The sequence below is a fragment of the Pseudomonas sp. AC229 genome (genome assembly GCF_979254655.1).
In genome coordinates, this window is the sequence record NZ_CEEDHK010000017.1 from 57,672 (window position 1) to 113,340 (window position 55,669).

Consider the following 55,669-nt stretch of genomic DNA (forward strand, 5'->3'; position numbering starts at 1 on the left):
GCGAATCACTTCATGGCGCTCGGCCAGTTCACGCGCTACGGCTTGGCCAATGGTGCCGCTGGCACCGATCAGGATGATTTTCATGGCACTGCTCCTCGGGGTTGGATGTGGGACGCAGTGTAGGACGGCATTTTGTGAGCGATAATCCGTCTAATTGGAAACCTTTGGTTCTCGCTGGGAAACAATCGCCATGAGTGAAATGGATGATCTAGCCGCCTTCGCCACGTTGGTGGAGGCCGGCAGCTTTACCGCCGCCGCGCTGCGGTTGGGGTGCAGCAAGGGGCAACTGTCCAAGCGCATTGGCTTGCTGGAGCAGGGCTTGGGCATCAGCCTGCTGCACCGCACCACGCGGCGGCTGTCGCTAACGGCGGCGGGGGCGGCGTTGTTGCCGGAAGCGCAGGCGTTGGTGGCGCAAGCGACGCGGGCGCGGCAGACCTTGGCGCGCTTGCAGGAAGAGGCGAGCGGCGTGGTGCGCATTACGGCACCGGTGTCGTTGGGCGATACCTTTTTCGACGCCCTGCAACTGGAGTTCGCCCGCGCCTATCCGCACATTCGCATCGAGCTGGAGCTGAGCAACAGCTACCGCGATCTGGTGGCCGACGGCTTCGATTTGGCCATTCGCAGCGGTGAGCAGAGTGATGATCGCCTGGTGGCGCGGCCGTTGTTGTCGATGCAGGAACTGACCTGCGCAAGCCCGGCTTACCTGGCGGCTCACGGCCAAGTGCGCGAGCCGCAGGCGCTGAGTGAGCAGGTGTGCCTGCTCAACAGCCACTACAGCGGCGCTGAGGAATGGCTGTATCACCGCCAACATGAATTGACCCGCGTGCGCGTGAACGGCCCGTTTGCCAGCAACCACTACAGCTTGCTGAAAAAAGCCTGCCTGGGCGGGGCGGGGATTGCGCGGTTGCCCTCGTACCTGGTGCATCAGGAATTGCTCGACGGCACGCTGGTGTGGCTGCTGCGCGATTACCAGACGCGCATCAGCCCGGTGTTTCTGGTGCATGCCTATCAGCATGGGTTGCCCAAGCGTACGCAGGTGTTGGCGGATTATTTGTTGGCGTGGTTTGAAGAGCGGCGGGGGGAGTTGGATCGGTTGACGACCGTGGCGCCTTAACGTCCCCCCTCACCCCAACCCTCTCCCGCGAGGGGAGAGGGGGCATATCGAGGTGCTCGCAGGATTTCCTCTCCCCTCTACCTCTGGGAGAGGGGCTGGGGGTGAGGGTGGGGTCAAACGCGCTGATCAGCCTTAAGCAGCGTCTCCAGACACTGCTCCTGAATCCCGTAAAACGTTTTGATCCCTTGAATCCGCTCCATCACCGGCGCCGGGTCTACCGATTCGGGGCGTTTCACGGCGAGGATCATTTTGTTTTTGTTGGTGTGTTCCAGCGAGACGAATTCGAACACTTTGGTTTCATAGCCGCAGGCTTCCAGCAGCAGGGCGCGCAGGCTGTCGGTGACCATTTCGGCCTCCTGGCCCAGGTGCACGCCATATTGCAGCATGGGCCGCAGCAGGGCCGGGGTTTGCATTTGTGGGCGGATCTGTTTGTGGCAGCACGGCGAGCACATGATGATCGAGGCGTCGCTGCGAATGCCCAGGTGAATGGCGTAGTCGGTGGCCACGTCGCAGGCGTGCAGGGCGATCATGATGTCGATGGCGGCCGGCGTGTACGTGCGCACGTCGCCGTGTTCGAAGCTCAGGCCCGGTTGCTCCAGACGCGCGGCGGCGTCGTTGCCCAGGCGCACCATGTCTTCACGCAATTCCACACCGGTGACTTTGCCCTGACGGCCGAGGCTGTTGCGCAGGTAGTCGTGCATGGCGAAGGTCAGGTAGCCCTTGCCGGAGCCGAAGTCCACCGCGTGAATCGCCTCGTCGGCGCCGCGTTGTTGCAGCGGCGAGCTGGCCAGGGCGTGGGAAAACACTTCGACGAACTTATTGATCTGCTTCCACTTGCGCGCCATTGCCGGCACCAGTTCGTGCTTGGCGGTGGTCACGCCGAGGTCGGTGAGAAACGGGCGGGTCAGCTCAAGAAAGCGTTTTTTCTCGCGGTCATGGCCGGCCTGGGCGCCTTCGCGTTCCACAGCCTTGCCCACAAACAGCCGGCTTTTGTTTTTCTTGCCGAAGGTCAGTTGCACGTCGTCGGTGAGCGACAGCAGGTGGGCATTTTTGAACGCGGCCGGCAGCAAGTCGGCGATCAAGGCCAGGGCCTCGGCGTGGGGGAAATTCTTGGTAATGTCGCGGGTTTTGTAGGTGTACACGAACGACAAACACGCCTGGCCGCGCACCGTGATCGGACGGATCGCCACCCGTTGCAGCTCGGTTTCGTCGCCCTGGTATTTGCTCAGCAGCACCTTGACCAAGGTGTTCTGCACCAGACTCTTTTCCACGAGGGCGAGAAAATCGCCACGGTCATCGGTGGTGGTGGCGGCGGCGGAAAGTTCGACTGACATGGACGGGCCCGGTCTTCACTGGCTGGCGAGGGGCGGTAATGCTACAGGGTTCGCGCCGTTCTGTGGCGCCGCGCCAGCAGGTGGTCGATGGACAGCACGCCTGGCCCGCGCGCCATCAGCAGCAGCAAAATGGCGGCCCAGGTGCCGTGCACGGGATAGGCGTCGGGGTAGACGAACAGTTGAATCGTCAGGGTCATGCCCAGCAGTGCCAGGGCGGAAAAACGCGTGGCCAGGCCCAGCAGAATCAGCACCGGAAAAACGTGCTCGCTAAACGTGGCGAGGTACGCCGCCGTTTCGGGCGGGATCAACGGCAGCGCGTATTCGCTGCTGAACAGCGGAACGGTCGAATCCGCCAGGTGCGGGTTGTCGTAGACAAAGGTGCCGCTGACCAGGTCCACGGCAAAGCCCTCCACCTTGGTTTGGCCGGATCGCCAGAACACCGCCGCAATGGAAAACCGCGCGATAAAGGCGATCAGGCTGTGGGGAATTTTTTCGAACAAGTCGATTACGCGGCGCAGGCTCATGGGGTTTCTCGGTAAGAAAGCGCGGTGATCGCGCCGTGGGAAATCAGCAGTGCCAGGGCGGCGCCGAGGTCGAAATCCGGCGCGCAGGATTGCGCCGCGTCGGCGAAGGTCTGGCCATTCAGCAGTCGGCCGATAAAGCCGGCGCTGTCGGCGTCGATGCCGATCACCAGCACGTCGAGGTGCTGACGCAGCACCAGGCAGTGTTCGGCGCTGCCAAGGTCAACCTGCTCGATGGCTAACTCGCCCTGGTGCGCGGCCCATAGCGAGCGCACTCCGTAAGCCGACGTCAGCAGGTGAACGGAGGCGTGCAACTGAAACCGCAAATCGCCCAGACGCTCGCTGTCGCCTAGCGCGCCGGCTAGCACCTCATGCGCGACGGGCTCGGCATCAGCCGCGTGGTAAGCCTGCACCCGCAAGGCTTCCAGTCGCGCCATGTCTGCGAGGTACGGCAGCGTGGCGGCAGGCTCGAAGGTTTCTATAAACAACGGAAAGTCGCTGCCGTAGTGCACCAACAGGCACGAGGAAGGCGGATTGGCTTTTACGTACACCGCCGCCATGGCGCGGAAAAACGCCTCGCCGACCAACTGCTGCACAACGGGAAAGGTATCGGTCAGGGCATTGATCAGCGAGCTGAGCACGTTGTTGCGGTACACGGCGAAACGCGCCGCCGGGTCGGAGCCGTTGTAAGTGTGCAGCCCGCTCGGCGTGATGAGCTCGTCGCTCAGCAGGGCGTGCTCGAACTCGGCTTGCACGCTCATCGCGCGGTGCTCCGCGCCAGTACGCGTTCGGCCATGTGCGCTTCGGCTAGCAGGTGGTCCAGCGGCGGCACGTCGTTGTCACGCTCGATCAGCGTCGGCAGCGGGCCGAGGCGCGCGATGAGTTCGGCGTACAGCTGCCACACCGCGTCATCTACCGGCGCGCCGTGGCTGTCGATTAACAGGCGGGCGCCGCTGCTGTCGCGGTCTTCGGCAAAGCCGGCGAGATGAATCTGCTCCACGGCGTGCAACGGCAGCTCGTTGAGATAAGCCTGCACGTCGCGCTGGTGGTTGATACACGAGATGTACAGGTTGTTGACGTCCAGCAGCAGGCCACAGCCGGTGCGTTGCACCACGTCGTGGATAAACGCGGCCTCGCTCAAGCTTGAGGCGGTGAACTCGACGTAGGTGGCTGGGTTTTCCAGGAGCATGCGGCGCTTGAGCACGGTTTGCGTGTGGTCGATGTGTTCGCACACGCGCGCCAGCGTTGGTTCGTCGTAGGCCACGGGCAGCAGATCATTCAGGTACGTGGCGCCGTGGCTGGACCACGCCAGGTGCTCGGAAAACGCCGCAGGGTCGTAGCGTTCCAGCAGCGTGGCGAGGCGTTGCAGGTGGTCGCGATCCAGCGGCTCGGCGCCGCCAATCGACAACCCGACCCCGTGCAGCGACAGCGGGTAATGCTGGCGAATCTGCCCGAGGTAGTGATGAAAAGGGCCGCCGGCGACCATGTAGTTCTCCGCATGAATTTCAAAGAAACCCACGTCGGGCAGGCTGGCGAGAATGGCGTGGTAATGCTGGGACTTCAAACCCAAACCCGCACGTGCGGGCAGGTTTGAAACAGAAGCGAGAGGCGCGCCATGGGAAGCGATAACGGACTGATTCATGACGGCGCGCCCCGCGTACTTAGGCTTTTTCTTTAAACGCTGCCATCTGACCGAAACCGGTCGGCGAGGTTGGGCTGGCGGTTTTTTCGCAGGTGCCGGCCGGTACATGTTTCCACGCGCTGCCTTGGTAATCCTTGGTGGACGTGCCAGCACAAGTGGTGCCCGCGCCTGCTGCGCAATCGTTTTTACCCTTCATGGAAACGCCAAAACATTTTTCGCCTTTGCTGTCATCGGCATGGGCAACCATCGGCGCGGCGGCAATGCTCAATGCGCTGCCCAAGGCCAGAGCGAGGGCGGCGGTATGCAGAGGGCGGTTTTTGTTTTTCATGGATGTGTCTCTCTTCAGTGGGAGGAAACAAGCCGTAGTGGCCTGCTTAGTGAAGTAGAGAAACGAGGCGGGGGGGTGTTACAGGGGGGATTAAATTATTTTCACTAATTCTGAATGGCGGGGATGAAGATCAGAAGCATCGCGAATTTTAGGCGGGAAATGAGCTTGGGCTTTTCGCACGCCGATCCAGATCGAGCGAGCTAGAGCGGGGCAAGGCAAAACAGGTTTTTAAAGCGCAGTTGGCTGTAGCCAATGAGCATTTAAAAACCTGTTTTAACGCAGCCCCGCCGACGCGCAGCCGATCGCTTAGCCACCCAGGTAGGCGTCTCTTACTTTCGGATCGGTTAACAACGACTCACCCGTGCCTTCCATCACCACATGGCCGTTTTCCAGCACATACGCACGGTCAGCAATCTTCAGCGCCTGGTTGGCGTTTTGTTCCACCAGGAACACGGTCACACCGTCTTTGCGCAGCTGTTCGATGATCTGAAAAATCTGCTGGATGATGATCGGCGCCAACCCCAGCGATGGCTCGTCGAGCAGCAGCAGTTGCGGCTTGCTCATCAGCGCACGGCCAATGGCGAGCATTTGCTGTTCGCCGCCAGACATGGTGCCGCCGCGCTGGTTGTAGCGTTCTTTCAGGCGCGGAAACAGGTGCAGCACTTTGTCGAGCTGTTCCTGGTAGTCGCCCTTGTCGGTGAAGAAGCCACCCATGGCCAGGTTTTCTTCAACGGTCAGGCGGGCAAAGATGCGGCGGCCTTCAGGCACCACGGCAATGCTTTTGCGCATGATCTCGCTGGATTCCAGGCCCACCAGTTCTTCGCCTTGGTAGCGAATGCTGCCGCTGGCGGCACGCGGCGAACCGCACAGGGTCATCAGCAGGGTCGACTTGCCGGCGCCGTTGGCGCCGATCAGGGTGACGATCTCGCCTTTGTGCACTTGCACGTTGACGTTATGCAGCGCTTGGATCTTGCCGTAGAAGGTGGAAACGTTGTCGAAATACAGCATGGTTACGCTTCCCCCAAATAGGCTTTGATCACTTCCGGATTGTCGCGAATCTGCTCCGGAGTGCCATCGGCCAGCGGTGTGCCCTGGTTGATCACGACGATGTGGTCGGAAATGCTCATGACCAGTTTCATGTCGTGTTCGATCAGCAGCACCGTGACGTTGTATTCATCGCGCAGCACGCCGATGAGCTGCTTGAGCTCTTCGGTTTCGTTCGGGTTGAGACCGGCCGCCGGCTCGTCGAGCATCAGCAGGCGAGGGCGGGTCATCATGCAGCGGGCAATTTCCAGGCGGCGTTGCTGCCCGTACGCCAGCGTGCCGGCCGGGCGGTTGGCGACCTCGGTGAGGTTGACCTTATCCAGCCAGTGCGCGGCAAACTCCATGGCTTCACGCTCGCTTTTGCGAAACGCAGGAGTCTTGAACAGACCGGCCAGGAAGTTGGTGTTGATGTGCCGGTGCTGGGCAATCAGCAGGTTTTCAATGGCGGTCATGTCTTTGAACAGGCGCACGTTCTGGAACGTACGCACCACGCCCTTGCGGGCGATTTCATGGCCGGCCAGCCCCTGAATGGCTTCACCGTCGAGCAAGATGGTGCCGCTGGTGGGTTTGTAGAAACCGGTCAGGCAGTTGAACACCGTGGTTTTGCCGGCGCCGTTCGGGCCGATCATCGACACCACTTGTTTCTCTTGCACGGTCAGGCCCACACCGTTGACGGCCAGCAGACCGCCGAAGCGCATGCACAGGCCGCTTACTTCAAGAATCGGGCGGCTCATTGCTTCAACTCCAAGTGCGGGCGCTGCATGGGCAAGAAGCCCTGTGGACGCCAAATCATCATGAACACCATCAGGGCACCGAACAGCAGCATCCGGTACTCGCTGAAGTTACGCATCAGTTCGGGCAGCAGGATCATCACGATGGCGGCCAGAATTACCCCCAGCTGCGAGCCCAAGCCACCGAGTACAACGATGGCCAGAATGGTGGCCGACTCCAGGAAGGTGAACGACTCCGGGGTAATCAGGCCTTGGCGCGCGGCAAAGAAGCTGCCGGCGAAACCGGCGAAGCAGGCGCCGAGGGTGAAAGCCGAGAGTTTGATCACGGTCGGGTTCATGCCCAAGGCGCGGCAGGCGATTTCGTCTTCACGCAGCGCTTCCCACGCACGGCCGATGGGCATGCGCAGCAGGCGGTTGATGACGAACAGCGCGACCAACACCAGCAGCAAGGCCACCAGGTACAGGAAGATCACTTTGTAGATCGAGTTGTAGGCGATGCCGAAGTATTCGTGGAAGGTTTGCAGGCCTTCCGCCGCCTTGCGCTCGAAGCTCAGGCCGAACAGGGTCGGTTTGTCGATGTTGCTGATGCCGTTCGGGCCGCCAGTCAGCTCGGTGAGGTTACGCAGCAGAATGCGGATGATCTCGCCGAAACCCAACGTGACGATGGCCAGGTAATCGCCGCGCAGACGCAGCACCGGGAAACCCAACAGGAAGCCGAACAGCGCCGCCATCAGGCCGGCAATCGGCAGGCACAGCCAGAAACCGAAGCCGTAGTAGTGCGAAAGCAGGGCGTAGCTGTAGGCGCCGACGGCGTAGAAGCCGACGTAACCCAGGTCGAGCAGGCCCGCCAGGCCGACCACGATGTTCAGGCCGAGGCCGAGCATGACGTAGATGAGGATCAGCGTGGCGATGTCCACCGCGCCGCGCGAGCCGAAGAACGGCCACACCAGCGCCACCACCACCAGGGCCAGCACGAACCAGCGTTGGGTCGAGGGCAGGGTCAGGAAGTTGGTGGCCGACGACGGCACGCCCGGCACTTTCGGCACGGCGTCCCAGGCATTGCCCAACTGGCTGCGGAACAACTGCCAGAAGAACATGCCGATGGCGCAGGCGAAGATGGTCCACAGCACCGGCGCGCTGGCGCCGTGCACTTCCAGCTTGATGCCGACGATATTCAGCTTCAGGCCCAGAATCGGGTAGGCCACGGCCAGCACCAGCAGGGCGCTGAAAAACGCCGTCTTGAGCTGTTTGGCTTTAATAGAACTGGTCATACCTTTTCAACCTCCGGGCGACCGAGAATGCCGGTCGGGCGGAACAACAGCACCAGCACCAACAGGCTGAACGCCACCACGTCTTTGTATTGGTCGCCGAAAATGTCGGCACCGAACGCTTCGGCCACACCCAACACCAGACCGCCGAGCATGGCGCCCGGAATGCTGCCGATGCCGCCGAGTACCGCGGCGGTAAAGGCCTTGATGCCGGCGAGGAAGCCCAGGTTCGGGTTGATCACGCCGTACTGCATGCCCAATAACACCGCCGCAACGGCCGCCAGGGTGGCGCCGATGACGAAGGTCAGGGCAATGATGTTGTTGGTGTTGATGCCCAACAGGTTGGCCATCTTGATGTCCTCGGCGCAGGCGCGGCAGGCGCGGCCCAGGCGGGAGCGGGAGATGAACACCGTGAGGCCGGCCATCACCAGGAACGTGACGACGAAGATCAGCACCTGCATATAGGAGATGACCACACCGTTCATGGTGCTCTCGCCAAATACGAAGTTGCCGGGGATCAGGTTTGGAATCGCTTTGTCTTTCGAGTTCTGCGCGAGCAAGACCTCGTTCTGCAGAAATATCGACATACCGATTGCCGAAATCAGCGGGATCAAACGGTTGCTGCCGCGCAGCGGTCGGTACGCGACCCGTTCAATGCTGTAGCCGTAGGCGCTGGCGACAATGATGGTGGCTGCGAACGCCGCGATCAGGATGATCGGCAGGCTGTCCAGGCCCATCATGGTCAGGCCGGCGATCACCAGAAAGGCGATGTAGGAACCGATCATGTACACCTCACCGTGGGCGAAGTTGATCATGCCGATAATGCCGTACACCATCGTGTAACCGATGGCGATCAGGGCGTACGTGCTGCCAATGGTCAAGCCATTAACCAGCTGCTGTAAGAAATGGTAGATGTCAGGCATCAGAACTCTCCTGAAAACTTACAAAACCTGTTGCGCGACTCGATAGCTCTGTCAGGTCGAGATGTTCCCTGCAGGCCGGTTACGGCTGCATCCACTCGGTGTGGGCACAGTTAGCTGGGGTTCCAGCCAAGCGGTGTGGTCAATCGCTTCCATCACGAAGCACGCCTTGTGCTTCGCCCCGTGCGGGGTCGGCTCGCGCCGCTCAGACCTGCCAGTGGCGGTCTGCCTTGCTATTTAGCTGGGGATTGGGGTTTTGAAGCTTTCGCGTGGGTGGCGCTCATTCGCTTGTGGCTGAGCGTGGACCCGTTTACCTCTTAAAACAAAGCCCACTGCGTGTGCAGTGGGCTTCGGGTTGCGGCTTGTTACTTACTTGGCTTCTGTTTTGGTGCCGTCAGCGTGCCAGTCATAGACCACGAAGCTGAAGTCTTTCAGATCGCCTTTGGCGTCGAAGCTCAGGTCGCCAGTCGGGGTGTTGAAGGTGTTGGCGCGCAGGGCGGCCGCTACCTTGGCGGTGTCGGTGTCGCCGGCTTTCTTGATGCCTTCGGCAATCACTTGTACCGCTGCATAAGCCGGGAACACGAAAGGACCGCTCGGGTCTTCTTTCTTGGCTTTGAACGCTTCAACCAGGGCCTGGTTTTTCGGGTCTTGGTCGAACGACTTCGGCAGGGTAACCAGCAAGCCTTCGGAAGCCGGGCCAGCGATGGCCGACAGCTCTTTGTTACCCACGCCTTCTGGGCCCATGTAGCGAACTTTCAGGCCTTTCTCAGCCGACTGACGCAGCAGCAGGCCGAGTTCTGGGTGGTAGCCGCCGTAGTAAACGAAGTCGACGTTGGCTTGTTTCAGCTTGGAGATCATGGCCGAGAAGTCTTTGTCGCCGGCATTGATGCCTTCGAACAACGCGACTTTCACGCCTTTGGCTTCCAGGGTTTGCTTAACGGCGGTGGCGATGCCTTCACCGTATTGCTGCTTGTCGTGGATGACCGCAACGGTTTTCGGCTTGATGTGGTCAGCAATGAAGTTGCCGGCGGTTGGGCCTTGCAGGCTGTCCAGACCGATGGTGCGGAACACCAGCTGATAACCACGGGCGGTGATTTCCGGGCTGGTCGAGGCCGCGGTAATCATCAGAATGCCTTCGTCTTCGTAAATGTCCGAAGCCGGCTGAGTGGAGCTGGAGCACAGGTGGCCAACCACGAATTTCACTTCGTCGTTAACGATTTTGTTGGCCACGGCCACGGCTTGTTTCGGGTCGCAAGCGTCGTCGTACACCACGCCTTCGAGCTGCTGGCCGTTTACGCCGCCAGCCTTGTTGATTTGTTCGATAGCCATTTTGGCACCGATGAACTGCATCTCGCCGTATTGAGCGACCGCGCCGGTAACCGGGCCAGCCAGGCCGATTTTGATGGTGTCAGCTGCTAGTGAATAGCTGGCGACGCCGGCCATAGCCATGGCTGCAAACAGTTGCTTAGTAGCCTTGTTCATAGTGCTCCACTCTTATGTTTTTTCGTTTTTTTGTAAGACCCGATCACGCGTACTGCGCGCCCGGTTCATGCCCTGTTGGCCTAAGCTGCGGCGCCAGGCGAAATCCCCGGCCCTAAGTCCCTTTGAATACGAGGGCCCTGGCAACTTTAACGGCGGAGTTTAGAGTGCCGATTTGTGCCTTGAAAAGCGGCGACTGATGCTGTCTGTAGGCAATGTCGCTAAATCGAAATAAATGTATAGAAAAACGGCGTGTCGTCGCTGCTGGGCAGAGCGTCAGGCCGATCTTGTTCCGCCGGCAAACGCCGCTATCATTGCCGCCCGGCGGCTTGGCCGCCATTTACATCTTGTCGAACAAAAGAGCCCCTAATGACCGACGCCATTGACCCGCTTTACGCCAAGTTGCTAGGCGAAACCGCCCCGATCACCTGGCAGGAACTGCAACCCTTCTTCGCCCGTGGCGCCTTGCTGTGGGTGGCGCCGGGCAGTGACTTGATCGAAGTGGCCATGGGCTTTGCGCAAGACAACGGCGCCCAGGTGGCGCAATGGTTGGCCGGTGGCGTGGTGAGTAAGGTGGAAGCAGAGGTGGCGCAGGATCTGCTCGACCGTGACCCGACGCTGTGGGCTGTGGTGGTGGCGCCTTGGGTGTTGGTTCAGGAGCGGGGGTAGAGCGATCACAACGATCAACGGCCCCTCTCCCCCAGCCCCTCTCCCGCAAGCGGGCGAGGGGTGACGACTGCCAGCGACGCCACTCGCTCGGCCCCCTCTCCCGCTTGCGGGAGAGGGCTGGGGAGAGGGGCGTGCAAGCGGTGATCGAGAATGCCGTTCGCAGGGTTCGCCACCAAGGTGGCTCCTACAAAAACGCAAAAAAAAGCCGCTCAATCGAGCGGCTTCTTCACACCAACGTTCTTACTCTTCGATGGCACCCATGGCCGTGGTGTTGAAACCACCGTCCACGTAGGTGATTTCACCGCTGATGCCCGACGCCAGGTCGGAGCACAGGAAGGCGCCGACGTTGCCGACTTCTTCGATGGTCACGTTGCGGCGCAGTGGCGTTTGCGCTTCGTTGGCGGCGAGCATTTTGCGGAAGCTTTTGATGCCGGACGCCGCCAGGGTGCGAATCGGGCCAGCCGAAATGCAGTTTACGCGGGTGCCTTCCGGGCCAAGGCTGCCGGCCAGATAACGCACGCCCGCTTCCAGGCTGGCTTTGGCCATGCCCATCACGTTGTAGTTGGGCATGGTGCGCTCGGCGCCCAGGTACGAAAGCGTCAGCAGACTGCCGTTGCGGCCTTTCATCATTTCGCGACCAGCTTTGGCCAGGGCCACGAAGCTGTAGGCGCTGATGTCGTGGGCGATGCGGAAACCGTCACGGGTGGTCACTTCGGTGAAGTCGCCGTTCAGTTGGTCGCCAGGGGCGAAACCGACGGAGTGAACGATCACGTCCAGGCCGTCCCACTTTTTGCCCAGCTCAACGAACACGTTGGCGATTTCTTCGTCGCTGGCCACGTCGCACGGGAAGCACAGGTCGGCGTTCGAGCCCCAGCCGGCGGCGAATTCTTCCACGCGGCCTTTGAGCTTTTCGTTCTGGTAGGTGAAGGCGAGTTCAGCACCCTCGCGATGCATGGCGGCAGCAATGCCGGATGCGATGGACAGCTTGCTGGCGACACCGACGATCAGTACGCGCTTACCGGCGAGAAAACCCATGGTGTTATTCCTCTTCCTGCTTTCAAGGATTAATCGGCAGTGGCTGGGACCAGGAAAGCGGCCTCCAGCAACTGCTGCGTATATACGTGTTGCGGGGCGGCGAAGATGGCTTCGGCTGGCCCCTGTTCCACCACCCGACCTTGCTTGACCACCATCAAGTGGTGACTCAGCGCCTTGACCACCGCCAGGTCATGGCTGATGAACAAGTAGGTCAGGTTGTACTTGCGCTGCAGCGATCGCAGTAATTCCACCACCTGACGCTGCACGGTACGGTCCAGTGCCGAGGTGGGTTCATCCAGCAGAATCAACGCCGGCTTGAGCACAAGTGCCCGGGCGATGGCGATTCGCTGCCGTTGCCCACCGGAGAACTCGTGGGGGTAGCGATGCCGGGTTTCCGGATCCAGACCTACCTCCAGGAGTGCATCGATTATTGCCTGCTCCTGTTCTTCTTCACTGCCCATCTTATGAATGCGCAGCCCTTCACCAATGATCTGACACACCGACATCCGCGGGCTCAGGCTGCCAAACGGGTCCTGAAACACCACCTGCATCTGCCGCCGCAAGGGCCGCACTTGATGCTGGGTCAGGCCGTGCATGTCCTGGCCTTGAAAGCGGATGACGCCCTTGCTGCCAATCAGCCGCAAAATCGCCAACCCGAGGGTAGATTTGCCGGAACCGCTTTCACCCACAATGCCCAGGGTTTGGCCCTGGGGCAGGCTGAAGTTGATGCCGTCCACCGCTTTCACATGATCGACCGTATGGCGCAGCACGCCTTTCTTGATCGGAAACCACACCCGCAGGTCTTCGACTTCGAGCACTGGCTTGCCGGCTGCGTTGGCCACCGGCGAACCGCTGGGCTCGGCTCCGAGCAATTCCTGGGTGTAGGGATGCTGCGGATTGTCGAACAGTTCATCGCATGAAGCCTGTTCGACGATCACTCCGCGCTGCATGACACATACCCGGTGCGCAATTCGTTTCACCAGGTTCAAATCGTGGGTAATCAGCAGCAGCGCCATGCCCAGGCGGGCCTGCAAATCTTTGAGCAGTTCGAGAATTTTCAGCTGCACGGTGACGTCCAGCGCCGTGGTCGGCTCGTCGGCGATCAGCAGCTCCGGCTCGTTGGCCAGCGCCATGGCGATCATCACCCGCTGGCGTTGCCCGCCGGACAATTCGTGGGGCAGCGCTTTGAGGCGTTTGTGCGGCTCGGGAATGCCCACCAGTTCGAGCAATTCCAGGGTGCGCTTGGTCGCGGCTTTGCCGGTCAGGCCTTTGTGCAGGGCCAGCACTTCGTTGATTTGCTTTTCGATGTTGTGCAACGGGTTCAGCGAGGTCATCGGCTCTTGGAAAATCATGGCAATGCGGTTGCCACGGATGTGCCGGAGTTTCTTTTCGTTGACGGTCAGCAGGTCGTGCCCGGCATAGCGAATGCTGCCGGCCGGGTGGCGCGCGAGCGGGTAGGGCAGCAGGCGCAGAATGGAGTGCGCCGTCACCGATTTGCCCGAGCCGCTTTCGCCAACCAGCGCCAAGGTTTCGCCACGGCGAATATCAAAGTTCAAGCCTTGGATCACGCACTGACGGCTCGCGCCTGAGGTGAATTCCACGGCCAGGTCGCGCACTTCAATGAGATTTTCCGGCGCGGTGTTTGGCGGCGTTTTAGGGGTCTGGCCCATGTTATTTCCTCGGGTCGAAGGCATCGCGAGCAGCCTCGCCGATAAACACCAACAGGGTCAGCATCAGGCCCAGCACGGCAAAGGCGCTGATGCCAAGCCACGGCGCCTGGGTGTTGGATTTACCCTGCGCCACCAGTTCACCCAGCGACGGCGAGCCGGCCGGCAGGCCGAAGCCGAGAAAGTCCAGCGCGGTCAGCGTACCGATGGCGCCAGTGAGAATGAACGGCATAAACGTCATGGTGGAAATCATCGCGTTGGGCAGAATGTGGCGGAACATGATGCCGCCGTTTTCCATGCCCAGCGCCCGCGCGGCGCGCACGTATTCCAGGTTACGGCCACGCAGGAACTCGGCGCGCACCACGTCCACCAGGGTCATCCACGAGAACAGCAGCATGATGCCCAGCAGCCACCAGAAGTTGGGCTGCACAAAGCTGGCAAGAATGATCAGCAGATACAGCACCGGCAGCCCCGACCACACTTCCAGAAAACGCTGGCCGAGCAGGTCGACCCAACCGCCATAGAAGCCTTGCAACGCGCCGGTGATCACGCCGATCACCGAGCTGAAAATGGTCAGCGTCAGGGCGAACAACACGGAAATACGGAAGCCGTAAATCACCCGCGCCAGCACGTCGCGGCCCTGGTCATCGGTGCCCAGCAGGTTGTCCGCTGAGGGCGGCGCGGGGGCCGGCACTTTCAGGTCGTAGTTGATGGTGGAGTAGCTGAACGGAATCGGTGGCCACAGCGTCCAGCCGCCTTTTTCGGCGATCAGTTCGCGGATGTACGGGCTCTTGTAGTTCGCTTCCAGCGGAAATTCGCCGCCAAACGTGGTTTCCGGATAGCGCTTGAATACCGGGAAATACCAGCCGCCGTCGTAATGCACCACCAGCGGTTTGTCGTTGGCGATTAGCTCGGCGCCCAGGCTTGCCACGAACAGCACAAGAAACAGCCACAGCGACCACCAGCCGCGCTTGTGCGCTTTCAGGCGTTCGAAGCGGCGACGGTTGAGGGGTGACATTTTCAATGCAGTGCCCATGCTCAACCCTCCCGATTCGCGAAGTCGATGCGCGGATCGACCAAGGTGTAAGTGATGTCGCCGATCAACTTCACCACCAGGCCTAGCAAGGTGAAGATAAACAGCGTGCCGAAGACGATGGGGTAGTCGCGGTTGATCGCCGCCTCAAAACTCATCAAGCCCAGGCCGTCGAGGGAGAAGATCACTTCGATCATCAGCGAGCCCGTGAAAAAGATGCTGATAAAGGCGGCAGGAAAGCCGGCGATGATCAGCAGCATGGCGTTGCGAAATACATGGCCGTACAGAATCGCGTTGTTGGTCAGGCCCTTGGCCCGCGCGGTGACCACGTACTGTTTGTTGATCTCGTCGAGAAAGCTGTTTTTGGTCAGGAAGGTGAGGGTGGCGAAGTTACCGATCACCAGCGCCATGACCGGCAGCACCAAGTGCCAGAAGTAGTCGAGAATTTTCCCGCCCATGCTCATCTGGTCGAAGTTATTCGACGTCAGCCCGCGCAGGGGAAACCAGTCGTAATAGCTGCCGCCGGCAAACAGCACGATCAGCAGAATGGCAAACAGAAACGCCGGAATCGCATAGCCGACGATGATCGCCGAGCTGGTCCACACGTCAAAGGTGCTGCCGTTGCGCATGGCTTTGGCGATGCCCAGCGGAATGGACACCAAGTACATGATCAGTGTGCTCCATAACCCGAGGGAAATGGACACCGGCATTTTCTCCACGATCAGGTCGACCACCTTGGCGTCGCGGAAGAAGCTGTTGCCGAAATCGAGCTGCGCATAGCTTTTGAGCATCAGCCAGAAACGCTCCGGCGCTGATTTGTCGAAGCCGTACATTTTCTCGATTTCTTTCACCAGCTCCGGGTCCAAACCTTGCGCGCCCCGGTAGTTGGAGCCGGCCACCGACACTTCGGCGCCGCCGCCGGAGATGCGGCTGGTGGCACCTTCGAAGCCTTCCAGCTTGGCGATCATCTGCTCTACCGGCCCGCCCGGTGCGGCTTGGATGATGATGAAGTTGAGCAGCAAGATGCCCAGCAACGTCGGAATAATCAGCAGCAGGCGCCGCAGAATGTAGGCAAGCATTTATTGGGAATCCTGTGGGGCCGCTTCGGGCGGCGCGGCATCGGTGGTGGCCGGCGCTGCCGCTGGGGAGGTGCCCTCGGCGGTCTCGCGGGTTTGCCACCAGGTCATCAGGCCAAAATCATATTTCGGCGTGATGGCGGGCCGGCCGAATTTGTTCCAGCGGGCGATGCGCCAGGTGTCGATATAGTAGTTGGGAATCACATAGTTGCCCCACAGCAGCACGCGGTCGAGGGCGCGTGCGTGCGTGATCAGGCTTTGGCGCGAGTCGGAGCGAATCAGGCCGTCGACCAACTCGTCGATGGCCGGGTCGCGCAGGCCGATGAAGTTGCGGCTGCCGGGGCTGTCGGCGCTGCTGGAATGCCAATACTCGCGCTGTTCGTTGCCCGGCGAGTTGGACTGGCCCCAGGTGGCGTTGGTCATGTCGAAATCACGCGAGCGCAGGCGGTTGACGAACTGTGAGGCGTCGACACGGCGGATCTGCATGTCGATGCCCAACTCGGCCAGGTTGCGCATAAACGGCAGCAGAATGCGCTCCATGTTCAGTTGGTACAGCATGAACTCGAAGGCCAGCGGCTTGCCGTCGGGGCCGACCATTTTGTCGTTTTCAATCTTGTAGCCGGCATCCAACAGCAGCTTGTAGGCCTTGCGCTTTTGCTCGCGAATCATGCCGTCGCCCGACGACACGGGCGGGCGGAACACCTCGGTGAACACTTGGTCGGGCACTTTGCCGCGCAGCGGTTCGAGCAGTTTCAGCTCGGCCGCATCGGGCAGCTCGTGGGCGGCCATGTCGGAGTTTTCGAAGTAGCTGCTGTTGCGCTTGTAGGAGCTGAAGAACAACTGCTTGTTCGACCATTCGAAATCGAACAACAAGCTGATGGCTTCGCGAACGCGCGGGTCCTGGAATTTCGGCCGGCGGATGTTGAAAGCAAACGACTGCATGCCCACCGAGTTGTGGTTGGGCAGGGCTTCTTTAACGATGCGGCCATCGCGCAGGGCCGGGCAGTCATAGCCGGTGGCCCAGTCTTTGGCGGAGTACTCAAGGTTGAAGTCGAATTGGCCGGCCTTGAACGCCTCCAGCGCTACCGACATGTCGCGGTAGTAGTCGATCTGCACGGTGTCGAAGTTGTAGTAGCCGCGCGTTACGGGCAGGTCTTTGGCCCACCAGTTGGGGTTGCGTTCGTAGCGGATGCTGCTGCCCGGCGATACCTGGGTAATGCGATACGGGCCGCTGCCCAGCGGCACTTCCAGGTTGGCTTTGTTGAAGTCACGGGTCGCCCACCAATGTTTCGGCAGAATTTGCAGTTGGCCGATGATCAACGGCAGCTCGCGGTTGCCGGCGTGCTTGAAGTTAAAGCGCACGGTCAGCGGCGTTTCGGCCACCACGGTGTCGACGTCCGCGTAGTAGTTGCGGTACATCGGGTCGCCGTTTTTCAGCAGGGTGTTGAAGGTGAAAATCACGTCGTCTGCGGTGACGGGCGTGCCGTCGTTAAAGCGCGCCTTCGGGTTGATAAAGAAGCGCACGTAACTGTCGTCGGCGGCCTTCTCGATTTTCTCGGCGATCAACCCGTACTCGGTGAACGGCTCGTCGGGGGAATGGTAGGTGAGGCTGTCGTAGAGCAAGCCCAGTTGATCGGCCGATACGCCTTTGGGAATGAACGGGTTGAGGCTGTCGAAGCCGCCGTTGCCGGCAAGGCGCAGGGTGCCGCCTTTGGGGGCGTCGGGGTTTACGTAGTCGAAGTGTTTGAAGTTGGCGGGGTATTTGGGTGCTTCGTCGTACAGGGTAATGGCATGTTGCGGCGCCGCTGCGGCTGTCAGGCATAGACCGGCGAGCAGAGCGCCGCTGCCAACGCGCAGCACGGTGCGCAAAAACAAAGTCATAAAGCCTTCTCCGTGGGCTTCAGCCACCAGGCGCGCAACCCGAGGGTGTAAGGCGGCGTGGTGACGGAGGCGAACCGGTTGCGGTACGCCAGGCGGTGGTAGTTGAGGTACCAGTTGGGAATCATGTAGTGCTGCGACAGCAGCACGCGGTCCAGGGCGCGGGTGGCGGCCACCTGTTCATCGCGGGTTTGGGCTGCCAGCAGGCTTTCGAGCAAGCTGTCGACCACCGGGCTGCGAACGCCCGCGTAGTTTTTGCTGCCTTTGACGCTGGCCTGGCTGGAGTGAAAGTACTGCCATTGTTCGAGGCCGGGACTGAGGTTTTGCTGCAGCGTCATCAGAATCATGTCGAAGTCGAATTGGTCCAGCCGCTGTTTATATTGCGCCCGGTCGACGGTGCGCAAGTTTGCCTGTACGCCAATGCTGGCGAGGTTTTCCACATACGGCTGGAGAATGCGCTCAAGGTTGGGGTTGACCAGCAGCAGCTCGAAGCGCAGCGGTTCGCCCTTGGCATTTTGCAGACGCTGGCCGTTGAGCTTCCAGCCGGCGTCGGCCAGTAGACCCAGCGCGCGCCTGAGGGTTTCCCGCGGAATGCCGCCGCCCTGGGTTTTCGGCACCGCGAACGGTTCGGTAAACAAGCGGGCGGGCAATTGCTCGCGGAACGGTGACAGCAGCAGCCACTCGCGGCCTTCGGGCTTACCGGTAGCGCTGAACTCGCTGTTGGGGAAATAGCTGCTGGCGCGGGTGTAGGAATCGTTGAAGAGGGTGCGATTGGTCCACTCGAAATCGAGCATCAGGCCCATGGCTTCACGCACCTTTTCATCGGCAAAGGTCGTGCGCCGGCTGTTCATGAACAGCCCCTGGGTCTGCGTGGGAATTTGATGGGGAATTTGCGCGCGGATCACGTCACCGCGTTTAACGGCCGGGAAGCGGTAACCGTTGGCCCAGTTTTTAGCCTGATGCTCGATATAAAAATCGAATTCGCCGGCCTTGAAGGCTTCGAAGGCAACATCGCTGTCACGGTAGAACTCGACCTCCATGCGGTCGAAGTTGTACTTGCCACGGTTCACCGGCAAATCAGCGCCCCACCAGTCTTTTACGCGCTCGAACACCAGGCTGCGGCCAGGCGTGATCTCGGTGATTCGGTACGGGCCGCTGGTTACCGGGGCGTCGAAGGTGGTGGCTTTGAAGTCGCGGTCTTTCCAGTAATGCTGCGGCAAAATAGGCAGCTCGCCGAGGCGCAGAATCAACAGTGGGTTGCCGGCGCGCTTGAGCACGAAGCGAATGCGGTGGCGATTGAGGATATCGACCCGCGCCACTTCCTGCAGGTTGGTGCGGTATTGCGGATGACCTTGCTTGAGCAGCGTGCGGTAGGAAAACGCCACGTCGAAGGCGGTGACCGGTTTGCCGTCGTTGAAGCGCGCTTCAGGGCGCAAGTTGAACACCACCCAGCTGCGGTCCTCGGGGTATTCCACCGACTTGGCAATCAACCCATAACTGGACGCCGGCTCATCGCCGGAAGGGTCGTACTGGCCGGTGCCGGCCATCAGCGGTTCGTTTAATTCGCCAATGCCATATTGGGCAAAGTTGGGAGTAGACGAAGGGCTGCTACCTTTAAATGTATAAGGGTTTAGAGTGTCGAAGGTGCCAAATGCCATCACTCGAATCGTGCCGCCTTTGGGCGCGTCTGGGTTAACCCAATCGAAGTGAGTGAAACTGGCGGGATATTTGAGTGTGCCGAATTGCGCATACCCATGGCTTTCGCTGATGGAGGCGAAAGCGGGAACGCACAGAGCCAGACTCAAGAGTAGCGAAAGGAGGCAACGCATCAGGCTAGGTGGTCCGTTCCGTAGCGGCATTGAGCTTCGTGGCCGTACAGTAACAGCTTGTATCCGCTGGAAAAAGAGAAAGCCCAGAGGCCGGTTTCAGAGGCTAATGGCGACAATGAAAGAATGTTCCGCGAGGTTTTCATCTTGGCAACACGCACCCATGGATTGCAGTCATGGATCGATCGTTTGAATCAAGCCGAGTTACCGGCATTGGCCGCCGTAGTGCAGGACTTGCACCGCCTGGCCCAGGCAGAAAAATCGTCGGTGCAGCAATTGGCCGATGTGTTGCTGCGCGACGCGTCGTTAACCTCCAAAGTGCTGCGCGTCGGCAATAGCGTTTACTACAACCCCGCCCAGGAACAGATTCGGACCATTTCGCGCGCCATTGTGCTGATTGGTTTCGACAACGTGCGGTTGATTGGTTTGTCTGTCAGCCTGATTGACGGCTTGCTGGGGCGCGCTTCCAGCGAGCAACTGCACGAACTGCTGGCCCGCTCGTTTCACGCCGCCGTGCAAGCCCGCAACATGGCCGGTTACGTGCTGACCAAGCACCAGGAAGAAGTGTTTATTGCCGCGTTGCTCTACCACCTCGGCGCACTGGCGTTCTGGGGCTGCGGCGGTGAGCAAGCCGATGAATTGGGCGCCGCCTTGGCGCGTCCGGGCGTCAACGAAGACGAAGTAGTGCGCGAAGTGCTGGGCACCAGTTTTCGGCAATTGACCCAAGGCCTGGTGAAAAGCTGGAACCTCGGCGAAATTGCCAGCCTGGCGCACAACACCAGCAACCATAACGACCCCGCCGCGTTCGCCGTGCACCTGGGCGCGCGCATCAGCGAAGCGGCGCTGGAAGGCTGGGATTCGCCGGAAATGGAAGGCCTCATCGAGCAGATGGCGAACTTTATCGGCGTGACGCCGCAAGAAGCGCTGCAACAAGTGCTCGACAGTGCCGACGAAGCGGTAAAAGTGGCGGCGACGTTTGGCGCCAGTTCCTTGTGCCGGCTGATTCCCTCCACCGACCCGGAGCTAATCCGCACCCAACAGGAACAGCGCAAGGCGCGGCTGCTGCAACCCAACCTGCTGATCTTGCAACAGGCGCTGCAAGACCTCGGCATGATGGTCTCCAAACGCGCCGACGTGGGCCTGATTCTCGATACACTGTTCAAAGGCCTGCACCAAGGCGCTGGCCTGGAACGCGTGATGCTGGCGGTATTGGCCGACGAGCAGACACGCTTTAAAGCCAAGCGCGCGGTGGGCGAAAAGACTGAACGCTGGCTCAGCGACTTCGTCTTGCCCGCCGAACAGGCCGAACAGCCGCACATTTTCAGCTACGTGCTGCGTCACCGCGAAGCGCTGTGGATGGGCGTGCCGGCCAGCTACAACCTCAACGAACTGGTCACCCAACCGATTCGCCAATGGCTCGGCCAAGGCATGTTCTTCATCGCCCCGTTGCTGGCCGGCAATCGGCAAATCGGCGTGCTCTACGCCGACAGCCGCATATCCGGTCGGGCGCTGAAGCATGAACAGTTTGTGGCGTTTCAGCGCTTCACCCAGTTGACCGGGCGGTGTCTGGAGGCGTTGACCAAGAAGTGAGGTTTGCGCCGTGGGGTCGAATGTAGAACGTTCGCGAACCCACGCCGATCAAGATCGAGCGAGCTAGAAGAGGCAAGGCAAAAAAAGACTTTGAAGCGCAGTGGGCTGTTGCCCATGAGCATTCAAAGTCTTTTTTTAACGCAGCCACGCCGACGCGCAGCCGATCGGTTAGTTACGAAAGGAAACCGCCGTCGACGTTGAGCGCCACACCCGTGGTGTAGCTGGAAGCATCGCTAGCCAAATACAAAACAGTGCCCGCCATCTCGCTCGGATCTGCCACTCGCTTGAGCGGAATCTGTTGCAGCGCGGTATTCAAAATGGCGTCGTTCTTAACCAGCGCCGAGGCGAATTTGGTGTCGGTCAGGCCCGGCAGCAGGGCGTTGCAGCGAATGCCGAATTGCGCGCATTCCTTGGCGAACACTTTGGTCATGTTGATCACGGCGGCCTTGGTCACCGAGTAGATGCCCTGGAACACGCCCGGCGATACGCCGTTGATCGAGGCCACGTTGATGATGCTGCCTTTGCCTTTTTCACGCATCAGCTTGCCGGCTTCGATGGACATGAAGAAGTAGCCGCGAATGTTCACGTCCACGGTTTTCTGGAAGGCCGACAGGTCGGTGTCCAGCACGTTGCAGAACTGCGGGTTGGTGGCGGCGTTGTTGACCAGAATGTCCAGTTGGCCGAACTGCTCGCGAATCTGGGCGAACACGTTCTGAATCTGTTCCATCTCGCCAATGTGGCAGGCGATGGCGGTGGCTTTGCCGCCGTCGGCAATGATGGCGTCGGCCACGGCCTGGCAGCCTTCGATTTTGCGGCTCGAAACGATCACGTGCGCGCCTTGCTGGGCCAGCAATTTGGCGATGGACTCACCGATGCCGCGGCTGGCGCCGGACACGAAAGCGACTTTGCCGTCGAGGTCGAACAGAGTGGTCTTGGACATGGGGTTCCCCTGATTGCGGGTTTTTATAAGCGTCGGGTTAGCGACGACCAGGTGGCTGAACCCGCCGCCAGCCGAGAGCCGGGCGGCGGGTTGCGCATGATTACAGCGTGGACTTGTTGATGACCTGCAGGCTCGCTTGCTCCAGCAGCTTGTTCAGTTGAATGAACGAGGCGAAGCGTTTGTCCTGGGTTTGGCCATGGAAGTAGCGGTAGTAAATCTGCTGCACGATGCCGGCTAGACGGAACAGGCCATAGGTGTAGTAGAAGTCGAGGTTCTTCACTTCAACGCCGGCGCGCTCGCCGTAGTAATCGGCGAATTCCTGGCGGGTAAACATGCCCGGCGCATGGCTCGGTTGGCGACGCATCATTTGCATCGGCGCCGGGTCGGCTGCATCGATCCAGTAGGCGAGGGTGTTGCCCAGGTCCATCAGCGGGTCGCCGATGGTGGTCAGTTCCCAGTCCAGCACGCCGATGATTTGCGTCGGGTTGCTGGGGTCGAGAATCACGTTGTCCAGGCGGTAGTCGTTGTGCACGATCGCCGGCTTGTGGTGGTCGGCGGGCATCTTCTCGCGCAGCCAGGCTTTGGCCACGTCCCAGGTCGGCGCGTCGGGGGTCATGGCTTTTTCGTAACGGTCGGTCCAGCCGCCAATCTGCCGCTCTACGTAGCCTTCCGGTTTGCCCAGATCGCCGAGGCCGCAGGCGTTGTAGTCGACGTTGTGCAGTTCGACGAACTTGTCGACGAAGTTCTTGCACAGCTCGCGGGTTTGCTCGGGGCTGAAATTCAGCTCAGGCGGCATGTCGGTGCGCAGGATGATGCCGTTGACGCGTTCCATCACGTAGAACTCGGCGCCGATCACGCTCTCATCGGTGCAGTGCACGTAGGCTTTCGGGCAGTACGGGAAGCCGTCGTTGAGCTGGTTGAGAATGCGGAATTCGCGGCCCATGTCGTGGGCCGATTTGGCTTTGTGGCCAAACGGCGGACGGCGCAGCACAAATTCCTGATTCGGGTATTCGAGCAAGTAGGTGAGGTTCGAGGCGCCGCCGGGGAATTGGCTGATTACCGGCGTGCCAGTCAGACCTGGAATGTGCGCCTTCAAGTACGGGTCGATAACGGCGGCGTCGAGTTCTTCGCCATTACGGATTCGGGTGGACTGGTCGGTAAGCGCCATACTTATCCCTTCTACTTATAATGAGGGCCTTAGATTATTGGCTAATCTAATGCCGTGCCGCAGGCCTCACAAGCCGCGCGGGCCCTTATTGGTGAGCGTGTTTTTGCATAATCATCCGGCCTGATTGCCGGCTACAACCCACGCCACAGACAGCGCGCAGACGAAAAAAAACCGGAGTCCAAAGACTCCGGTTTGTCATCTAGCGTAGACGCTAAATCGCCTTAAACCGGGAACAGTTCGCCCAGTTTCATGGCCAGCATCATGTCGCCTTCAGCGCGCAGTTTGCCGCCCATGAACGCCTGCATGCCGTCGGTTTCACCGGAGGTGATGCCGGCCAGGGTTTCGGTGTTCATGATCAGGGTGACGTTGGCGTTCGGCGCGGTGCCTTCGGTCAGGTCGCAGGTGCCGTCTTTCACGGTCAGGTAGAAGTCTTCGCCGTCTTCGATTTTGAAACCGAATACCAGGTCCAGGCCGGCAGCAGCGGAAGCGTTGAATTTGGACTGCATGGTTTTTGCGATGTCAGCAACTGTGGTCATGATTCGATCCTTTATAGTTTTCTTGGGTTACGCGCGGCCTTGCGGGCCACAGTAGTCCGGAACTCAGCGGAAAGTGATGAGTTCCGGCGCCTTCAACAGCTCTAAATGCGCGTGACTGTTGAAGGAAGCCAGTGCCACCTCGCGACCGCGGAACTTGAAGCGGTTGAGCGAGGTGTTGACGATTTGCCAGTTCAGCTCGAAAGCTTGCGCTGCCGGTATTGCAGTAATGAGATGCAGCATGGCGGTAATGGTGCCGCCTGATGTGAATACGGCGACGCTGTCTTTGCTCGACGCACGTTCGAGAATCCGCGCCAGACCGCCTTCCACTTGTTCAACGAATTCCTTCCAACTTTGCAGGCCCGGTTTGGGATGGTCGCCGGAAATCCAGCGGCCGATCAGCAGGGCGAACAGGCGCTGAAACTCGCCACGGTTTTGTGCCGCGTTGCGCAGGGTTTCAAGGGCGTGGGGTTCTTCGGGAAGCAGGTCGGGGAGCAGCGCGCGAATCACGGCGTCGGCGTCGAACTCGTTGAAGGCTTCATCGGTTTCCAGCTCTGGCGTGGCAATGCCAGCGGCCTGAAGTTGGGCGAGGGCCGATTTGCCGGTGTGCTGCTGACGCAGAAGACTGCCGGCCAGGCAACGATCGAAGCGGACGTCGAGCTGCGCCAGGTGCCGGCCGAGAATTTCGGCTTGCTGCACACCGCGCTCGGACAGCACGTCGTAATCGTCGGCGCCAAAGGAAGCCTGGCCATGGCGAATCATATAAATGCTGCCCACGTGAGCGTCATCCCGCTACGGTGAAAGTTTCGCGAGGGTATGAGGATAGGGTGGGCCTGTCAACGAAAAAACATACGCTTGTTTGAATCGCTATCACAGCGCTCTATGGCGTAAGCGAGACGCACGAACCGGTAACAAACGGCCGCTTTGCGCGGCTGGTCGGGCCAGGGTTGCGTCGGTATGCTTGAGCCCGTACTCGCCGCCCGATGCCGGGCGCTTATCAGGTTTATCGAGGAAAAACGCGTGGAGTTTCTAGCCGATTACGCTGGCTTTCTGGCCAAGACGTTCACCGTGGTGGTGGCCATTGTGGTGGTGCTGCTGACCATCGCCGCGCTGCGTGGAAAAGGCCGTAAACGTAGCGGGCAATTGGAGGTCCATAAACTTAACGACTTCTATAAAGCGCTGCACGAGCGTCTGCAAGGCTCGATCGTGAGCAAGGACCAACTGAAGGTTCTGCACAAGGCTCAGGCCAAGGCCGACAAACTGGCGAAGAAAAACCCCGAGGCGAAACCGCGTGTTTACGTGCTGGATTTCGATGGCGACATCAAAGCCTCCGCCACCGACGCGCTGCGCCACGAAGTGACCGCATTGCTTACTCTGGCCACAGCCAAAGACGAAGTGGTGCTGCGCCTGGAGAGCGGCGGCGGAATGGTCCACAGTTATGGTCTGGCATCGTCGCAACTGGCGCGCATCCGTCAGGCCGGCGTGCCGCTGACGGTATGCGTAGACAAAGTCGCCGCTAGCGGCGGCTACATGATGGCGTGCATCGGCGAGAAAATTATCTCCGCGCCGTTCGCCATTCTGGGTTCGATTGGCGTGGTGGCGCAGTTGCCCAACGTGCACCGCTTGCTGAAGAAACACGACGTTGATTTTGAAGTGCTCACCGCTGGCGAATACAAACGCACGCTGACGGTATTTGGCGAGAACACCGAGAAGGGTCGCGAGAAATTCCAGCAAGACCTGGAAATTACCCACGAGCTGTTCAAAGACTTCGTCGCCAGCTACCGCCCGCAGTTGCAGATGGACGAAATCGCCACGGGCGAGGTTTGGCTGGGCCAGGCCGCGCTGGGCAAAAAACTGGTGGATGAGCTGATGACCAGCGATGAATACATCGCCACCAAAGCGAAAACCGCCGACGTGTACCACTTGCATTACGCGCACAAGAAAAGCCTGCCGGAGCGGGTCGGTCTGGCAGCGAGCCTGTCGGTTGACCGCCTGTTGTTGACTTGGCTGAGCCGCTTGCAACAGCAACGCTTCTGGTAACTCACCGGTCCGGCACCGCGTCGCGCGTTCAATAACAAGAGCTAACGCAGGAGAGCGATATGAGTAAGTTCAACGCACTACAAGTCAGTGAAGTGGCTGGCGTGTTCGAGCCGCAGGTGATTGAGCGAGACACCGCGGACCTTCCAGCCGGCGAGTTGCTGATTCGTGTGCATTACTCGTCGCTCAACTACAAAGACGCGCTGTCGGCCAGCGGCAACCGTGGCGTCACCCGTAACTTCCCGCACACGCCGGGCATCGACGCCGCTGGCGTGGTGGAGGAATCCAGCGTTGGCGAGTTTTCCGTTGGCGATGAAGTGATCGTCACCGGCTACGACCTGGGCATGAACACCGCCGGCGGCTTCGGCCAGTACATTCGCATTCCAGCGGCGTGGGCGATCAAGCGTCCGCAGGGTTTGTCGCTGCGTGAATCCATGGTGCTCGGCACTGCTGGCCTGACCGCCGCGCTGTGCGTCGACAAACTCGAACAAGCCGGCCTGCGCCCGGACAGCGGCACGGTGCTGGTCACCGGCGCTACGGGCGGCGTCGGCAGCATTGCCGTGGTGCTGCTCAAGCGCTTGGGCTACACCGTGGCGGCATCCACCGGTAAAGCGGAGCAGGCGGCGTTTCTGCAAGGCTTGGGCGCTAGCCAGATTGTCAGCCGGGAAGACCTGCAAGCCGGCGCCGACAAAGCCATGCTCAAAGAGCAATGGGCCGGCGCGGTGGATACCGTGGGCGGCGACATCCTTTTCAACGTAGTCAAAGCCCTGCAATACGGCGGCAGCGTCGCCTGCTGCGGTTTGACCGCTGGCGTTGGCTTCAAGGGCAGCGTAATGCCGTTCATTCTGCGCGGCGTGAACCTGCTGGGCGTCGATTCGGTCGAGCTGCCGATGGTGGTCAAAGCCTCAATGTGGGATCGCCTGTCGCTGCAGTGGAAACTCGACCTCGAACCGCTGGTGGAAGAGGTGAACCTGCAGCAGTTGCCCGCCGCTTTGCAGCGCATTCTGGCCGGGAAAATGGTCGGTCGCGTGCTGCTCAATCTCGGCTAAGCGCCACTCTGGGAGGCGAGTGCAACGCTCGCTTCCCGCTACACCGCCGTACCTAAGCGTCCGATTGCCGGGCTACACTCCAGGCTCATCCCCATAACAAGGAAAACAACCGATGAGTCTGCCGTTCTGGTGTGTGTTCATTACCGCGTTACTGATTTACGTGGCCAAGGTTCCGGTGGCCCGCGAGATGAAAAAAGATGGCGGTTACGACAATCACCATCCCCGCGCCCAGCAAGCGCGCCTGACCGGCTTCGGCGCCCGTGCGTACGCTGCCCACCAAAACACTTTCGAAGCCTTCATGCTGTTCGCCGCCGCCGTGCTGATGGCGCACGGTACGCAAACCATGGGCTTTTTTGTCGACACCCTGGCGGTGATCTTCGTGGTAGCCCGCGTGCTGTATCTGTTTTTGTACTGGGGGGATTTGCACTGGCAACGGTCGCTGGTGTGGATCGTTGGCCTGGTGTGCACGCTGTTGATCATGCTCAGCCCTACATTGCGATAAGGCTGGGTGGCGCGTTGATCAGCGGTCGGTGAGGTAAAGCGTGAGGGTCTGGCCCGGAGTGAGGTCGTGACTGGTCTTCGGGTTCCAGGTTTTGAGGTTTTGCATTTCGACGTTGAAGCGCTTGGCGATCATGTACATCGAATCGCCTTTCTTCACCTTGTAATAGGTGACCGTCTCGCGACCCTGCGCCGGGCTGTTCTTGGCGATGCTGCGGATCACTTGCTGGGTGCCTTGTAGCGCCAGGGTCTGCCCTGGTTTTACCGCGTTGTTTGGCAGGTTGTTCCAGCGGCGCAGGTCGCCGACGTCCAGCTTGTTGGCCTTGGCGATCTGCCAGAGGTTGTCGCCGTTCTTCACCTTGTAGCTTTTGAGCTTGACGCTGGTGGTGGTGCTGCTGGCCACGGCGGTCGGCTTGCTGGAGGGGAAGGGCGAGGGCAACGGCGCCGAGCCGGCGGTCAGCGGAATGGTCAGGGTCTGGCCGACGCTGAGTTTGTTGCCGGACAGGTCATTGGCTTCTTTCAATTCTGCTGACGAGAGCTGATAGCGGCTGGCGATGCCATGCAGGCTGTCGCCTTTGCGCACGCGGTATTCCTGAAACTCGGTGATGTCGCTCGGCTGAATTTGCGCCAGCGAGGTGGTCAGGCGTTCGGCTTTTTGGGTCGGCACTAAAAGGTGCGAAGGGCCGCCACGGGTGATGTTGCGTTTGAAGGCCGGGTTTAGCTGGATCAACTCATCTTTATCGATATCGGCCATGGCGGCGACGCGGCTGAGGTCCATCGGCTTGTCGATTTCCACCACTTCGAAGTAGGGCTCGTTGGCGATGGGGTCGAGGTTGATGCCATACGCCGCTGGCGCATTCACCAGTTGCGACAGGGCCAGCAGCTTGGGCACGTAGTCCTGGGTTTCCTTGGGCAGCGGCAGGTTCCAGTAGTCGGTCGGCAAGCCCAGGCGCTGGTTGCGCTCGATGGCGCGGCTCACGGTGCCCTCGCCCGCGTTGTAGGCGGCCAGGGCCAGCAGCCAGTCGCCGTTGAACATTTCATGCAGGCGCGACAGGTATTCGATGGCGGCGTTGGTCGAAGCCGTAATGTCGCGGCGGCCGTCGTACCAAGTGGTCTGCTGCAAATTGAAGTTGCGCCCGGTGGAGGGGATGAACTGCCACAGGCCAACCGCGTCGCTGCGCGACAGGGCGAAGGGGTTGTACGAGCTTTCGATCACCGGCAGCAGCGCCAGCTCAAGCGGCATGTCGTGGGCTTCGAGGCGCTCGACCACGTAATGGATATACAAGCTGCCGCGACCGCTGGCGCTTTCCAGGTACGAGGGTTTGCTGGCGAACCACAGGCGCTGTTGTTCGATGCGCGGATTGATGCCGATTTCATCTTGCAGCTTGAAGCCGGCACGCATGCGGTCCCACATGTCTTGGGGCTTGTCGGTGCCGGGGGTGTCGGTCATCCATTCCGGCGGCTGGGTGCGGCTGGTCAGGGTGACGGGGCTGGAAGTGCCGGGAGTGTGACCGCCGCTGCTTTGGCAGCCCGCCAGAATGGCCGCGAAGACAACCGGGAGCGCACGAGCCAGACGGGCCAATGTGTCGAATTTCCGGGACTTCTGGGCGATTGACGGCATTGGCGGCGGGTGTGATCCAGGCAAAAAGATCGGGCGATTCTAGGAACGCCGCCTAATGTGGTCAAGTTTTAACCGGCCGCCCTGTTAGGCAGCAATGGACTTAAAACTGGTCTTTCCAGGCCCGCAGGCGAGCAAACACCTCGCTAGGCTTGCGTTGAGCCGCGCCGTCCCGTTCGTCGATTTTTGCGACCACGTTCGCAACCTCGGCGCGCAAAAACGGATTCGTTGCCCGTTCCAGTGCCAGGTTCGACGGCAAGCTGATCTGCCCGTGCTCGCGCCACGCCGTCACTTGCGCCAGGCGTGCACTGATCTGGGCGTTCTGTGGCTCAACGGCCTGGGCGAAGCGCAAATTGCTAAGGGTGTATTCGTGGGTGCAGTAAATAGCCGTGTCGTCGGGCAGCGCGGCCAGGCGGCCCAGGGAGCTGAACATTTGCTCTGGCGTACCCTCGAATAAGCGCCCGCAGCCGCCGGCGAACAGGGTGTCGCCACAGAACAGCAGCGGCACGCTGGCTTCGGTCGGCGCACTGGCCGCGTAGTAGGCAATGTGGCCGAGGGTGTGGCCGGGCACGGTAAAAATGCGCAGGTTGAGGCCGAGCACTTCAATCTGATCGCCGTCGTCGAGCGCCACGTCGCGGCCGGGAATATTTTCCTGCGAGGGGCCATAGACCTTCGCCCCGGTGGCGGTTTTCAATTGCTCCACGCCGCCGACGTGGTCGAAATGGTGATGGGTCACCAGAATGTCGCTCAACTGCCAACCGGGATTGGCCTTCAACCAGGCCAGCACCGGGGCAGCATCGCCGGGATCGACCACCGCGCAGCGCTGCGTGGCAGTGTCTTGTAACAACCAGAGGTAGTTGTCGTTGAAAGCGGGTAGGGCATCGATCTGTATCATGGCGCGGTCGCTAAGCTGACGGTGACGACGCATCTTATTGGTTTTTCGCGCGGTCTGGTGCTGTGCCCGCAATGCGGTGCCCATGAAGTGAGGAACGGTTATGACTGACAAGGCCTTCGCCCAAGCTGACCCCGAATGGCTCGAGCTGATCAGCGCCGCGCGCGGCTGGCTCGACGGCCCGCTGGGGCAAATGATGCTCGGCGAAGAACGGCGCTTGCTGGAAGACGAACTGGCGCGGTTCTTTGGCGGCTACCTGGTGCATTACGGCCCACACGCCGACAAACCGTCCGGCGCCAAACAGATTCAACGCTGCGTTCACGTCGGCGCGCCATTGCCAGGCGCCGAGATTGTTTGCGAAGAACAAGCCTGGCCGCTCACCGAATCTGCCGCCGACGTGCTGGTGCTGCAACACGGCCTGGACTTCTGCCTTTCGCCCCACGGTCTGCTGCGCGAAGCCGCCCGCAGCGTGCGACCGGGCGGGCACCTGATCATCATCGGCATCAACCCTTGGAGCACCTGGGGCCTGCGTCACGTGTTCGCCCGCGACGCCCTTGGCGATGCCCGTTGCATCGCCCCCAACCGGGTCACCGACTGGCTGCGCCTGCTGGGTTTCGCGCTGGAGAAACGCCGCTTCGGGTGCTATCGTCCGCCGCTTGCCTCGCCAGCCTGGCAATCGCGCCTCAGCCGTCTTGAGCAGTGGGGCGGGGCCTGGCAAATGCCGGGAGCAGGCTTCTATCTATTAGTGGCGCGCAAGCTGGTTATCGGCTTGCGCCCCTTGCGTCAGGCACAGCGAGCGCCGATGGGCAAGCTGATGCCCATGCCGGTGGCCAAAGTCAGCCGGCGTGATTCAAAACCGTGACACACAAGCAGCAGGATTCATGAGCGAACAGATCGAAATCTTCACCGACGGCGCCTGCAAAGGTAACCCTGGCCCTGGCGGCTGGGGCGCGTTGCTGGTGTTCAAAGGCGTGGAAAAGGAACTGTGGGGCGGCGAAGCCAACACCACCAACAACCGCATGGAACTCACCGCCGCCATTCGCGGCCTGGAAGAGCTCAAACGCCCATGCGAAGTGCTGCTGGTCACCGACTCCGAATATGTAATGAAAGGCATGAAAGAGTGGTTGGTGAACTGGAAAAAGCGCGGCTGGAAAACCGCCGCCAAGCAGCCGGTTAAGAATGCCGACCTCTGGCAGGCGCTGGACGAACAGGTCAACCGCCACACCGTGACCTGGAAGTGGGTGCGCGGCCACACCGGCCACCCCGGCAACGAGCGGGCCGACCAGTTGGCCAACCGCGGCGTCGATGAAGTACGAGGAATCAAACATGCGTAGCGTAGTACTGGATACCGAAACCACCGGTATGCCGGTAACCGATGGCCACCGGGTTATCGAAATCGGTTGTGTTGAACTGATCGGCCGCCGCCTCACCGGCCGGCATTTCCACGTGTACCTGCAGCCCGATCGCCAAAGCGACGAAGGCGCCATCGCGGTTCACGGTATTACTGACGAATTCCTCGCCGACAAACCGCGCTTCAAGGAAGTGGCCGACGAGTTCTTCGAGTTCATCAAAGACGCGCAACTGATCATCCACAACGCCGCGTTCGACATCGGCTTTATCAACAACGAATTTGCCCTGCTGGGCCAGGACGACCGCGCCGACATCACCGAGCACTGCAGCGTGCTCGACACCCTGATGATGGCCCGGGAACGTCACCCGGGGCAGCGCAACAACCTCGACGCCCTGTGCAAACGCTACGGCGTCGACAACTCCGGCCGCGAACTGCACGGCGCCTTGCTCGACGCCGAGATTCTTGCCGACGTTTATCTGAGCATGACTGGCGGCCAGACCAGCCTGTCGCTGGCCGGCAACGCCTCCGACGGCAACGGCGGCAATGGTGGCGCCAACCAGGCCAGCGAGATTCGCCGCTTGCCGGCCGACCGCCCGCGTACCCGTGTGATTCGCGCCAACGAAGAAGAACTGGCCGCTCATGCCGTGCGCATGGGGCTGCTGGAAAAAGCCTCTGGTGCGCTGCCGCTGTGGGTGCAAATGGATGCGCCGGCAGTGGAAGCCGAGCCCGCCGAAACCGCATAAGGTTTTTGTAGGAGCGACCTTGGTCGCGAACCCTGGAAACTACTTTCTAAAAAAAGTTTGCAGGGTTCGCTAGCAAGCTAGCTCCTACGGTTCGCACCTTTCTTCAAAAATTCTCGATGCGCCCCCCATCCCCGCTGTGGGAGCGGCTTTAGCCGCGATGCTTTTTGCCCACATTCACCTGCGCTATTTCCTGCTGAATTATCCGCGTGCGACGTTTTCGTACAGCCCCCGACGCAGGGGGTTACGCGCGTTCTGTCGAGTCTCTACCCTGAGGGCTGCACGGGCCCGGCCCGGTAACTCTTCAGGCGATAACAGCATGTATAAAGACCTCAAGTTTCCCGTTCTCATCGTGCACCGCGATATCAAGGCCGATACCGTGGCCGGCGACCGTGTGCGGGAAATTGCCCGTGAGCTGGAGTTGGAAGGCTTCACCATCATTTCCACCGCCAGCTCTACCGAAGGGCGCATCGTGGCCTCCACGCACCACGGCCTGGCCTGCATTCTGGTGGCCGCTGAAGGGGCAGGGGAAAACCAGCGTTTGCTGCACGATGTGATCGAGCTGATCCGCGCCGCTCGGGTGCGTGCGCCGCAGTTGCCGATTTTCGCCTTGGGTGAGCAGGTGACCATCGAGAACGCGCCGGTCGAGGCCATGGCCGATCTCAATCATCTGCGCGGTTTGCTTTATCTGTTCGAAGACACCGTGCCGTTCCTGGCGCGCCAGGTGGCCCGCGCCGCACGTATTTATCTGGATGGTTTGCTGCCGCCGTTTTTCAAAGCACTGGTGCAGCACACCGCCGAGTCCAACTATTCCTGGCACACGCCCGGCCATGGCGGCGGCGTGGCATATCGCAAGAGTCCGGTGGGCCAGGCGTTTCACCAGTTTTTCGGCGAGAACACCTTGCGCTCGGACCTCTCGGTATCGGTGCCGGAGCTCGGTTCGTTGCTCGACCACACCGGCCCGCTGGCCGAAGCTGAAGCCCGCGCGGCACGCAATTTTGGCGCCGACCACACCTACTTCGTCATCAACGGCACCTCGACGGCGAACAAGATCGTCTGGCACTCGATGGTCGGCCGCGACGACCTGGTGCTGGTTGACCGCAACTGCCACAAGTCGATTCTGCATTCGATCATCATGACCGGCGCCATCCCGCTGTACCTGAGCCCGGAGCGTAACGAGCTGGGCATCATCGGCCCGATCCCGCTGAGCGAGTTCAGCCGCGAATCGATCCAGGCCAAGATCGACGCCAGCCCGCTCGCCCGTGGCCGCGAGCCGAAGGTGAAGCTGATGGTGGTGACCAACTCCACCTACGACGGCCTGTGCTACAACGCCGAGCTGATCAAGCAAACCGTTGGCGACAGCGTGGAAGTGCTGCACTTCGACGAAGCCTGGTACGCCTATGCCGCCTTCCACGAGTTCTACGCCGGCCGTTACGGCATGGGCACCTCGCGCACCGAAGACGGGCCGCTGGTGTTCACCACCCATTCCACCCACAAATTGCTCGCCGCGTTCAGCCAGGCGTCGATGATTCATGTGCAGGACGGCGGCGCTCGCCAGCTCGACCGCGACCGTTTCAACGAAGCGTTCATGATGCACATCTCCACCTCGCCGCAGTACGGCATCATCGCCTCCCTGGACGTTGCCTCGGCGATGATGGAAGGCCCGGCAGGGCGCTCGCTGATTCAGGAAACCTTCGACGAAGCGCTGAGCTTCCGCCGCGCCCTGGCCAACCTGCGGCAGAACCTGAGCGCCGACGATTGGTGGTTCAGCATCTGGCAGCCGACCCTAGCGGACGGCGCCGAGCAGCTGACCACGGCTGATTGGGTGCTGCAGCCACAGGCGGATTGGCATGGCTTTGGCGATGTGGCCGATGACTATGTGCTGCTTGATCCGATCAAAGTCACGCTGGTCACGCCCGGCCTCACCGCCGGCGGCGCGCTCAGCGAGCGAGGCATCCCAGCGGCGGTGGTGAGTAAATTCCTTTGGGAACGCGGGCTGGTGGTTGAGAAGACCGGTCTGTATTCCTTCCTGGTGCTGTTCTCCATGGGCATTACCAAGGGCAAATGGAGCACCTTGCTCACCGAGTTGCTGGAATTCAAACGCAGCTACGACGCCAACGTGCGCTTGATTAATTGCCTGCCTTCGATCGTGCGCGAAGACACCCGCTATCAGCACATGGGGCTGCGCGATTTGTGCGATGCGTTGCACACCTGTTATCGCGATAACGCCACGCCCAAAGCGCTGAAACGCATGTACACCGTGCTTCCGGAGCTGGCGATCAAACCTGCCGATGCCTACAACCATCTGGTGCGCGGCGAAGTGGAAGCGGTGCCGATCGATCAGTTGCAAGGGCGTATCGCGGCGGTGATGTTGGTGCCGTATCCGCCTGGCATTCCGCTGATCATGCCGGGCGAGCGCTTCACCGAAGCGACTCGCTCCATCATCGATTACCTGGCTTTCGCCCGCACCTTCGACCGCAGCTTCCCCGGCTTCGATACCGACGTGCATGGCTTGCAGCACCAAGACAGCCCGCAAGGGCGCTGCTATACGGTTGACTGCATCAAGGAATAAAGGGTCTCGCGGGATGCACGCAGGATCAAGCGCAACAAACGCGGCAAGGCGTATGGGGTTCTGGACCTGCTTGGCGCTGGTAGTGCTTGGGAGTGTTTCTGCCGCCCTCGAACCTCGCCGTTTCTGGTACAAACCCGAGGCGTTCAGGCCCGGCGCCAGTGGCGCAACCGCGTGCACGGTGTCGCCACGTTATAGGCGTGGCGCGTTATGCGCCGGTGGCTATGGGCCGGCTTGGGTCGGTGATCCATTCGCTCCAAGACCCTGCATACAGCGGCGCCAGCGGATAACCGGCGAGGCTCAGGGCGAAGAGGTTATGGCAGGCCGTTACGCCCGAGCCGCAGTACGCCACCACGCCGTCAGCGGGACGATTGCCCAGTTGCGCGGCAAAGCGGGCGCGCAGTTGCTCGGTCGGCAGGAAACGCCCGTCGCTGCCCAGGTTGTCGGTGAACACCGCGCATTGCGCGCCGGGAATATGCCCGGCCACCGGATCAATAGGCTCCACTTCCCCACGAAAGCGCGGCAGGGCGCGGGCGTCCAGCAAGGTCAATTGCGGCTCGCTCAGGCGCTGCTGCACCTGCTCAGCGTTCAGCACCAACTTGGCGTCGGCGTGGCCGGTGAACGTGCCGGCGCTGCGCTCGGGCACGGCGTGGTCCAGCGGCAAACCCGCCTCGCGCCATGCCTTTAAACCGCCATCAAGCAAAAACACCTTGTCGCGCTTGCCCAGCCAAACCAGCAGCCACCAAGCATGGGCGGCAAAGGCGCCGGGGCCGTCGTCGTAAAGGATCACTTCGCTGTCATTGTTCAGGCCCCAGGCACGCAGGCGTTCGATCAGCTGCTGTGGGTCGGGCAGGGGATGGCGGCCGGTGACGCCTTTGACGATCTTGCCCGACAAGTCGCGTTCCAGATCAGCAAACACCGCACCGGGAATGTGGCCTTCGGCATAACTGCGTTGGCCATAGGCGAGGTCATCGAGGGCGAAGCGGCAATCGAGCAGCAAACGCTCAGGGCCGGCAGGACGGCTGACGAGTTCGGAAGCAGAGATCAGTTGCGCGAGGGACATGATGGGCACCTGAGAACAAATCGGGGCGCTCATCATAAACGCGTTTAGCCAGAGCGGGCCGTTTCCAGGCCCGGCCAATCGCGGCTAAAGCCGCTCCCACAAATCGCACAACCTGTAGGAGCGGCTTCAGCCGCGATGCTTTTGATGCGAAGCGCATCGCGGCTGCGGCCGTTTCGGTAGGAAGCTTGTCTTAATCGATTTTCAACTTACCAATCCGGTCGTTATCCAGGCTGCCGAAGTACAGGAAGCCACCCACCGGTTTCACCGACGTCACCATGCGCAAGTTGCTGCCGCTGGTGTCGTGCAGGCTGCGGGTGATTTTGCCTTGCTCGTCCACGGCAATCGCCAGGCCGTACTTGGCCGGTTTCGGCCACAGGGCGCGCGGCAGTTTGGCCATTTGTGCTTTCAAAAATGGCTGGCCTTGGAGGAAGTCGGCGTCGGTTTTGCGTGGGGTTGGCAGGGCGACCCAGAAGGTGCCGGCGCGGTCGCCTTGCAGGTTGTCCGGCATGCCCGGCAGGTTGTCGATAAACACGTCATGGGTCCCGGCTTTCGGGCCTTTGAGCCAGAGGCGGCTGATGCGGTAGCGGTAGGTTTCGTTGACCAGCACGAAATCTTCCTTCGCCGACAGCGCCACGCCGTTGGCGAAGTACAGGTCTTTGAGCAGCACCTCGGTGGTTTTGCTCACCGGGTCATAACGCAGCAGGCGGCCATAGGGGCGGCCTTCGAGCAGGTCGAGCAGGTAGTCCGGCTGTTCGAATTTGCTCGAAGCATCGGAGAAGTAAATGCGCCCGTCGCTGGCGATGTCGACATCGTCGGTGAAGCGGAATGGCACGCCGCCGGCTTCGGTCGTTAGCACGGTGATCTGCCCTTGCGGGTCGATACTGAGCAGGCCTTTGTAGGCATCGGCGACGATCAGGTTGCCCTTGGCGTCGAAGTCCATGCCCAGCGGCCGGCCTTTGGTTTCGGCGAAAGTTTCGACCGAGCCGTCGGCTTTGATGCGAATGACCTTACCGTCATGGGTGCCGCCATACACGCGGCCTTCGGCGTCGACGGCGGTGTCTTCAGGGCCGTGAACCTGGCCTTTGGCGAGCAGTTCGGCTTTCATCAATGCGTCGTTGGGTTCCAGCACACCGGTCATGGCCGGCTCGTGCGGCGGGGTCCAGGCCAGCGGGTCGATGGGGCTGGGTTTGATCAGCAGGTACACCACCACAATCACCAGCAGCAGGGCCACCAGGCCCAGAAACTTTTTCATGACATATCCTTGTTCTGATTATTGTCGGACAAAACGCCCGCAGCATAGGAGCGCCGCTACTGCAGGGCAAGCCGTGAATCACCGCTCGAATCACCGGCCATAGCCGGGCTCGATATATACTGCGCGGCAAATTTAAGGAGAGGCATGTGGCCATCGAAATCAATTGGATCCGCGATGACGCCAACTTGGCGCAGTTATGTGCCCAATGGCGACGTCTGCCCTATGTGGCCCTCGACACCGAATTCATGCGGGTCGACACCTTTTATCCCATCGCCGGCCTGCTGCAGGTGTGCGACGGCAGCCAGGTTTTTCTGATTGACCCGCTGCTAATCCAGAACTGGGATGCCTTTGCCGAGCTGCTGTCCGACCCGGCCGTGCTCAAAGTGCTACACGCCTGCAGCGAAGATCTTGAGGTTTTTTCCCGCCTCACCGGCACCTTGCCGCTGCCACTGTTCGACACCCAGATTGCCGCCGCTTACTTGAATATCGGCTTCTCCATGGGCTACTCGCGGCTGGTGCAGAGCGTGTTGGACATCGACCTGCCCAAAGGCGAAACCCGCTCCGACTGGTTGCAGCGGCCGCTTTCCGAGACGCAAATCAGCTACGCCGCCGAGGACGTATTGCACCTGGCCGAAGTGTTCCAGGCCTTGCGCGCGCGGTTGGCCCCGGACAAGTTCGACTGGGTGCTGGAAGACGGTGAAGAAATGGTCAGCAACCTGCGCCGCGAAATCGACCCCAACGAGGTGTACCGCGACGCTAAGCTCGGCTGGAAACTGCCGCCGGCCAAGCTCGCCGTGCTGCGCGAACTCTATGCCTGGCGTGAGCAGCAGGCACGCTTGCGCAATCTGCCGCGTAACCGGGTGATCCGCGAGAACTCGCTGTGGCCCATGGCGCGCACCCAGCCCGACAATCTTGTGGCGCTGGCGCGCATCGAAGATATGCATCCGAAAACCGTGCGCCAGGACGGCGAATTTCTGCTCGGTCTGATCAAACAAGCCGCCGCCAAACCCGCCGAGCAATGGCCAGAGCCGCTGCCCGAGCCGCTGCCGGTCGAAGCGGCGGCCTTGCTGAAAACCTTGCGTGCGGTCGGCCAGCGTGAAGCCGAGCGCCTGGATATCGCGCCGGAAATCATGCTGCGCAAAAAAGTACTCGAGGCGCTGCTTAAAAGCGGTTACCCCAACGGTCCCTACCAACTGCCCGACTCTCTGCGCGGTTGGCGACGTGAATTGATGGGCCAGGAGCTGCTCGACAGCCTGGCGGCCCATACCCAGGAACAACAGGCATGAAACAGATTTGCTCGATTTACCGCAGCCCGAAGAAAAACGAAATGTACCTGTATGTGCTTAAGGCCGATGCCTTGAAGAAGGTGCCAGAGTCGTTGTTGGTGGCCTTTGGGCCGCCCAAGCATGCGTTTGATTTGGTGTTGAGTCCGGAGCGGCAGCTGGCGCGCGAGGATATTATTAAGGTGTTGGAGAACCTTGAGGGGCAGGGGTATCACTTGCAGATGCCGCCCGCGGAGGACGAGTACATTCAACATCTACCAGAAGAACTCTTGCGCCGAAACGACCCGGTGTAACCGGGCGACCTCCTGGGCGTCGGCCAGGCGGCGTTGCGTCCTCACGCTAAATGCTCACGTACTTAAGTACGCTGCGCTTTATCGTTCCGGGGCGCCTTGCCTGGCGCTAGCCCAGGAGGTCGGAAGTGGCCCTAAAAGCAAAGCAGAGCAGAGCAGAGCAGGGCGAGGCGAAAGTCGTTGTGGTGTTTCCATTTTTCTTTTTTGAGGTGTCGCCACCTAGCGTGGCTTCGCCGTGGTTGAAGGTTTTGTAGTCTCATGCGCGTTTTAGTTGCTGAACATGATCACGCTTTGTATGCGCAGTTGCTGCGCGGGGCTCAACCGGATCTGGAGCTGGTGGCCAGTGATGATCCCTCTGAGTTGGCGCGCTTGGCGCCTGCGTGCGAGGTGTGGTTGGGGGAGCCGGGGTTGCTGGCGTCGGTGTTGCGTAAGGGGCATGTGCCGCAGTGGTTTCAGTCGACGTGGGCGGGCATTACGCCGCTGTTGGCGAAGGATTTGCCGACGAGTTATCGGCTGACCCGCGCGGTGGGAATTTTCGGGCAGGTGATGGCCGAGTATGTGCTGACTTATATGTTGGCTCACGAGCGCGAGGTGTTGGCACGCCTGGCCGCTCAGGTGGAGCGGCGGTGGGACAACCACGCGCCGCGCAGCCTGGCGGGGCGGCGGGTGCTGATTGTCGGCACGGGTGATATCGGCCTGAGCGTGGCGCAGTTTTTGGCGCCGTTTGGGGTGGAGTTGTATGGCGTGGCAAGTTCGGCCCGCGAGTTGGCGCCGTTCAAGGAAGTGGCGGCGATGGATCAGTTGCCACGTTTGGTTGGGCAGGCCGATTACGTGATCAATCTGTTGCCGGACACGCCGAGCACTCACGATATTTACAACGCGGCGCTGTTCGCTCAGTTCGTGCCGACGGCGTTGTTTATCAACGCCGGGCGCGGAGTGGCGGTGGTCGATGCGGACCTGGTGGCGGCACTGCGCGACGGGCATCTGGCCGGCGCCATCATTGACGTGTGCCGCCAGGAGCCGCTGCCGGCGCGCCATCCGTTCTGGACCGCGTTCGGCCTGTTGCTCACCGGCCACAGTTCGGCACCCACACAGCCGCCGTTGATGGCGCAGCTGTTTCTGGACAACCTGCAACGCTTGCAAAAGGGCGAACCGTTGCGCGGCGAAGTGGACTTTTCCAAGGGTTATTAAGAGTGGTTCGCAGGCCCGTCAAACGGCCTGCAACCGTTTGGCAATGCGGCCTTGGCCGGTGCCGAGGCAGGCGCTAGACTGCCGGCCTTTTCACCAGCCCGTACCTCGCCATGGCCGCTAAAGTCGAACCTTTCTGGAAACGCAAAACCCTCGACCAGCTCGACCAGGACGAGTGGGAATCGCTGTGCGACGGTTGCGGCCTGTGCTGCCTGCAAAAGCTCGAAGACGAAGAAGACGGCAGCGTTTACTACACGCGCATCGCCTGCAAATTGCTCGACCTGAAAACCTGCCGCTGCAGCAATTACCCCAAACGTCGCGACTTCGTGCCTGACTGCATCCAGCTCACGCCCGGCCAGGCCAGTGAATTCCAGTGGCTGCCGCCGACCTGCGGCTATCGTCTGGTAGCCGAGGGCAAAGACTTGGAAAGCTGGCACCCATTGGTGTGCGGCGACCCGGAAATGGTCCACAACGCTGGCATTTCTCAGGTCGGCGCGATGCTCAGTGAGACGGCCGTCCCGGAAGATGACTGGGAAGACTATATGATCTTCCGCTCGGGCTGAGCCGGGATCGCGGTTCCAGTCCGCCCTGCATTCATCTCGGTGAATCAAACAACCGAGGCCCGGTCATAGGGACGTACCGCGCCGCATCAACAAGGAACTGTCTGCAATGCCCAGCCTTCGCCACGCGTTTATTTGCGCCGCTTTGCTTCTCGCCAGCAGTCCGCTCTGGGCGGTGGAGAAAGTCGACCTTGATTACACCGTGCGCCTCCTGCCCGACAGCGACCAGGCCGAAGTACGCCTGACCCTGGCCAAAGGCGAGGCAGTGCGCAGCCTGAGTTTCAACCTGGGAAAAAAGGGCTACTTCAGCGACTTCACCACCGACGGCACCTGGCAATCAGGCGCGGCGCAACCGGGCGAGCAGCAGCAAGGCGTCTGGCAGCCGGGCAAAGGTAAAACCAGCCTCAGCTACCGCGTGCGCATCAGCCATCCGCGCCCAGCGGCCGACGGCAAAGCCACTCGCTACGACGCGCGCATGACCGCCGACTGGGCCTTGCTGCGCGGCGATGATTTGGTGCCCAGCGCGCGCCTGGACCAGCACGACGGCATCGAGCTGGTATCGCGCCTGCAATTTGAATTGCCCAAAGGCTGGAAAAGTGTCGAAACCGGTTGGCCACGCGTGGGTAAAAACCGCTTCCGCATCGACAACCCTTCGCGTCTGTTCGACCGCCCGACGGGCTGGATGCTGGCCGGCAAAATCGGCACCCGGCGCACCACCTTGGGCGAAACCGAAGTGACCGTCGCCGCGCCAGTGGGCTCGGGCGTGCGGCGCATGGACGTGCTGACGATGTTGACCTTCGTGTGGCCGCAGGTGCAGGCCGTATTCCCGCGCGACCCGGCCAAGCTGCTGGTGGTGGGCGCGGGCGACCCGATGTGGCGGGGCGGTTTGTCGGCGTCCAACTCACTGTTCATGCATGCCGACCGGCCATTGGTCAGTGAGAACGGCACCAGTTCGCTGGTGCATGAACTGGTGCACGTGTTCAGCCGCATCCGCGACACCGACAACAGCGACTGGATCAGCGAAGGCCTGGCTGAGTACTACGCCATCGAACTGCTGCACCGCGCCGGCGGCATGACCACCGAGCGTTACAAAGCCGTGAACGCCAACCTCAAACAATGGAGCCGCAAAGTGGTGAGCCTGCGCGGCAACAGCGTCAGCGGCAAAACCACGGCCCGCGCCGTGCTCCTGCTGCAAGACCTCGACCGCGAAATCCGCAAAGCCACCGGCAACAAACGCTCGCTCGATGATGTAAGCCGCGGGTTGATGCGCATGGATGGGGTGAGCACCAAGGATTTTGTCGGCGTTGCCGAAGATGTAATGGGTGGGGCGTCGAAGGTGTTGGATACGCCGTTGTTGAAGCAGGCTGATTAAAGAGCGTATCGCGACAGTTTGGATGTATTGCTCTAGGGCCGCGAAGTTTGGTCAACCGGCACCGTCATTCCCGCGCAGGCGGGAATCCATAAACTCAAACAGCCCTCGATGAAAACTGCCAACGCTGGTATATAAACGACTTTATCTGGCCGGGCCAATGGTTCTGCGAGATCGATTATTCTGAAAGAGAGTCGGCGATTTCGAATATGTTAACTTCAAGACCCTTATCTTTTACTACACGTTCAAACTGCTTGCGCAGGCTTTTTGGTATGAATTCATATTCCTCTCTGGTCTTTCGGTCAAAGCTTCCTTGAAGGCCGACATAAAGGTCCAGTGCTTCGACGAGAGATTTCACGTCCTCTGGGAAGATGTTTTCGGAGCGAAATAAATTTAGAACTTCGACGTGTTTACGTATAACAGTGTTTTCTTCTAGATAAACGCATTCTGATAACCTATTCCGTTTTTCGCGGAGTATCATTATTTGCGCCTGTCGTCGATTCAGAAAATTTATATCTGAAGCCTGTAATTGTGGTTTTTCCTTTTCAATGTTTTCGCACTCTACGGATTTCGAATTGTAGTCCGCGAAGGCCTTGCGAAGGGGGAACATGTGTTTGTCTTTTAATTCGAACTCATCGTCCTGATTGGAAGCTCTCGCACTCATCGCTAGGGCGGCCAGGAATAATGCTAAGAGCATGGTTTTAATGCGCATCTTGTACGCACTTCCAGAAATCTCTCTCTTGACGAGTTATATCACCCAATAATATGAGATGGGCCGTTGCAAGCCTAACCCTATCTTTGACTATTTTCGATACGCTGGCCACCGACTGCGAATATGTTTCGAAATCGAATTGCGATATCGAATAAGCGGAAGATAGTGGGTTATTTTTGACAAATAGTTGGATTATCACGCCGCCCGACATGGATATGCTCAGGAAACTGCCATTCCTATAAATTCCCTCGATCTGTTCAAGTGTTTTTTGCTGTCTCGGCCGAAATTTATGTCTTTGATACTGTAGAACATTTAGTAACTCCCTCTGGCCTTTATTGACAGAGGGGCAAGTTACAGTTGTCCGGGGTTTGAGAAAGTAGGACCGCAAGCGTTGCGCTGTGGCCCGTTTTCTATATTTATTAGGATATTTCGGCGTGACAGTGGCTTTACCGTGCCAACAGCATTTTCAAGACTGAAACGACTTTCCGAAGAGAGGTCCGGACTTGGTATTCAGCCCTTTCGCCATGCGGTCATACAGCACCACATTCACCGTCGCCGCCAAATTCATGCAGCCATTGGTGGGGATGTAAATCACCTCTTCGCACCAAGCCAAGACCTCTTTGCTCAGCGAGCCATCTTCGGGGCCGAAGATGTAAATGGCGCGATCGGGGTGGGTGTATTCGGTCAGCGGTTTGGCGCCTTCCACCAGCTCCACTGCCACCGGGGTGCAGCCCAGCGGAATGATGCTTTGCAGGTCTTCAATGCCGATCAACGGGATGTCCTGGTGGACCATCTTGGTGTCGGTAGCAAATTCCTGCGCACGGGCGTAGCGCTTGCCGGTGTAGAACACCGAGTTCACGCCGTAGCAGCCAGCGGCGCGCATGACGGCGCCGACGTTGTCCGGGGATTTTGGGTTGAACAACCCGATACAGCTGTAGCGACGATTAGCCACAAAACGCTCTCTTATTCTTTGCTTTTCAACAGCGCAGCCAGGTCGGCAAAGGCTTTGTGGGTGACTTTCGGCCCGGTTGGACTGGCCGTTGACCCTTCGCTGAAGTACTGCTGGTCGGTATAGCGCGAGTGTTCGTTGTCGTGACAGAACAGGCACAGCAGCTCCCAGTTGGAACCGTCTTGCGGGTTGTTGTCGTGGTTGTGGTCGCGGTGGTGCACGGTCAGTTCGCTCAGGCGTTTGCCTTCGAACTCGCGTTGGCAGCGGCCGCAAATGTGTGGGTACATCTTCAGGGCTTTGGCCCGATAACCTTCTTCACGGCTGCGCTGGGCTTCGGCGATCAGCCGGTCGGTTTTAAGCGTGGCCGCCGATTTTTCAGTGCTCATGGGATGTCCTGTTCAGTCCAGGGTTGAGAGTGCGGTAATGGTGACCCCGGCGCGCGGGCTTCTCAAGGGCTTCAGCGTTTTTCCGCGATCCAGATGGTGTGGCGTGTGCCTTTGTTGCCGTGGGCATACACCTGCACTTCTTTCACCGAGAAACCGGCCTTGGCCACGCGCTCGGAAAACTTGCGGTCGGCGCTGGCCGACCACACCGCCAGAATGCCTTTGGGCCGCAGCGCGCGGTGGCAGCTGCCCAAGCCGGCGGCGGAGTAAAGCCAGCTGTTGCCTTTTTGCGTCAGGCCTTCGGGGCCGTTGTCGACGTCGAGCATGATGGCGTCGAAGCCTGCCGGTTCGCCTTGCAGTACATGGGCGACGTCGGCCAGGCGGATTTCTGCGCGCGGGTCGTCAATCGGCATGCCGGCTTTCAAACCGAGCGGGCCGCGGTTCCACTCGATCACGCCGGGCACCAGTTCGGCCACCACCACCTGCGCTGTGGCGCCCAGGTTTTTCAGCGCGGCGGCGAGGGTGAAGCCCATGCCCAGCCCGCCGATCAGCACGCGCGGCGCGGGGCGATGGGCGACTTGCTTGCATGGGATTTCGGCGAGCGCATCTTCGGAACCGTGCATGCGCGTGTTCATCAACTGGCCGCCGTCGCCACCCTGAATTTTGATCACGAAATCTTCGCCGTACTCGAACAGGCACAGCGCGCCGCCGTTTTCGGGAATGGGGGCGGTGTCGAGCAGAACGAAGCGTTTCATTGAGGGTGAGCCTTATGCGGGGCGCGTAGTCTAACGTCCACGTCACGGTTACGGAGGTGCGTTATGCAACTGTTTAGATTGATGGTGCTGGGGGCGGGCGTTATGGCCGCCGCCGCAACGATGGCTGCCACGCCGGGTTCACCTGGCACCGCCACGCCTAATCCTTATCAGACCATCCAGCCGCGCAACGTGCCGATGCCGGCGCCCGCCGCCCGGCCAAACACGCCAGATGCCTATAACCCTCGCGTGCCGCCGCCTGCCAACACAGTGAACCCACGTGACAACGGGCTGCCGCAAATGCAGCAGGCGCCGAGTACGCCAAAGGTGAAGCCGGCGGAGCCGGTGAAGCCAAGGGTTGAGGAATAACAGCTCTGTGGCACCGTAGGAGCTCTTGCTAGCGAACCCTGCAAACGCCGGTTGTCGAGGGTTGCAGGGTTCGCGACCAAGGTCGCTCCTACAGAGCGCGTTCAGGAGCGAGTCACCCCGCCAGCCCCAACACCTTCAGCAAAAACGCATATTCCAACGCCACGTCCTTGATGCCCTGATAGCGTCCGCTCATGCCGCCGTGACCGGCGCCGAGGTCGGTTTTCAGCAGCAGCAGGTTGTCGTCGGTCTTGTGCGCACGCAGCTTGGCCACCCATTTAGCGGCTTCCCAGTACTGCACGCGGCTGTCGTTGTAGCCGGCCACGGCGAGCAGCGCAGGGTAGGCCTGAGCGCTGACGTTCTCGTACGGCGCGTAGCCCTTGATGCGCTCGAATACTTCGGGTTCGTTCGGGTCGCCCCATTCGTCGTATTCGGTGATGGTCAGCGGCAGGTCGGGGTTCTGCATGGTGTTCAGCACATCCACGAATGGCACTTCGGCGATGGCGGCGGCGAACAGGTCGGGACGTTGGTTGAGCACCGCGCCAATCAGCAAACCGCCGGCGCTGCCGCCGCTGATAGCCAGTTGGCTGCGGGTGGTGTAGCCCTCGGCGAGCACATGCTCGGCGCAGGCAATGAAGTCGCTGAAGGTATTGGCCTTGTGCTCGAGCTTGCCGGCGCGATACCAGGCTTCGCCCAGTTCGCCGCCGCCACGAATGTGGGCGATGGCGAAGACGAAACCACGGTCCAGCAAGCTCAACCGGGCGTGGGAAAACCAGGGATCCAGGCTGGAGCCATAGGCGCCGTAGCCATACAGATAGAACGGCGCCGGTTTGCCCAGTACGTCGCGGCGTGCCACCAGGCTGATGGGGATTTTCGTGCCGTCGCTGGCCGTGGCCCACAGGCGCTGGCTCACGTACACATCGGCATCGAACACGCCTTCAACCGGTGTTTCTTTCAGCACGATTTGCTCGCCACTCACCAAATGCAGTTGGCGCACTTGGGCCGGACGGTTGAGCGCTTCATAACGCAGGCGGATAACGTCGCTGTCGAATTCCAGGCTGTCTTGCACGTGCAGGCTGTACGCCGCGTCGGGTAATCGCACGCGCGCCGGTGTTTGCCCCAGGCCGTGCACTTCCAGAATCGGCAAACCCCCTTCGCGCAGGCTGAGCACCAGGGCGCCGGCGTTGAGAGTGATGTCTTCGAGCATCACGGCCGGGTTGTGGGCGATCAGTTCTTGCCAGTCCACACGCGCTGGCACGCCGGCGGTGGCGGCGTGGTACAGGGCGAAGTTGATGCCGGTCTGGTTGCTGCGAATGACCCAGCCCCATTTGCCGGCGTCGGCACCGTGCACCAGGCGGCCATGGTCGGCGAAGTATTCATGGCCTTCTTCACGCGGTGCCAGGCAGGTAAACGTGCCGTGCGGCGTGTCGGCGTCCAGCGCCCAGGTTTCGCAGGTGGTTTTGCTGTTGAGCAGCACGAATAACTGGCGCTCGGAGCTGCTGCGGTAGCAGTTGACGAAAAAACGGCCGTCGGGTTCTTCGAACACGCGCTCGGCGCCTTCGGTGCCCAAGGTGTAGCGGTTCAGGCGGTGAGGGCGGTGGGTGTCGTCCAGTTCGCCGAAGAACAGCGTCTGGCTGTCGTTGGCCCAGGTCATGCTGCCGTCGCAGTCGTCGAAGGGCAGGGCGGTGATGGCGCCACTGGCCAATTCTTTTACGAACAGCTGGTAAATCTCGTCGCCGCTGGTGTCCAGGCTGTAGGCGAGGCGCGCGTAGTCGGGGCTGACGCTGAAGGCGCCCAGGGACAGGAAACCGCCGTTGGCCAGTTCGTTTGGGTCGAGCAACAGTTGCTCGCTGGCTTCGTCCACGGTGTTGCTGCCATCGGCCGGGCGGGCGCAGCGGTAGTGGCGCGGGTATTCGTCGCCGGCCGTGGTGCGGGTGTAATAGAGGTGCGGGCCCCAGGGCGAGGGCAGGGACAGATCGGTCTCACGGATACGCCCTTTGATTTCGGCGAACAGCTGCTCGCGCAACTCGGCTTGCTCGGCCAGTTGTGCATCGAGGTACGCGTTCTCGGCGTTGAGGTAGTCGAGCACTTCTGAGCTGTCGCGGTTTTCCAGCCAGTGGTACGGATCGTTGCCGTTTTCGACGCGGGCGATAGGGGCTTGCGGCATACCAAAACTCCAGAGCAAAGGCGGCCGACGTCAGACGCGCCGGGCAGGAGAAAAGCCGCTATCATAAGCGCCCCTTCGCCAGCATCGCCACGAACCGCATGAACGAACACGATTACGTCCTCGCCTGGGGCCTGTATGCCATTGCTGCTCTGGGTTGTCTGCTGGTGAGCTTCCTGATGACCGGCTGGATGTGGCGCTACCTGCGCGAGCCGCTGCGGTTGGTCATCGCGGTGCTGCTATTCACGCCCACCGTTGTCGACCCTGGCAAAGAATTGTATGCCCCGGCCGTGGCGGTGACCGCGCTCGATTTGCTGTTCAAAGTGGGCAGCAACATGTGGACCGCCGTTTCCGATTTGGCCATGTACGGCATGATCGCCGTGGTCATTTATGTGCTGTTCGTGCTGATTCGTTGGCCCATCGAGCGGGCGTGGAACAAGCGCAAAGCCGCCAAGGCCGCGCCCGCTCCGGTTGAAGAAGATGAGCCGACCCTTCGTGAGCTGATGGAGCGCGAGCCACAAGGCCAGCCTTATATCCGTCCCGCCGCCGACAGCCGCACCCAGCCCGCCAGTGGCAGTGGCGGCCGTCGTGAGCGCATCGAACCGCGTCTGTAAGTCCCTGCCCAATCCAGCTGTCCGGAAGAGTTGAGCCATGTGTGAATTGTTGGGCATGAGTGCCAACGTACCGACCGACATCGTGTTCAGTTTTACCGGCCTGATGCAGCGCGGTGGCGGCACCGGCCCGCACCGCGACGGCTGGGGCATCGCCTTCTATGAAGGACGCGGCTTGCGCCTGTTTCAGGACCCACAAGCCAGCGTCGATTCGGAAGTCGCCAAGCTGGTGCAGCGCTACCCAATCAAAAGTGAAACCGTGATAGGCCATATCCGCCAGGCCAACGTCGGCAGGGTTTGTCTGGCCAATACACACCCGTTCGTGCGGGAACTGTGGGGCCGCAACTGGTGTTTCGCCCATAATGGGCAACTGGCCGACTTCGCCCCGGCGCCGAGTTTTTATTGGCCGGTCGGCGACACGGACAGCGAAGCCGCCTTTTGCGACTTGCTGAACCAGATTCGCAGCTCATTCCCGCAGCCGGTATCCGTGGAAATGCTCTTGCCGACCCTGGTGCGCGCCTGTACGGCTTACCGCACCAAGGGCGTGTTCAACTGTCTGTTGAGCGACGGTGACTGGTTGTTCGCTTATTGCTCGACCAAGCTGGCGCAAATCACCCGCCGCTCGCCATTCGGCCCGGCGCGGTTGAAGGATGTGGATGTGATCGTCGACTTCCAGGCCGAGACTACGCCGAACGATGTGGTCACCGTGCTGGCCACTGAACCACTCACCGAAAACGAAAGCTGGACCTTGTACCAACCGGGCGAATGGAGCCTGTGGCGCCGCGGCGAATGCATCGCCAGCGGGCGCAGCTAAGCCGGGCGGGGACCTTCAGGGAGCATTAAGGAGCGGGCATGTTCAGAAGTTATCTACGTTTGGTGCTGTTTGCCGTCGGCTTGCTGGTCGGCGTGCAGATTCCGGGCTTTATCAACGACTACAGCCAGCGCATCGAAGCGCACTGGAAAGAGTCGGAGCAGAGCCTCAGCGGCTTTCGCCAGACCGCCAATCAATTCTTCAACGGCGACCTCGACGCCCTGGTCGCCCACTACCGCGCCAGCAACGACCCGGTGTTCGCCAGCGACGCCAATAGCCTGACCAACCTGCTGGTGCGCTCGCGCTTGCTGGACCGCGAATGGCAAGCCATGACCGGGCCGTGGTACGTGCGGGTGTGGCATGTGGCGTTCAATCCCAACCCTGAATTGTTCAAGGAAACCTACGAGGGTTATCGCTATCAGGTGCTACTGGCGCCGGAAGCGATTGGCTGGGGAATCTTCTGCGCGTTCCTGCTGGCGTTCTTGATCGAGCTATTGGTGCTCGGCGCAGGGTGGACGTTGGGCGTGAACCGCACCCACAAGGTTACCCAGCACGAACAGCGCCCCTGGCGATAAAGCAATTTCTGTAGGAGCGGCTTTAGCCGCGATGCTTTCTAGATCAACAGCATCGCGGCTAAAGCCGCTCCCGCAAAAGAAAACGGGCCCTTTCGAGGCCCGTTTTTTTATTTCGACAAGAACTTCATCCCGTCTTCCAGCCCGCGAAGGCTCAAGGGATACATATGGTCTTCCAGCAGCTCGCGAACGATGTTGGTGGAAGCCGTGTAGTTCCAGGTGTCTTTCGGGTACGGGTTGATCCAGATGAGCTTTTTGTATTTCTCGCGAAAGCGCTGCATCCACACGTAGCCCGGCTCTTCGTTCCAGTGCTCGACGCTGCCGCCGGCCTGGGTAATTTCGTAGGGCGCCATGGCCGCGTCGCCGACAAATACCACTTTGTAATCGGCGCCGTATTTGTGCAGCAGGTCTTGAGTGGAAAAACGCTCCGAGGTGCGGCGCAGGTTGTTCTTCCACACCGATTCGTACACGAAGTTGTGAAAGTAGAAATACTCCAAGTGCTTGAACTCGGTTTTGCACGCCGAGAACAACTCTTCACAGACCTTCACGTGGGCGTCCATCGAGCCGCCGATGTCGAACAAAATCAGCAGCTTCACCGCATTACGCCGTTCCGGGCGCATCTGAATATTCAGCAAGCCGCCATCGCGGGCGGTGAAGTCGATGGTGCCGTCCAGATCCAGCTCATCCTGCGCGCCCTGGCGGGCAAACTTGCGCAGGCGACGCAGGGCCACCTTGATGTTGCGGGTGCCGAGCTCCACCTGGTCGTCGAGGTTTTTGTACTCGCGCTGGTCCCAGACTTTTACCGCCTTGCCCTGACGTTTGCCGGCATCGCCAACGCGAATGCCTTCAGGGTTGAAACCACCTGAACCGAACGGGCTGGTGCCGCCGGTGCCGATCCACTTATTGCCACCTTCGTGGCGTTCTTTCTGTTCTTCGAGGCGTTTTTTGAACTCCTCGATCAGCTTGTCCAGGCCGCCGAGCGACTCGATCTTGGCCCGCTCTTCATCGGTCAGCGAACGCTCGAATTCCTTGCGCAGCCACTCATCGGGGATCAACGCCTCGATGTGCTGGTTAAGGTTTTCCAGGCCCTTGAAATAGGCGCCGAAGGCACGATCGAACTTGTCGAAATGGCGCTCGTCTTTGACCAGAATCGTGCGCGACAGGAAATAGAACTCTTCCATGTCAGCGAACGTCACGTTGTGCTTCAACGCATTGATCAAATCCAGCAGCTCACGCACCGAGACCGGAACCTTGGCGGCGCGCATTTCGTTGAATAGGTTGAGCAGCATGGCTGCGTCTCCGTTGGAGTTGCGTTCCTGCACCAATCTGTCCCCTCGCCCCTTGGGGAGAGGGTTAGGGAGAGGGGGCAGGCGACAGGGTGTCACCTGCTAAGACCCTCTCCCCCAGCCCCTCTCCCGCAAGCGGGCAGAGGGGAGCACAGCAATTGACTTTGTTACCGGCCAGCGCGGCGGCTCATGAAGGCCAGGCGCTCTAGCAACTGCACATCTTGCTCGTTCTTCACTAACGCCCCGGCCAACGGCGGAATCGCCTTGGTCGGATCGCGTTCGCGCAATACCGCTTCGCCGATGTTGTCGGCCATCAGCAGCTTCAGCCAGTCGACCAGTTCGGAGGTCGAAGGCTTCTTCTTCAGGCCCGGCACTTTGCGCACGTCGAAGAACACGTCCAGCGCTTCGGCCACCAGGTCTTTCTTGATGTTGGGGTAGTGCACGTCAACGATCTGCTGCAGCGTGGCGCGATCGGGGAAGGCGATGTAGTGGAAGAAGCAGCGGCGCAGGAAGGCGTCGGGCAGCTCTTTTTCGTTGTTCGAGGTAATGATGATGATCGGGCGCTTCTTGGCCTTGATCGTCTCGTTGGTCTCGTAAACGTAGAACTCCATCTTGTCGAGTTCTTGCAGCAGGTCGTTGGGGAATTCGATGTCGGCTTTGTCGATTTCGTCGATCAGCAGAATCACGCGTTCATCGCTTTCGAACGCTTCCCAGAGCTTGCCCTTCTTGATGTAGTTGCGCACGTCGTGAACTTTGTCGCTGTCCAGCTGCGAGTCGCGCAGACGGCTTACCGCGTCGTACTCGTACAAGCCTTGGTGGGCCTTGGTGGTGGACTTCACGTGCCAGGTGATCAGCTTGGCGCCGAACGAGGCGGCCAGTTGCTCGGCCAACATGGTTTTACCGGTGCCCGGCTCACCCTTGACCAGCAGCGGGCGCTCCAGGGTGATGGCAGCGTTGACTGCCAATTTAAGGTCGTCGGTTGCGACGTAAGCCTGGGTGCCTTCGAACTTCATCGGAAAATCCTCAAACGGATAGCAGCAAGTTCCTATGGAACCTGGCGGTTTCAGTAGATGTAGAGGTCGACTATAGCGCGGCCGTCCCACGGCTGTGAACGCGGACGCAGTATTCAGTCACTGAATGGGCAGTCACACCGACGAAGGTGTTAGTAACCGCCCATTAGTCAGGGCTGCGCTTAGTCCTCTGTCGGCTTGCCTCGCTCATACCGGGCGTTGAACGCCTGTACGAAGCCATTGCGCAGAATCGCCAAAAACGCCTGAAAGGCGCTGATGTCCTGCTGGTGCACGTTGCCGCTGAGCTCCACGCGGGTGGCGAATTGGTCTTTCTGCTGATTCTTCAGCACGGTTTCGCCGCCGCCCACCAAGGCCTCCCAGATCGAGCGGAAGAAGCCTTTGTCTTTCTCCTCAACGTCTTGCTGCCAGTTGAAAACATCGACATCGCGCAGCAGCGGTTTGATATAGCCACTGAGCTGGGCTTTCTTGGCGTTGGCTTCGATCACCAGATCGCCGTGGCCGGCGTTAAAGTCGAATTTGCCGTAAGCGCTGGAGAAGTCGTTGAGTTTGCGCAGTTCAATGTCGCGGGCGCGCAGGCGGAATTGGAAGTCTTCGAAGTTCTCGTAGGGGTCGAACACGATGGTGCATTCCAGCGGCGCATGCCCCAGCAACAGCGCCTTGCCTTCGAAGTGCGCGACGCGCTCGCCGTTTTTGTCAGCCACGTTGGTGAGGTTGTAGAGGCTGGCGTTGACCTCGGTGGCCTGCATATCTACCGGCGGGGTCGAGGTGAAGTTGTGGAAGCCCAGCTTGCCGTCGATTACACGCACCTCGTTGAGGGTGATGGGCAGCAATTTCTCTAGCTGCTCGCGCCAGTTCACACCTTTACCGGTCTGCGTCGCTTCTTCGTTTTTGCCGCCATCGACGAAGTTCAGGGTCGGCGCAATAAACATGACCTCAGCCACCACCGCGTGGTCATACCAGAGGGAGTGCCAACTGACGGCGATGTCGATTTGCGGCGCTTCGAGCAGCGGAACCGGCACGTTGCCGTCTTCCTTATGAATGTTCAGGCCATTGATTTGATAGGCGCCGCGCCACCACGCCAGGTCTACGTCGGTGATGTGCCCCTGGTATTCGCCCATGTCGGCGAGCTTGCCGTTGAGGTAGTCGCGCACCACGTAAGGCAGGGTGAAGTGCAGAACCAGCACCAGGACAATCAGTCCAATCAGGGTCCAGAGTGGCCAGCTGTAGCGTCTTTTCATGGGGTTGACTCCGATTTGCTGGCGGTTTGGCATCGCTCAAACGGCGTGCATGGCTCGCCCGGCAATCTCGTTTGAAGTACTAGCTAGACTGTCCCCAGGCCGCTCGGGTTCGGATTTTTTCCGGCTGGACGCCCGCCCGTTGGCGGGCATAGGCTGTTTTTCTTTCGCATCGATCAAGGATTAGAGGATATGAGCCGTATCTACGCAGACAACGCCCAGTCCATCGGCAATACGCCGCTGGTATTCATCAACCGCCTGGGCCCCAAGGGCGTCACCATTCTGGCCAAGATTGAGGGGCGCAACCCCGCGTATTCGGTGAAATGCCGCATCGGCGCCAACATGGTCTGGGACGCCGAAGAGCGCGGCGTGCTCAAGCCCGGCATGACTATTGTGGAACCGACCTCGGGCAACACCGGCATCGGCCTGGCGTTTGTCGCCGCGTCACGGGGTTACAAGTTGATGCTGACCATGCCGGCGTCCATGAGCCTGGAGCGGCGCAAGGTGTTGAAGGCGCTCGGCGCCGAGCTGGTGCTGACAGAAGCGGCGAAAGGGATGAAAGGCGCGATTGAAAAAGCGTCGGAAATCGCTGCCTCCGATACCAGCAAATACTTTATGCCCCAGCAGTTCGAGAACCCGGCCAACCCGGCGATTCACGAGAAAACCACCGGCCCGGAAATCTGGAACGACACCGAAGGCGCTATCGACGTGCTGGTGTCGGGCGTCGGCACTGGCGGCACCATCACCGGTGTGTCGCGCTATATCAAAAACACCTGCGGCAAACCGATTCTCTCGGTGGCGGTGGAACCCAGCAGTTCGCCAGTGATTACCCAGGAACTCGGCGGCCACGAGTTGCGCCCGGCACCACACAAAATTCAAGGGATTGGCGCCGGCTTTGTGCCGAAAAACCTCGACCTGAGCATGGTCGACCGCGTGGAAACCGTCGGCGATGACGAAGCCAAAGCCATGGCGCTGCGGCTGATGCGCGAAGAAGGCATTTTGTGCGGCATTTCTTGCGGGGCGGCCATGGCAGCAGCGGTTCGCCTGGCTGAGCGCCCGGAAATGCAGAGCAAAACCATCGTCGTGATTCTTCCCGACTCCGGCGAGCGTTACCTCACCAGCATGTTGTTCAGCGACATGTTCGACGAGCAGGAACTCGTCCAATAAACCGGCGTTGGTTGGGCTGAGCGCCAGGCTCGGCCCAACCCAACCCACCGCTTACAAGGTGTGTTGCCATGTTGCAGTCTGTCTCCCCGAAAAACGACATCACCCCCGAAACCAGCGCCACCCCGGAACCTCCCAAGCCCACCTCGGCGGGCATTTTCTCGCCGTTTGCGGTGCGCGCTTTTCGCATCATCTGGATCGCCAACCTGTTCGCCAACCTCGGCACCTGGGCGCAGTCAGTAGCGGCCGCCTGGGTGGTCACCGAAGCCCACGCCAGCGCGCCGATGGTGGCGATGATCCAAGTGGCGTCGGCGTTGCCGCTGGTGGTGCTGTCGATTGTGTCGGGGGTGCTGGCGGATAACCACGACCGGCGCAAAATCATGCTTATCGGCCTGACCTTCGAGCTGAGCGGCGCCACGTTTTTAACCGTCATCGCTTTCGCCGGGCTGCTCGATCCGCTGCTGCTGATTGTCTCGATTTTGTGGATCAGCCTCGGCGGCGCCATCACCATTCCGGCCTGGCAAGCGGCGGTGAACGAGCAGGTGCCACCGACCATGGTGGGCAACGCGGTGCTGCTCAACAGCGTGAACTACAACGTGGCGCGTGCCGTGGGCCCGGCGCTCGGGGGGCTTTTGCTGAGCGTCACGGGCTCGGCCTGGGTTTTTCTCTTCAACTGCTTGTGCTACCTGGGCTTGATCGCGGCCATTTGGCAATGGCGGCGTCATGTGCCGGCACGGCAGTTTCCGCCTGAGCACATCGGTGAGGGCGTGATCGCGGCGCTGCGCTTCACCCAGCATTCAAGCGTGACGCGTTTGGTGATGCTGCGCTCATTCAGCTTTGGTATGTCGGCCAGCTCAATCTGGGCGCTGCTGCCGATTCTGGCGCACCGCAACCCCGAGGGTGACGCGTCGGTGTACGGCTACATGTTGGGGGCGCTGGGCATCGGTGCGATTGTCGGCAGTACGCTGGTCAATCGCGCTCGGCAACTGGTGGGCAGCAGCCGTTTGATCAGTTTTGCCGGCTTGTTGCTGGCGGTCATCGTGTTGCTGCTGGGCAGCGTCGATACCTTGTGGGTGCTGTATCCGGCGCTGTTGGTGGGCGGCGCCTGCTGGATTGCGGCGGTGGCCACGTACAATTCGGCGGTGCAAATTCTGGTGCCGGACTGGGTCAAAGCCCGCGCCCTGGCGCTGTACCAGACCGCGCTGTATGGCGGCCTGGCGTTGGGCTCGTTCTTGTGGGGGCACCTGGCGCAGACCATGGGGGTGCAGGGCGCGTTGCTGGCGGCCGGCTGCTTGATGCTGGCTTCGGCGCTGCTGCTGTACCAGTCGCGCTTGCCCGAGCTGGACGCCAGCAACATCGCCCATGCGCCCGCTACCTTGCCCGGCCAGCCGACGTTTGTGTTCAACCCGGAGCGCGGCTCGGTGCTGGTGAGCATCGAATACCGCATCCCCACCGAGCGCACCCGCGAGTTTGTCAAAGCCGTGCAAGGCTTGCGCAGCCTGCGCTTGCGTAACGGCGCCGAGCGTTGGGCGATGTACCGCGACGTCAGCGATCAGGAGGTGTGGCAGGAAGTGCTGGTGGTCGATAACTGGCTGCAACACTTGCGCATGCTCGACCGCCTGACGCTTTTCGATAAAACCCTGATCGACAACGTGGTGCTGCTGCACAGCGGTGATGAGCCGCCACGGGTGCGGCACGGCGTGAGCTATGAGTCGGGCAACTACGACAGCGTGCCGTGACGCGTGTGCTCAGGACGTTTTGGCGACTTTCGCCACTGGCGTCGGTTTCACTACTAGCCAGAGAGCCAAGCCGATCAGCACGCCGCCGTATAAATAGGCCCACGACAGCGGCTCGCCCAGTAGCAACACGCCCCACAACACGCCGAACGGCGGCACGGCGAAGGTAACGGTAGAAGCTTTGATCGGGCCGATGTCGGTGATCAGGCGGAAATACAGGACGTAGGCGAACGCCGTACACACCAGCCCCAGCCCGGCGAGGGATAACCACACGGTGGCGCCGCCCCAACTGGCCGGCGGTTGCTCGACCACCGCATAGCCAAACAGCGGCAATAGAAACAG

Annotated in this window: 55 protein-coding genes (2 of these 55 only partly in view); 21 read left to right on the top strand and 34 right to left on the bottom strand. The window is 60.6% G+C overall.

Features of this window, described 5'->3' with window-relative positions:
• Positions 1-84: the beginning of a short chain dehydrogenase gene (locus AC0IW7_RS21655; RefSeq protein ID WP_471820758.1), read on the bottom strand. 516 nt of this gene lie to the left of the window's left edge; only the first 84 of its 600 coding nucleotides appear in the window; its start codon is at positions 82-84; its stop codon lies beyond the left edge, outside the window.
• A gap of 106 nt (positions 85-190) precedes the next feature.
• On the opposite strand from AC0IW7_RS21655, the gene AC0IW7_RS21660 reads away from it, so the two are divergent.
• Positions 191-1,114, top strand: a complete 924-nt coding sequence (locus AC0IW7_RS21660) for a LysR family transcriptional regulator (protein ID WP_463550001.1) — start codon at positions 191-193, stop codon at positions 1,112-1,114.
• 113 nt (positions 1,115-1,227) lie between these two features.
• On the opposite strand, the gene AC0IW7_RS21665 is transcribed toward AC0IW7_RS21660, so the two are convergent.
• From AC0IW7_RS21665 to AC0IW7_RS21710, 10 genes are all read right to left on the bottom strand, one after another.
• Positions 1,228-2,448: a class I SAM-dependent methyltransferase gene (locus tag AC0IW7_RS21665; RefSeq protein WP_471820760.1), complete on the bottom strand. Its 1,221-nt coding sequence runs from the start codon at positions 2,446-2,448 to the stop codon at positions 1,228-1,230.
• A 41-nt stretch (positions 2,449-2,489) separates the two neighbouring features.
• A complete protein-coding gene (locus AC0IW7_RS21670) occupies positions 2,490-2,972 on the bottom strand; it encodes a DoxX family protein (RefSeq protein WP_471820761.1) in 483 nt (160 codons plus the stop codon).
• Entirely contained in the window at positions 2,969-3,730 is a 762-nt protein-coding gene (locus tag AC0IW7_RS21675; protein ID WP_471820763.1) for an HvfC/BufC family peptide modification chaperone, read from the bottom strand. Before AC0IW7_RS21675 ends, AC0IW7_RS21670 begins: the two co-directional genes overlap by 4 nt.
• Complete coding sequence (gene bufB / locus AC0IW7_RS21680; protein ID WP_471820765.1) at positions 3,727-4,611, bottom strand: MNIO family bufferin maturase; 885 nt, start codon at positions 4,609-4,611, stop codon at positions 3,727-3,729. Before bufB ends, AC0IW7_RS21675 begins: the two co-directional genes overlap by 4 nt.
• Positions 4,612-4,630: 19 nt before the next feature.
• Complete coding sequence (locus AC0IW7_RS21685; protein WP_471820766.1) at positions 4,631-4,939, bottom strand: BufA1 family periplasmic bufferin-type metallophore; 309 nt, start codon at positions 4,937-4,939, stop codon at positions 4,631-4,633.
• A gap of 306 nt (positions 4,940-5,245) precedes the next feature.
• Positions 5,246-5,947: an ABC transporter ATP-binding protein gene (locus tag AC0IW7_RS21690; protein WP_471820768.1), complete on the bottom strand. Its 702-nt coding sequence runs from the start codon at positions 5,945-5,947 to the stop codon at positions 5,246-5,248.
• Between the two features lie 2 nt (positions 5,948-5,949).
• Positions 5,950-6,717 (bottom strand): high-affinity branched-chain amino acid ABC transporter ATP-binding protein LivG, encoded by a 768-nt coding sequence (gene livG, locus AC0IW7_RS21695; protein WP_122453357.1) that lies wholly within the window; start codon positions 6,715-6,717, stop codon positions 5,950-5,952.
• Positions 6,714-7,985, bottom strand: coding sequence for a high-affinity branched-chain amino acid ABC transporter permease LivM (locus tag AC0IW7_RS21700; protein ID WP_122453356.1), 1,272 nt, complete (start codon positions 7,983-7,985; stop codon positions 6,714-6,716). Before AC0IW7_RS21700 ends, livG begins: the two co-directional genes overlap by 4 nt.
• A complete protein-coding gene (livH, locus tag AC0IW7_RS21705) occupies positions 7,982-8,905 on the bottom strand; it encodes a high-affinity branched-chain amino acid ABC transporter permease LivH (protein ID WP_122453355.1) in 924 nt (307 codons plus the stop codon). The genes AC0IW7_RS21700 and livH overlap by 4 nt, the downstream gene beginning before the upstream one ends.
• Positions 8,906-9,271: 366 nt before the next feature.
• Entirely contained in the window at positions 9,272-10,384 is a 1,113-nt protein-coding gene (locus AC0IW7_RS21710; protein WP_463541847.1) for a branched-chain amino acid ABC transporter substrate-binding protein, read from the bottom strand.
• 366 nt (positions 10,385-10,750) lie between these two features.
• Here AC0IW7_RS21710 and AC0IW7_RS21715 point away from each other — a divergent pair, with 366 nt between their 5' ends.
• On the top strand, positions 10,751-11,050 hold the full coding sequence (locus AC0IW7_RS21715) for a DUF2288 domain-containing protein (RefSeq protein ID WP_471820770.1): 300 nt from the start codon (positions 10,751-10,753) through the stop codon (positions 11,048-11,050).
• A gap of 240 nt (positions 11,051-11,290) precedes the next feature.
• On the opposite strand, the gene fabI is transcribed toward AC0IW7_RS21715, so the two are convergent.
• The 6 genes from fabI to AC0IW7_RS21745 are packed head-to-tail and all read right to left on the bottom strand — an operon-like array spanning position 11,291 to position 19,568.
• Positions 11,291-12,085 carry an enoyl-ACP reductase FabI gene (gene fabI / locus AC0IW7_RS21720; RefSeq protein WP_463382405.1) on the bottom strand — a complete coding sequence of 265 codons (795 nt, stop codon included), beginning with the start codon at positions 12,083-12,085 and terminating at the stop codon, positions 11,291-11,293.
• A gap of 29 nt (positions 12,086-12,114) precedes the next feature.
• A complete protein-coding gene (locus AC0IW7_RS21725; protein ID WP_471820772.1) occupies positions 12,115-13,755 on the bottom strand; it encodes an ABC transporter ATP-binding protein in 1,641 nt (546 codons plus the stop codon).
• A 1-nt stretch (position 13,756) separates the two neighbouring features.
• Entirely contained in the window at positions 13,757-14,776 is a 1,020-nt protein-coding gene (locus AC0IW7_RS21730; protein ID WP_471820874.1) for an ABC transporter permease, read from the bottom strand.
• Positions 14,777-14,790: 14 nt separating this feature from the next.
• Positions 14,791-15,864 (bottom strand): microcin C ABC transporter permease YejB, encoded by a 1,074-nt coding sequence (locus tag AC0IW7_RS21735; RefSeq protein WP_122497807.1) that lies wholly within the window; start codon positions 15,862-15,864, stop codon positions 14,791-14,793.
• Positions 15,865-17,742, bottom strand: coding sequence for an extracellular solute-binding protein (locus tag AC0IW7_RS21740; protein WP_471820774.1), 1,878 nt, complete (start codon positions 17,740-17,742; stop codon positions 15,865-15,867).
• Positions 17,739-19,568: an extracellular solute-binding protein gene (locus tag AC0IW7_RS21745; RefSeq protein ID WP_471820776.1), complete on the bottom strand. Its 1,830-nt coding sequence runs from the start codon at positions 19,566-19,568 to the stop codon at positions 17,739-17,741. Before AC0IW7_RS21745 ends, AC0IW7_RS21740 begins: the two co-directional genes overlap by 4 nt.
• Positions 19,569-19,733: 165 nt before the next feature.
• On the opposite strand from AC0IW7_RS21745, the gene AC0IW7_RS21750 reads away from it, so the two are divergent.
• Positions 19,734-21,155, top strand: a complete 1,422-nt coding sequence (locus AC0IW7_RS21750; RefSeq protein ID WP_471820876.1) for an HDOD domain-containing protein — start codon at positions 19,734-19,736, stop codon at positions 21,153-21,155.
• Positions 21,156-21,327: 172 nt separating this feature from the next.
• Here the strand turns inward: AC0IW7_RS21750 and AC0IW7_RS21755 are convergent, their stop codons facing one another.
• From AC0IW7_RS21755 to AC0IW7_RS21770, 4 genes are all read right to left on the bottom strand, one after another.
• Positions 21,328-22,095, bottom strand: coding sequence for an SDR family oxidoreductase (locus AC0IW7_RS21755; protein ID WP_122497811.1), 768 nt, complete (start codon positions 22,093-22,095; stop codon positions 21,328-21,330).
• Between the two features lie 100 nt (positions 22,096-22,195).
• A complete protein-coding gene (locus tag AC0IW7_RS21760; RefSeq protein WP_471820778.1) occupies positions 22,196-23,263 on the bottom strand; it encodes a phosphotransferase family protein in 1,068 nt (355 codons plus the stop codon).
• Positions 23,264-23,484: 221 nt separating this feature from the next.
• Positions 23,485-23,799: an SCP2 sterol-binding domain-containing protein gene (locus AC0IW7_RS21765; RefSeq protein WP_122453347.1), complete on the bottom strand. Its 315-nt coding sequence runs from the start codon at positions 23,797-23,799 to the stop codon at positions 23,485-23,487.
• Positions 23,800-23,862: 63 nt separating this feature from the next.
• The gene (locus tag AC0IW7_RS21770) at positions 23,863-24,573 is read right to left on the bottom strand and encodes a histidine phosphatase family protein (protein WP_471820779.1); all 711 of its coding nucleotides are present in this window, start codon (positions 24,571-24,573) and stop codon (positions 23,863-23,865) included.
• Between the two features lie 243 nt (positions 24,574-24,816).
• Between AC0IW7_RS21770 and sohB the strand changes: the two genes are divergently transcribed.
• The 3 genes from sohB (at position 24,817) to AC0IW7_RS21785 (ending at position 27,384) form a co-directional block, all read left to right on the top strand.
• The gene (gene sohB / locus AC0IW7_RS21775) at positions 24,817-25,836 is read left to right on the top strand and encodes a protease SohB (RefSeq protein ID WP_471820781.1); all 1,020 of its coding nucleotides are present in this window, start codon (positions 24,817-24,819) and stop codon (positions 25,834-25,836) included.
• A 59-nt stretch (positions 25,837-25,895) separates the two neighbouring features.
• Positions 25,896-26,882: a YhdH/YhfP family quinone oxidoreductase gene (locus AC0IW7_RS21780; RefSeq protein ID WP_471820782.1), complete on the top strand. Its 987-nt coding sequence runs from the start codon at positions 25,896-25,898 to the stop codon at positions 26,880-26,882.
• A 112-nt stretch (positions 26,883-26,994) separates the two neighbouring features.
• A complete protein-coding gene (locus AC0IW7_RS21785) occupies positions 26,995-27,384 on the top strand; it encodes an MAPEG family protein (RefSeq protein WP_122497821.1) in 390 nt (129 codons plus the stop codon).
• 18 nt (positions 27,385-27,402) lie between these two features.
• Here the strand turns inward: AC0IW7_RS21785 and AC0IW7_RS21790 are convergent, their stop codons facing one another.
• Together AC0IW7_RS21790 and gloB are read right to left on the bottom strand one after the other, a co-directional pair.
• Positions 27,403-29,001, bottom strand: a complete 1,599-nt coding sequence (locus tag AC0IW7_RS21790) for a LysM peptidoglycan-binding domain-containing protein (RefSeq protein ID WP_471820784.1) — start codon at positions 28,999-29,001, stop codon at positions 27,403-27,405.
• Positions 29,002-29,101: 100 nt separating this feature from the next.
• A complete protein-coding gene (gloB, locus tag AC0IW7_RS21795; protein ID WP_471820786.1) occupies positions 29,102-29,893 on the bottom strand; it encodes a hydroxyacylglutathione hydrolase in 792 nt (263 codons plus the stop codon).
• Positions 29,894-29,993: 100 nt separating this feature from the next.
• Here gloB and AC0IW7_RS21800 point away from each other — a divergent pair, with 100 nt between their 5' ends.
• The 4 genes from AC0IW7_RS21800 (at position 29,994) to AC0IW7_RS21815 (ending at position 34,553) form a co-directional block, all read left to right on the top strand.
• A complete protein-coding gene (locus tag AC0IW7_RS21800; RefSeq protein ID WP_122497826.1) occupies positions 29,994-30,752 on the top strand; it encodes a methyltransferase domain-containing protein in 759 nt (252 codons plus the stop codon).
• Between the two features lie 19 nt (positions 30,753-30,771).
• Positions 30,772-31,224, top strand: a complete 453-nt coding sequence (rnhA, locus tag AC0IW7_RS21805) for a ribonuclease HI (RefSeq protein WP_122453340.1) — start codon at positions 30,772-30,774, stop codon at positions 31,222-31,224.
• Positions 31,217-31,984 (top strand): DNA polymerase III subunit epsilon, encoded by a 768-nt coding sequence (dnaQ, locus tag AC0IW7_RS21810; RefSeq protein WP_471820788.1) that lies wholly within the window; start codon positions 31,217-31,219, stop codon positions 31,982-31,984. The genes rnhA and dnaQ overlap by 8 nt, the downstream gene beginning before the upstream one ends.
• Positions 31,985-32,300: 316 nt before the next feature.
• On the top strand, positions 32,301-34,553 hold the full coding sequence (locus AC0IW7_RS21815; protein ID WP_463382414.1) for an Orn/Lys/Arg family decarboxylase: 2,253 nt from the start codon (positions 32,301-32,303) through the stop codon (positions 34,551-34,553).
• Between the two features lie 205 nt (positions 34,554-34,758).
• On the opposite strand, the gene AC0IW7_RS21820 is transcribed toward AC0IW7_RS21815, so the two are convergent.
• Both AC0IW7_RS21820 and AC0IW7_RS21825 read right to left on the bottom strand, forming a co-directional pair.
• Entirely contained in the window at positions 34,759-35,613 is an 855-nt protein-coding gene (locus AC0IW7_RS21820; protein WP_471820790.1) for a sulfurtransferase, read from the bottom strand.
• Positions 35,614-35,803: 190 nt separating this feature from the next.
• On the bottom strand, positions 35,804-36,865 hold the full coding sequence (locus AC0IW7_RS21825; RefSeq protein ID WP_471820792.1) for an SMP-30/gluconolactonase/LRE family protein: 1,062 nt from the start codon (positions 36,863-36,865) through the stop codon (positions 35,804-35,806).
• Positions 36,866-37,011: 146 nt separating this feature from the next.
• On the opposite strand from AC0IW7_RS21825, the gene rnd reads away from it, so the two are divergent.
• The 5 genes from rnd (at position 37,012) to AC0IW7_RS21850 (ending at position 41,558) form a co-directional block, all read left to right on the top strand.
• On the top strand, positions 37,012-38,151 hold the full coding sequence (rnd, locus tag AC0IW7_RS21830) for a ribonuclease D (protein ID WP_471820794.1): 1,140 nt from the start codon (positions 37,012-37,014) through the stop codon (positions 38,149-38,151).
• Positions 38,148-38,441 (top strand): YcgL domain-containing protein, encoded by a 294-nt coding sequence (locus AC0IW7_RS21835; protein WP_471820795.1) that lies wholly within the window; start codon positions 38,148-38,150, stop codon positions 38,439-38,441. The genes rnd and AC0IW7_RS21835 overlap by 4 nt, the downstream gene beginning before the upstream one ends.
• 255 nt (positions 38,442-38,696) lie before the next feature.
• Positions 38,697-39,629 (top strand): D-2-hydroxyacid dehydrogenase, encoded by a 933-nt coding sequence (locus tag AC0IW7_RS21840; RefSeq protein WP_471820797.1) that lies wholly within the window; start codon positions 38,697-38,699, stop codon positions 39,627-39,629.
• A 110-nt stretch (positions 39,630-39,739) separates the two neighbouring features.
• Positions 39,740-40,189 carry a YcgN family cysteine cluster protein gene (locus tag AC0IW7_RS21845; RefSeq protein WP_122497842.1) on the top strand — a complete coding sequence of 150 codons (450 nt, stop codon included), beginning with the start codon at positions 39,740-39,742 and terminating at the stop codon, positions 40,187-40,189.
• Positions 40,190-40,295: 106 nt separating this feature from the next.
• A complete protein-coding gene (locus AC0IW7_RS21850; RefSeq protein WP_471820799.1) occupies positions 40,296-41,558 on the top strand; it encodes a hypothetical protein in 1,263 nt (420 codons plus the stop codon).
• Positions 41,559-41,733: 175 nt separating this feature from the next.
• Here AC0IW7_RS21850 and AC0IW7_RS21855 read toward each other — a convergent pair whose 3' ends face one another.
• The 4 genes from AC0IW7_RS21855 to AC0IW7_RS21870 all read right to left on the bottom strand — a co-directional run bounded on the left by AC0IW7_RS21855 (position 41,734) and on the right by AC0IW7_RS21870 (position 44,354).
• Positions 41,734-42,267, bottom strand: a complete 534-nt coding sequence (locus AC0IW7_RS21855; RefSeq protein ID WP_471820800.1) for a hypothetical protein — start codon at positions 42,265-42,267, stop codon at positions 41,734-41,736.
• Positions 42,268-42,733: 466 nt separating this feature from the next.
• Positions 42,734-43,219: an RNA methyltransferase gene (locus AC0IW7_RS21860; RefSeq protein WP_122497850.1), complete on the bottom strand. Its 486-nt coding sequence runs from the start codon at positions 43,217-43,219 to the stop codon at positions 42,734-42,736.
• Between the two features lie 11 nt (positions 43,220-43,230).
• A complete protein-coding gene (locus AC0IW7_RS21865; RefSeq protein WP_108099891.1) occupies positions 43,231-43,602 on the bottom strand; it encodes a YajD family HNH nuclease in 372 nt (123 codons plus the stop codon).
• Positions 43,603-43,673: 71 nt separating this feature from the next.
• Entirely contained in the window at positions 43,674-44,354 is a 681-nt protein-coding gene (locus AC0IW7_RS21870) for a spermidine synthase (RefSeq protein ID WP_471820802.1), read from the bottom strand.
• A 63-nt stretch (positions 44,355-44,417) separates the two neighbouring features.
• On the opposite strand from AC0IW7_RS21870, the gene AC0IW7_RS21875 reads away from it, so the two are divergent.
• On the top strand, positions 44,418-44,720 hold the full coding sequence (locus tag AC0IW7_RS21875) for a hypothetical protein (protein WP_471820804.1): 303 nt from the start codon (positions 44,418-44,420) through the stop codon (positions 44,718-44,720).
• Positions 44,721-44,832: 112 nt separating this feature from the next.
• Here AC0IW7_RS21875 and AC0IW7_RS21880 read toward each other — a convergent pair whose 3' ends face one another.
• Positions 44,833-46,884: a S9 family peptidase gene (locus tag AC0IW7_RS21880; RefSeq protein WP_471820806.1), complete on the bottom strand. Its 2,052-nt coding sequence runs from the start codon at positions 46,882-46,884 to the stop codon at positions 44,833-44,835.
• 98 nt (positions 46,885-46,982) lie between these two features.
• On the opposite strand from AC0IW7_RS21880, the gene AC0IW7_RS21885 reads away from it, so the two are divergent.
• Genes AC0IW7_RS21885 through AC0IW7_RS21895 form a run of 3 tightly spaced genes read left to right on the top strand, consistent with a single transcriptional unit; the run spans position 46,983 to position 48,878 of the window.
• On the top strand, positions 46,983-47,495 hold the full coding sequence (locus AC0IW7_RS21885) for an MFS transporter (RefSeq protein WP_471820808.1): 513 nt from the start codon (positions 46,983-46,985) through the stop codon (positions 47,493-47,495).
• Positions 47,496-47,532: 37 nt separating this feature from the next.
• Positions 47,533-48,306, top strand: a complete 774-nt coding sequence (locus tag AC0IW7_RS21890; RefSeq protein WP_471820810.1) for a class II glutamine amidotransferase — start codon at positions 47,533-47,535, stop codon at positions 48,304-48,306.
• A 38-nt stretch (positions 48,307-48,344) separates the two neighbouring features.
• Complete coding sequence (locus tag AC0IW7_RS21895) at positions 48,345-48,878, top strand: DUF2937 family protein (RefSeq protein ID WP_471820811.1); 534 nt, start codon at positions 48,345-48,347, stop codon at positions 48,876-48,878.
• A gap of 107 nt (positions 48,879-48,985) precedes the next feature.
• Here AC0IW7_RS21895 and AC0IW7_RS21900 read toward each other — a convergent pair whose 3' ends face one another.
• From AC0IW7_RS21900 to AC0IW7_RS21910, 3 genes are all read right to left on the bottom strand, one after another.
• A complete protein-coding gene (locus AC0IW7_RS21900; protein ID WP_471820812.1) occupies positions 48,986-50,164 on the bottom strand; it encodes a vWA domain-containing protein in 1,179 nt (392 codons plus the stop codon).
• 164 nt (positions 50,165-50,328) lie between these two features.
• On the bottom strand, positions 50,329-51,174 hold the full coding sequence (locus AC0IW7_RS21905; RefSeq protein WP_122453320.1) for an AAA family ATPase: 846 nt from the start codon (positions 51,172-51,174) through the stop codon (positions 50,329-50,331).
• A 179-nt stretch (positions 51,175-51,353) separates the two neighbouring features.
• Positions 51,354-52,463: a DUF748 domain-containing protein gene (locus tag AC0IW7_RS21910; RefSeq protein ID WP_471820813.1), complete on the bottom strand. Its 1,110-nt coding sequence runs from the start codon at positions 52,461-52,463 to the stop codon at positions 51,354-51,356.
• A 156-nt stretch (positions 52,464-52,619) separates the two neighbouring features.
• Here AC0IW7_RS21910 and cysK point away from each other — a divergent pair, with 156 nt between their 5' ends.
• Together cysK and AC0IW7_RS21920 are read left to right on the top strand one after the other, a co-directional pair.
• On the top strand, positions 52,620-53,594 hold the full coding sequence (gene cysK / locus AC0IW7_RS21915; RefSeq protein ID WP_471820815.1) for a cysteine synthase A: 975 nt from the start codon (positions 52,620-52,622) through the stop codon (positions 53,592-53,594).
• A 68-nt stretch (positions 53,595-53,662) separates the two neighbouring features.
• Positions 53,663-55,330 (top strand): MFS transporter, encoded by a 1,668-nt coding sequence (locus tag AC0IW7_RS21920; RefSeq protein WP_471820816.1) that lies wholly within the window; start codon positions 53,663-53,665, stop codon positions 55,328-55,330.
• Positions 55,331-55,339: 9 nt separating this feature from the next.
• Here AC0IW7_RS21920 and AC0IW7_RS21925 read toward each other — a convergent pair whose 3' ends face one another.
• On the bottom strand, positions 55,340-55,669 hold the 3' end of the coding sequence (locus AC0IW7_RS21925; protein WP_471820818.1) for a DMT family transporter. Its footprint extends 573 nt past the window's final position; the window shows 330 of its 903 coding nt (coding positions 574-903); the start codon falls outside the window, past its right edge — the gene reads right to left on this strand; its stop codon occupies positions 55,340-55,342.

Bases quoted from the DNA above. Each gene is read 5' to 3' on its own strand.
- AC0IW7_RS21660 (WP_463550001.1), top strand. From the start codon at position 191: ATGAGTGAAATGGATGATCTAGCCGCCTTCGCCACGTTGGTGGAGGCC.
- AC0IW7_RS21665 (WP_471820760.1), bottom strand. From the start codon at position 2,448: ATGTCAGTCGAACTTTCCGCCGCCGCCACCACCACCGATGACCGTGGC.
- AC0IW7_RS21670 (WP_471820761.1), bottom strand. From the start codon at position 2,972: ATGAGCCTGCGCCGCGTAATCGACTTGTTCGAAAAAATTCCCCACAGC.
- AC0IW7_RS21675 (WP_471820763.1), bottom strand. From the start codon at position 3,730: ATGAGCGTGCAAGCCGAGTTCGAGCACGCCCTGCTGAGCGACGAGCTC.
- bufB (WP_471820765.1), bottom strand. From the start codon at position 4,611: ATGAATCAGTCCGTTATCGCTTCCCATGGCGCGCCTCTCGCTTCTGTT.
- AC0IW7_RS21685 (WP_471820766.1), bottom strand. From the start codon at position 4,939: ATGAAAAACAAAAACCGCCCTCTGCATACCGCCGCCCTCGCTCTGGCC.
- AC0IW7_RS21690 (WP_471820768.1), bottom strand. From the start codon at position 5,947: ATGCTGTATTTCGACAACGTTTCCACCTTCTACGGCAAGATCCAAGCG.
- livG (WP_122453357.1), bottom strand. From the start codon at position 6,717: ATGAGCCGCCCGATTCTTGAAGTAAGCGGCCTGTGCATGCGCTTCGGC.
- AC0IW7_RS21700 (WP_122453356.1), bottom strand. From the start codon at position 7,985: ATGACCAGTTCTATTAAAGCCAAACAGCTCAAGACGGCGTTTTTCAGC.
- livH (WP_122453355.1), bottom strand. From the start codon at position 8,905: ATGCCTGACATCTACCATTTCTTACAGCAGCTGGTTAATGGCTTGACC.
- AC0IW7_RS21710 (WP_463541847.1), bottom strand. From the start codon at position 10,384: ATGAACAAGGCTACTAAGCAACTGTTTGCAGCCATGGCTATGGCCGGC.
- AC0IW7_RS21715 (WP_471820770.1), top strand. From the start codon at position 10,751: ATGACCGACGCCATTGACCCGCTTTACGCCAAGTTGCTAGGCGAAACC.
- fabI (WP_463382405.1), bottom strand. From the start codon at position 12,085: ATGGGTTTTCTCGCCGGTAAGCGCGTACTGATCGTCGGTGTCGCCAGC.
- AC0IW7_RS21725 (WP_471820772.1), bottom strand. From the start codon at position 13,755: ATGGGCCAGACCCCTAAAACGCCGCCAAACACCGCGCCGGAAAATCTC.
- AC0IW7_RS21735 (WP_122497807.1), bottom strand. From the start codon at position 15,864: ATGCTTGCCTACATTCTGCGGCGCCTGCTGCTGATTATTCCGACGTTG.
- AC0IW7_RS21740 (WP_471820774.1), bottom strand. From the start codon at position 17,742: ATGACTTTGTTTTTGCGCACCGTGCTGCGCGTTGGCAGCGGCGCTCTG.
- AC0IW7_RS21745 (WP_471820776.1), bottom strand. From the start codon at position 19,568: ATGCGTTGCCTCCTTTCGCTACTCTTGAGTCTGGCTCTGTGCGTTCCC.
- AC0IW7_RS21755 (WP_122497811.1), bottom strand. From the start codon at position 22,095: ATGTCCAAGACCACTCTGTTCGACCTCGACGGCAAAGTCGCTTTCGTG.
- AC0IW7_RS21760 (WP_471820778.1), bottom strand. From the start codon at position 23,263: ATGGCGCTTACCGACCAGTCCACCCGAATCCGTAATGGCGAAGAACTC.
- AC0IW7_RS21765 (WP_122453347.1), bottom strand. From the start codon at position 23,799: ATGACCACAGTTGCTGACATCGCAAAAACCATGCAGTCCAAATTCAAC.
- AC0IW7_RS21780 (WP_471820782.1), top strand. From the start codon at position 25,896: ATGAGTAAGTTCAACGCACTACAAGTCAGTGAAGTGGCTGGCGTGTTC.
- AC0IW7_RS21785 (WP_122497821.1), top strand. From the start codon at position 26,995: ATGAGTCTGCCGTTCTGGTGTGTGTTCATTACCGCGTTACTGATTTAC.
- AC0IW7_RS21790 (WP_471820784.1), bottom strand. From the start codon at position 29,001: ATGCCGTCAATCGCCCAGAAGTCCCGGAAATTCGACACATTGGCCCGT.
- gloB (WP_471820786.1), bottom strand. From the start codon at position 29,893: ATGATACAGATCGATGCCCTACCCGCTTTCAACGACAACTACCTCTGG.
- AC0IW7_RS21800 (WP_122497826.1), top strand. From the start codon at position 29,994: ATGACTGACAAGGCCTTCGCCCAAGCTGACCCCGAATGGCTCGAGCTG.
- rnhA (WP_122453340.1), top strand. From the start codon at position 30,772: ATGAGCGAACAGATCGAAATCTTCACCGACGGCGCCTGCAAAGGTAAC.
- dnaQ (WP_471820788.1), top strand. From the start codon at position 31,217: ATGCGTAGCGTAGTACTGGATACCGAAACCACCGGTATGCCGGTAACC.
- AC0IW7_RS21815 (WP_463382414.1), top strand. From the start codon at position 32,301: ATGTATAAAGACCTCAAGTTTCCCGTTCTCATCGTGCACCGCGATATC.
- AC0IW7_RS21820 (WP_471820790.1), bottom strand. From the start codon at position 35,613: ATGTCCCTCGCGCAACTGATCTCTGCTTCCGAACTCGTCAGCCGTCCT.
- AC0IW7_RS21825 (WP_471820792.1), bottom strand. From the start codon at position 36,865: ATGAAAAAGTTTCTGGGCCTGGTGGCCCTGCTGCTGGTGATTGTGGTG.
- AC0IW7_RS21835 (WP_471820795.1), top strand. From the start codon at position 38,148: ATGAAACAGATTTGCTCGATTTACCGCAGCCCGAAGAAAAACGAAATG.
- AC0IW7_RS21840 (WP_471820797.1), top strand. From the start codon at position 38,697: ATGCGCGTTTTAGTTGCTGAACATGATCACGCTTTGTATGCGCAGTTG.
- AC0IW7_RS21845 (WP_122497842.1), top strand. From the start codon at position 39,740: ATGGCCGCTAAAGTCGAACCTTTCTGGAAACGCAAAACCCTCGACCAG.
- AC0IW7_RS21850 (WP_471820799.1), top strand. From the start codon at position 40,296: ATGCCCAGCCTTCGCCACGCGTTTATTTGCGCCGCTTTGCTTCTCGCC.
- AC0IW7_RS21855 (WP_471820800.1), bottom strand. From the start codon at position 42,267: ATGCGCATTAAAACCATGCTCTTAGCATTATTCCTGGCCGCCCTAGCG.
- AC0IW7_RS21865 (WP_108099891.1), bottom strand. From the start codon at position 43,602: ATGAGCACTGAAAAATCGGCGGCCACGCTTAAAACCGACCGGCTGATC.
- AC0IW7_RS21870 (WP_471820802.1), bottom strand. From the start codon at position 44,354: ATGAAACGCTTCGTTCTGCTCGACACCGCCCCCATTCCCGAAAACGGC.
- AC0IW7_RS21875 (WP_471820804.1), top strand. From the start codon at position 44,418: ATGCAACTGTTTAGATTGATGGTGCTGGGGGCGGGCGTTATGGCCGCC.
- AC0IW7_RS21880 (WP_471820806.1), bottom strand. From the start codon at position 46,884: ATGCCGCAAGCCCCTATCGCCCGCGTCGAAAACGGCAACGATCCGTAC.
- AC0IW7_RS21885 (WP_471820808.1), top strand. From the start codon at position 46,983: ATGAACGAACACGATTACGTCCTCGCCTGGGGCCTGTATGCCATTGCT.
- AC0IW7_RS21890 (WP_471820810.1), top strand. From the start codon at position 47,533: ATGTGTGAATTGTTGGGCATGAGTGCCAACGTACCGACCGACATCGTG.
- AC0IW7_RS21895 (WP_471820811.1), top strand. From the start codon at position 48,345: ATGTTCAGAAGTTATCTACGTTTGGTGCTGTTTGCCGTCGGCTTGCTG.
- AC0IW7_RS21900 (WP_471820812.1), bottom strand. From the start codon at position 50,164: ATGCTGCTCAACCTATTCAACGAAATGCGCGCCGCCAAGGTTCCGGTC.
- AC0IW7_RS21905 (WP_122453320.1), bottom strand. From the start codon at position 51,174: ATGAAGTTCGAAGGCACCCAGGCTTACGTCGCAACCGACGACCTTAAA.
- AC0IW7_RS21910 (WP_471820813.1), bottom strand. From the start codon at position 52,463: ATGCCAAACCGCCAGCAAATCGGAGTCAACCCCATGAAAAGACGCTAC.
- cysK (WP_471820815.1), top strand. From the start codon at position 52,620: ATGAGCCGTATCTACGCAGACAACGCCCAGTCCATCGGCAATACGCCG.
- AC0IW7_RS21920 (WP_471820816.1), top strand. From the start codon at position 53,663: ATGTTGCAGTCTGTCTCCCCGAAAAACGACATCACCCCCGAAACCAGC.